Below are 57671 nucleotides of genomic sequence, written 5' to 3'. Positions count from 1 at the left end.
TTTATGATGAGTGTCGGTGTAACGCAGGAAATAAACTGTTATTCGATGGTTCCCTGGAGGTTATCTTTTCAGTATTTCGACCAGGCAACCAATAGTCTGAAGTTTATAGATATGAAACCCGGTGATCTGGAGTATGAAGATATATGGGGAACTATGCTGAGATCGTTTGCTGCTCATTTGAAAGAAAAAGGCTGGTTCGATATTACCCATATTTCTATGGATGAACGTCCTATGGCGGTTATGCAGGAAACATTGAAAGTGATACATAAGGCCGATCCGGACTTCAAGGTTTCTTTAGCCGGTGCTTTACATGAAGAATTGTCTGACGAACTGGATGATTTCTGTGTGGCATTGCGGATGAAATATTCAGAAGAGATGAAGGCTAAACGTAGGGCTGAGGGTAAAGTCACTACCTTTTATACCAGTTGTGAAGAACCTCGTCCGAATACATTTACCTTTAATCCGCCTGCCGAATGTGAATGGTTCAGTTGGTATGCGGCGAAAGAAAATCTGGATGGTTATTCCCGCTGGGCATTGAACAGCTGGGTGATCGAACCGTTGCTTGACAGCCGCTTCTATACCTGGCCGGGAGGAGATACTTATTTTATCTATCCGGGTGCAAGAACCTCCATGCGTTTTGAGCGTCTGATTGCCGGTATTCAGGCATTTGAGAAAATCAGGATTTTGAGGGAGGAGTTCAATTTGTCAGGGAATCAACAGGCAAAAGCTAAAATAGATAAGGCATTGATCCTGTTTGATGAAAAAACATTGGAAAGTGTTCCCGCTTCGGCAGTTATATCAGAAGCGAATAAGATCATAAATGGTTATTGATTTGCCGGACATAATAATGAGAACTGTAAAGGGGAAGACAACGATTTTCCCCTTTACTTATTCTATAGTATAGAAACAAAATTTGAGCCCTTAACATTATAAACAAAAAAAAATCCCTATGTTTGTAAAGAACTTTATTTAGAGAGACGGGATATTTATTACTGCCTTAGGTATGAGATCTGTGATTATGGGAATGAATGTAGAGATTGAAGAAAAATATTTGAAAGAACTTGCAGGAGGCAGCCGTAAAGCCTTTGAAGTACTTTATATGACGTACGCTCCCCGTGTCGAGTATTTTTTGCGTGGCTTGCTTAAAAACGATCTTGAAGCGGAGGATATAACACAAGATATATTTTATAAGATATGGAGTAATCGTGAAACGATTGCCCAGATCGATTCGTTTAAGTCTTACCTGTTCCGTATGGCGAAAAATGCCGTATACAATCATTATTCCCATTTGCTGGTTAAAGAAAACTATATCGAGATCGAGAAGAACAAACAAGATTATGAGGATTTGATCGAGGAGAAAATACATGCCGAAGACCTGGAACTGCTCATCGTTATGTCAATAGAAAAAATGCCGCCTCAAAGAAAGAAAATATTTAAGATGAGCCGGTTCGAACATTTATCCAATGATGAAATCGCACAACAGTTGAATATTAGCAAACGTACTGTGGAGTCTCACATCTCGCAGGCAATGAGTGATTTAAGGAAGCTTTTGGTTTTGTATGTGATCACTTTCATGTAAATAAATAATTTTTTTCAATAAGACTCCGTGTGCATAGCTACTTGGCTGTCTTATATATGTAACACCACTAAGAATGAGAACAAATTATATATATTCCATTTTTACGAAATTTTTTGGCAACGATATGCCAAAGGAAGTTCAACTCCGTTTCCAGCACTGGTTTCTTCAAACTGAAGACAGCCTGGAAAAAGAGAAGGCTCTTCATAAAATATGGGATGGGATAGAGGTAAAAGCAGATGAGAAAACGCGCAGGAAATATGCGAAACTGAATGCCCGTATCGATCTGGCGGAAGGGAATAGGAAATATTTTGCAGTGAAGCGGATGGCGGTTGTCGCTGCCATGTTCCTGCTGATGTTGGGATCGGCTTGGATGGCGTGGAATATGAAAGATATGCAGGATGAAGAATCTTTCTATATCGTAGAAGCGCCGCTGGGTGAAAAAAGTAAACTGACCTTGCCTGACGGAACAGTTGTTTGGTTGAATGCCGGTTCGCAATTACGATATTCCAGTCATTTTAATAAAAATAACCGGGATGTCACTCTGGAAGGAGAAGGTTATTTTGAAGTCACCAGGCAACAGGAAAAAGAATTTGTCGTTTATTCTGCCGGATGTGGGGTGCATGTCAAGGGGACGGTATTCAATGTAAAAGCATATCCGGAAGATCCGACCATGGAAGTCCGTCTTTATGAAGGTTCGGTTTGTTTATCCACCCCTTCTGTCAGAGAAGAAGACGGAATTTATATGGAACCAGGCGAAAAGGTCCATTATAATAAAATGAATAAGACCACCAGGAAAGAAAAATTGCTTTATCAGGATGATTTGTCCTGGAAAGACGGATATTACCATTTTGCAGATAATTCACTGAAAGAGATTGCTGCCGAACTGGAACGTATATTTAATGTCCGCATCAAAATAGAAGATGACGATATTGAAAAATATAGATATCATATATCCTTTGTAAATCATGAAGTGTTGCCTGATATGCTGGATGCGATCAACAATGATAAAAAGTTGATTATAACGTATAATAAGGATACGATTGAGATAAGAAAGAGAAGATAATAACTCAATTTATTTGATAGAGATATAGGTAGTAAGCTGGAGCGTACGGTCAGCTGACGGATATTTCTATGCATGAATGTAAACTTTGTATAAACAATTAAATTAATTAACATGAGAACAAGACAGTCCTTTTATGAAAAACCGCTTCTTCTGTTTTTCCTGTTGATGATCTTTGTTTCTTCTACAGTGACGGCACAGGGTGCTGAAAAGATTTCCATGAAGTTAACAAATCTCACGATAGAACAGGCATTGGAGCAGATCACTAAACAGAATGGCTATTCGTATGTGATAAAAAGTTCAGATCTGAATATGCAGAAAAAAACTTCTGTAGATGTCACGGATGAACCGATCAGGGAGGTCCTTTACAAGGTGTTTGAAGGGCAGCCGGTTTCGATAGAGATTGTAGGGAAGAGTATCCGTATTTCAAAGGAAAACCGGAATGCTTCGACAGGAACTTCGCAGAAGAAGGTGGTGAAAGGAACCGTTACCGATGAGACGAACCAGCCGGTAGCCGGAGTGAATGTCGTTGAACAGGGAACGACAAACGGAACGATTACGGATATGAACGGGAATTATTCCCTGGAGGTAAGCGGTCCGAATGCGATATTGCAATATTCTTTTATCGGTTCCAGGACGATTACGCAAAAAGTAGGTAATCAAACTTCCATTAATGTTGTTTTGCAGGAAGATTCGCAGGCTTTGAGTGAAGTTGTCGTGGTTGGTTTCGGTACGCAGAAGAAAGTGAATCTTACAGGATCGGTTTCTACGGTTGCTTCAAAAGCCTTGGAATCGAGACCTGTTGCGAATGTCAGTCAGGCGCTTCAGGGATTGGTACCGGGATTGAATTTCTCGTATGCCGGTTCCGGAAACGGAGGAGAACTGAATAATGATATGAAATTGAATATCCGTGGTGGTGGTACGATCGGCGATGGTTCGAAATCGTCTCCACTGGTATTGATCGATGGGATGGAAGGTGATATGAATGCGCTGAATCCCCAGGATATCGAGAGTGTTTCCGTTTTGAAAGATGCTGCGGCTTCTTCAATCTACGGGTCAAGAGCGCCTTTTGGAGTGATATTGATCACTACCAAAAAAGGGAGTGCCGGAAAAATATCGGTAAACTATAACAACAGCTTCCGCTGGTCTTCGGCAATCAATACGCCCGACATTGCAGATTCGTATACTTATGCCCAATATTTTAACCGGGCCGCAGAAAATATGGGAGAAACCGGACGTTTTACACCGGAATGGCTTGAACGCATTAAGGCATATCAGGAAGGAACGTATCTTCCGACAACCGTACCGGATCCTAATAACCCGACCCGTTGGGATTGGCAGGGAAATTCCAATAACGACTGGTACGATATCTATTTTAATAATGCCGCGTTTTCACAGGAACATGCCGTCAGTGCCAATGGGGGAAGTGAGAAATATCAATTCTATGTGTCTGCCAATTATCTGGACCAGAGCGGTCTGCTCAAATTTAATACGGATAAGATGCAACGTTATACCGTTACCGGTAAAATCAATGCTAAGCCGACAGATTGGTTAAGTTTCAATTACAGTTCGAAATTTATCCGGAATGATTATAAGAAACCCTCTGCGGTGGATGATAATGTTTTCTATCACAATATCGCAAAACGCTGGCCTATGGAACCGTTCCTTGATCCTAACGGACATGGAATGAGCATGGCTGAAAGTTTGTTGCAGGGTGGAGATTATAAGACTCAGAAAGACAACCTGTACCAGCAGTTCCAGCTTATCCTGGAGCCAATTAAGGACTGGAAGATTTTTGGAGAACTGAATTACAGGACTACAACGGAGTTTCTACATAAAGATGTGAATCAGGTAACCAAATATGACGTGAACAACAACCCGTGGACAAATCCGGCTGAACAGTCTTCCGTATTGGAACAGGCAACCAAGAATAACTTTTTCAACCCGAACGTTTATACGGAGTATTTCAAGGAACTTAATGGCGGTCACGCTTTTAAAGTAATGGTCGGTTTCCAGGCGGAACTGAATAAATACCGGGAACTGGGAGCTTCCAGAACGGATATGATCACATCCAATTTACCTACCCTGAATACTTCCACCGGAACGGACAAGATCACGAAAGGCGGATATTCACATTGGGCTACAGCCGGTTTCTTCGGTCGTATCAATTACAATTATAAAGAACGTTATTTGCTGGAAGTAAATGCCCGTTACGACGGAACGTCCCGCTTCTCCCGCGATAACAGATGGAATGTTTTCCCTTCTGTGTCTGCCGGTTGGAATATTGCACGCGAAGCATTCTGGGAACCTTATACGGATGTTGTGAACAATCTAAAGTTTAGAGGCTCATGGGGTGAATTGGGAAATCAGAATACAACCAATTTGTATCCTTATTACCAGTTACTCAAGTTCGCAGCGAACGATGCAAACAGTCATTGGTTGCTGAATGGAATGAAACCCAATACCGCTAATGCTCCTGATCTGATCTCCACATTATTATCGTGGGAAACAATGCGTTCATGGAATATCGGTATCGATGTCGGCGCTTTGCAGAACCGCCTTACGTTCAGTTTTGACTATTTCAACCGTAAAACACTGGATATGGTAGGACCGGCACCTGAATTGCCTGTTATCCTGGGTGCCACCGTCCCTAAAACGAATAATGCCGATATGGAATCGAAAGGTTTTGAATTGGATATCGCATGGAGGGACCGGATCGGTAAAGTCGATTACGGTGCACATATCTTGTTGTCGGACGACCGTCAGCGGGTAACCCGGTATTCAAATCCGACAGGAACATTAAACACCTGGTATGAAGGACAGTATTCCGGAGAAATATGGGGATATGTAACTCATGGTATTGCAAAGACGGATGAAGAAATGCAGGACTGGCTTGCCAACCATAAGCAATCATTCGGAAATAGCTGGGCAGCCGGTGATATTATGTATGAGGACTTGAATGGCGACGGTGAAGTGAATGAGGGCAGTAATACGATTACCGATTCGGGTGATAAGAAAATCATCGGTAATTCCAGTCCGCGTTATAAATTCGGTATCGACCTGGATGCTTCCTGGAATGGATTTGATATCCGTATGTTTTTCCAGGGCGTAGCAAAACGGGATTACTGGTTAGGCGATAATATGTTTTGGGGGGCCAGTGGCGGATTGTGGCAGAGTACTTGCTTCACGGACCATCTGGATTTCTTCCGTTCTGAAGGTGACGACTGGGGATCGAACCTGAATGCTTATTTTCCTCGTCCGATATTGGATGGCGGAAAGAATCAGAAGAAACAGACTCGTTACCTTCAGAATGCGGCTTATCTGCGTTTGAAGAACCTGCAGATAGGTTATACCTTGCCTGCCAGCCTGACGAATAAGGCGGGGCTGTCAAAGTTAAGAGTCTTCCTTTCGGTGGAGAACCTGTTTACGATCAGTGGCTTGCCGGATAGCTTTGATCCTGAAACATTAGGCTCGGGATACGGAAACTGGAATGGTGCGGTAACGGAGTCTGCCAAATCATATCCTTTGTCAAGAACGGTTTCGACCGGATTAAGTGTAACATTCTAAAATTAATACATTATGAAACTAAAATATATCTTACCCATACTGATAGGAGCATTTTCCTTCACATCATGTAATGATTTTCTGGATAGGGAACCTTTGGATAACGTCACGCCCGAAGCTTTCTTCTGGAGCGAGAGCGATCTGGCTGCTTATACAATCAAACAGTATAGTTTTGCGACTCATGACGGTTGGAATCTGGGCACATGGAAAGATGACAACAATACCGATAATCAAGTAACAGGTTCTTTCAATAACCGTTGGGTGCCGGGCGAATGGCGGGTAAACGAATCATTCTCCAGCCGGGGCGATGACCCGTGGAACTTCGATAAGATAAGAAATCTGAATTATTTCCTGGAGATTGCAGTGCCCCGCTGGCAGAACGGAGAAATAAAAGGGACTGATGTCAATATTAAGCATTATATCGGAGAAGCCTATTTTATGCGCGCCTGGCAATACTTGGGTAAGCTTCAGACCTTAGGAGATTTCCCGATTGTACGTAACACATTGCCGGATGAACAGGAGGCTTTGACCGAAGCCAGCCACCGTCGTCCGAGAAATGAAGTGGCCCGTTTTATTATTTCAGACCTGGATTCGGCTATTATGTTATTGAATAACAATTCGGCTGGCGGTAAAAACCGTATAACACGCAATGCCGCCTTATTGGTGAAGTCGAGAACCGCCCTGTTTGAGGCAAGCTGGGAAACATATCATAAAGGTACGAACCGTGTACCGGGAGGTCCCGGATGGCCGGGTGCTTCCGCTGCTTATTTGAAGGATTATTCGATCAACATCGATAACGAGATCAATTATTTTCTGGACGAAGCGATGAAAGCTGCTGCCGAAGTTGCTGATAATGTTTCTTTGACTGCAAATAACTTCGGGAAGAAGATGGATAATCCCTATTATGCACAGTTTGCCGCAGAAAGTATGGAAGGATATGAGGAAATACTTCTTTGGCGGACATATGATATGGAGTATAAAGAGAAGCATTCCGCCGGCTATTATTTACAGCGTGGAGGAGGTAATTCCGGTTTTACCAGAGATTTTGTAGAAACATTCCTTTGTGAGGACGGCCTTCCGATTTATGCCTCTTCCAACTATGTGAGCGATAATACGATTGCCGAAGTGAAAGCAAACCGTGATTTCCGCCTGCAACTGTTCATGAAAGAACCGGGTGAGCTGTTAAGCGAACTGTCCGACGTCGATACGTTCGGATATCCGGATATCCTGGCAAAACAGGAAGTGCGCGCCGTAACAGGTTATTGCCTGCGTAAAGGAATGCCGCATACCTGGTATCGCGACGGTGACTATTGTGTGGAGGGATCACCTGTCTTTCGTGCGGTAGAAGCCTATCTTAATTATATAGAGGCTTCTTGCATGAAAAATGGCGGAAGCAGTATCGACAGTAAAGCCGATTCTTATTGGAAAGCGATTCGTGAACGTGTCGGTCTGCCGGCAGATTACCAGATGACAGTAGCAGCCACCGATCTGGCAAAGGAAAAAGACTGGGCTGTATACTCCGGGGGCCAGCCGGTATCCAAACTGTTATACAATATCCGTCGTGAACGTCGTTGTGAACTGATGGAAGAAGGTTTCCGTATGAACGACCTGAAACGTTGGAGAGCGCTGGATCAGATTAAGAATTATCAAGTGGAAGGATTCAAGTTGTGGGGGCCGATGCAGTACAACTATGTGGATAGCCAGGGCAACTCATCTTTGATTCCGGAGGGAACCGAAGGTAAAACAGCTAACGTGTCCAGCCCCAAGAACAGTGAATATCTGCGTCCATACCAGATCGTTAAAACATCGAACCTGGTCTATGACGGATACAACTGGTGTGACGCCCATTATTTAAGTCCGATCGCCATGCAGCATTTCCGTATTACGGCAACAGATCCGGAAAACGGGGAAACCTCCGTGATATATCAGAATCCGGGATGGCCTTTGAAAGCAAATGCCGGAGCAATCGGTTATTAAACGCGTAATCCGAAAAAAATATAGTACTTTAGCCAGCCTGGAGGACACAATTGTTGTGCCGGATTTCCAGGCTGGCTTTTCATTTTAAATCTTACATGCCATGAATACATATTTAAAGAAGTCTTGCTTGATTTTCATCTCTTTGTTTGGGATGTCCCTTTCTTTGTCATTTGCCCAGTTGAGTGAGCCGTTACCTTTTATGACTCACGCTAAGCCTCTCTCAGCCGAGATAGTGGATCTCGGGATGCTGGATACGGTGCCTTCTACGGCTGCATTGGTTCGTTTACCTAATCGGAAAATCGTTTATATGGTAAAGGAACAAGGGAAATGGGAACCTTTCTATGTGAAGGCGATTGAAACCGGTTATTGGGATACCCGTTATGAAAAAGATACCGATTATGATTCGGTATTTGCCGATATGCGAGAAATGGGAGCCAACACAGCCTATGTCATGTTGCATTGGGAAGATATAGAGCCGGCCGACAACCGGTTTGATTATTCTTTTGCCGATTCGGTGGTTGCGGCGGCCGGAAGACAGGGCTTGAAGGTCGGATGGGTCTTGTTCCTGCATGCTCAGAAAGAGCGGGTTCCTTCATTAAAACCTGAAACGGCCTGGACATTTCACCTGGATGACCGTGACTCGTCAAACTATACGATGCAGTGGGTGAAGCGGGACGGTAAGTTGTATTCGAATATCAAGGATATTTTAGATTATGGGGTACGTCCGCTACATGTATATGGTCATAAGGAAATCTTTTACAGGGTGAGAAGAATGCTTTATCAGTTGGCCCGGCATTATAGGTTTGACGAAACGGTTATCGGTGTCCAGCTAGGAAATGAAGAAGGATTCAGCTTTTTGGATGAAAGCGATTTTAATCCGGTAACGGCTGAACTTTATAAAGAATGGATGCATAAAACCAATAAAACAGATTATGCCCAGTTTAAAAAAGAGGCAATGGATTGGTGGTGGCAACAATTTACTTCTGCTTATCATGAGGGTGATCCGTATAAAATAATATCCTTCAACCTGGATGCGGCACAAGCGGAAGCCGGAGATCCCGAACGGGTAGCTATGACCGGAACAAGCGCCTCTACCTATGCCGACGGAAACCTGGATGTGATAGGTACTATGTTCTATAAAGGATGGGGCTATAAAGCTATTCTGGGGTTAGATCACAGGTATAATAATTCATATAACTATCAGTTGCCCATATTGATCCCTTCTGAAATAGGTATCGGTCGTTTCAACTCACCTGTCTGGTTCCGTCATTTTATAGCGCATACCCTGGAAAGGGCGGCACAGGGATTCGGCGTTTATTGTTACGGGGAAGTTCGTAAAGAATTGCCGGAACTGGGGGATGTACGGAATGAACTGATCCGGATGCTGAAAAATATATCTCTGAATGAAGATATCATCTGGGAGGGATTACCCGGACCGGGTGCTGTGTCCTGTCAGGTAGACGAACCGGGGGTACAGGTAAGCCATCTGAATAAAAATGGGCAGGAGACATTGATCTTGATCTATTTCCCGGAAGCAAAAGAGATGACGGATAGTAGCCGGATAGCTCGCCTTCAATCCTTGAAGTTGAATTGCAAGGCGCAGAAGAAGGGGCATTATAAAGTGGATGTTTATAAGAATGGCGAATGCATAAAAAGCAATTCACTCTCATTGAAAGCTGGCATATCCCGGTCGATACCTATAGATGGAATAAGAATGGATGATATTGTATTTGTTTCTATCCGGCAAGATATCTGTAATAAAAATAATAATAAAGGCAAAGAATTATAAAAGTTAAATTAAAAGTAATATATTTGTAACTACTAACAGTGAATTATCTTCCTTAGTATTTATATTAAACTTTAAAACCATGACACAAATTAAAGCGATCGCGCATGTTAACAACCTTACAAAAGATGATTCTACTGACTATTATCTCATTCCGCAGATTTTAGCCACTCTAGGACCCGATGGCATTATTGAACGTTTAAGAAAACGTGAAATTGCTACCAAGAATGTTGATGGTAAAAGCTTTGTTGAGACATTCTTAGAAGAATGCTCTGTAGCATCGGCTGAAGGTTATAATATTGTAACCAGTTTCTTTAAAAGCTCCATCGGCCTCCAAGGCGTAGTTTACGCTGAGGACCTAGGCCATCCTATCGCTGCCAACCGGCTTAAAGTATTGGTTAATCTAACTCAGGGTGAAGGTGCTAAAAAGGCTATCGAAGGCACTTCTATCTTTGCGTATGAACAAACCGGTGCAGTCGGTCCTATCATTCAAGCTGTAATGGATCCGACAGAGATGGTCGCTTCCCATCTGAATCCTGGTTCAATGGTTCTTATACAAGGTATGCGGCTCGCTTTGAAGGGCGACGCAGAATCGGTCGGTATCTTATTTACTAATGCTGACGATTCATCCAAGACAGTATTTATTACTCCGGCTAAGGTATATCCGAATACTTCTACCAAACTTCAATTTGTACTTCCTCCGGAAGTAACTGAAGGTACATGGTTTATTACAGTAACAACACAAGCTAGTGGTAATAGCACCATTCTGACTAAAGAACCCCGGTCATATCAGTTTAATACTATATTAAAAGTAGGAAATGCAGGTAGTGGAGGCGGTGACCGTCCCGAGATCGAATAAAGCTTCTTCCATCACATGGAATAAGTAATGTAGCAGACACGGAAATGGTAATGTAGCAAACACGGAAGTGGTAATGTAGCAGACATGGAAGTAGTAATGTAGCAAGCATGGAACAAATTAGTTCTTAAACTAAAATTTATAAGGATATGTGGATTTATACAATATATCTATAAATAATATATATGTATTTATCCACATATCTTTTTTATCACTACATTTGAACATATATAAATTATTAACAATGAATAAACTAATTATTTATCTTATATCGATTTTTTGCTGTCTTCCTTTATGGGCAGCATATCAACCGGAGTTCTCGACTGCCGGATTCTTTCGGATGGATAATTCCGGACGTGAGGTTTTCTCGATGAATCCTGCCTGGCGTTTCTATAAAGGAGGTCTGGCTGGTGCAGAAGCTAACGATTTTAATGATAAAGACTGGACGGTAGTTTCCTTACCACATGGCATCGAATACCTGCCGACAGAAGCCAGCGGTTGTGTCAACTATCAGGGAGAAACCTGGTACCGCAAGCATTTCACACCGGATGCCGCTTTGAAAGGGAAAAAGCTATTCCTGCATTTCGAAGCCATCATGGGTAAGAGTAAAGTGTTTGTGAACGGAAAACAGTTGACGGAGCATTTTGGCGGTTATCTGCCTGTAGTGGTGGATGTGACAGAGGTACTGGATTGGAACGGTAATAACGTAATTGCAGTCTGGACCGACAATAGCGACGATCCTTCCTATCCTCCCGGAAAGGCACAGGATGTATTGGATTATACTTATTTCGGAGGAATTTACCGCGACTGCTGGTTGGTAGCCCATAACAATATCTTTATCACAGACCCGAATTATGAGAATGAGATTGCCGGAGGCGGTTTGTTCGTCGCTTTCGACAAGGTCTCGGATGCTTCGGCCGAAGTTTTGTTGAAAATACAGGTTCGTAACGAAACGAAGAAAGCATTTACCGGTGTGGTAGAATATGAATTGCAACAACCGGATGGCAAACAGGTGGCTTTTTTGAATGATAAGATCAGGATAAAAGCGGGTAAGGCTGTGACAAGTTCGGATAAACTGTTGGTGAAGGATCCATTGCTATGGAGTCCTTCTTCTCCTGCATTATATAACCTGTTGGTTCGTATCCGTGATGAAGAAGGGAATGTGATTGATGGCTATCGTCGCCGTATCGGTATCCGTAGCATTGAGTTTAAAGGGAAAGACGGCTTTTGGCTGAACGGCAAACCTTATGAAAAACCATTGATCGGGGCTAACCGTCATCAAGACTTTGCCGTTGTGGGCAATGCTGTGGCAAACAGTATCCATTGGCGTGATGCTAAAAAGCTGAAAGATACTGGTATGGAAGTGATCCGTAACGCCCATTGTCCGCAAGACCCGGCTTTTATGGATGCTTGCGACGAACTGGGGTTGTTCGTTATTGTGAATACTCCCGGCTGGCAATTCTGGAACGATGCGCCTGAGTTTGCGCAACGTGTTTACAGTGACATACGTAATCTGGTGCGTCGTGACCGTAACCATCCTTCGGTATGGCTTTGGGAACCGATCCTGAATGAGACCTGGTATCCGGCAGACTTTGCCAAAAACACCAATGATATCGTGCATGCCGAATACCCTTATCCTTCCTGCTATTGCGGCAGTGACAGCGAAGCACGCGGTCATGAAGTCTTTCCGGTGCTCTTTACCCATCCCCGGAATGCAGATGCGGAATGGGCTTTGAAACAATCGGATGATTCGAAGACCTATTTCACCCGTGAATGGGGAGATAACGTAGACGACTGGAATTCACATAATTCACCCAGCCGTGTTGCCCGCAATTGGGGTGAACAGGCCATGCTGGTACAGGCACAACATTATGCTTCTCCGTCTTATCCTTATACCAGCTATGACGCTTTGTTTCAGACTTCCCGCCAGCATGTGGGTGGTTGTTTGTGGCATTCGTTCGACCATCAGCGTGGTTATCATCCGGATCCTTTCTACGGAGGAATCATGGATGTATTCCGCCAGCCTAAGTTCTCTTATTATATGTTTATGGCACAGCGTCCGCCAGTGAAGACCGGTCTGATTGCCGAAACGGGTCCGATGGTTTTTATTGCCCACGAAATGACGCCGTTCTCAGGAAAAGACGTGGTTGTTTATTCCAATTGCGATGAGGTGCGGCTGACTTACAACAAAGGAGGAAAAACATATACTTATAAGAAGGATAAGAACCGCAAGGGGATGCCTTCGCCCGTTATCACTTTCCCTGATGTCTACGACTTTATGATAGATAAAGCCTTGTCGAGAGAACGGAAACAAGCCGATGTCTATCTGCTGGCTGAAGGGCTGATAGACGGAAAAGTAGTTGCTACCCATAAAGTAACACCTGCCCGCCGTCCTGAGAAACTATTACTTTGGGTGGATAACGAAGGGACGAACCTGGAAGCAAACGGCTCTGATTTTGTAACAGTTGTTGCCGCCGTAGCCGATAAGCAAGGCAATATCAAGCGGCTGAACAATTACTTCATCAAGTTCCATATCGAAGGTGAAGGACGTATCCTGGGAGGTTCCGATGTGATGGCAAATCCGGCTCCGGTGAAATGGGGAACAGCTCCGGTACTGGTACAGTCTACCTTGAAACCGGGGAAGATCAAAGTCATAGCCAGTGTCCTGATGGAAGGCTCCCAGATGCCGATCAGTGCAGAACTTGAACTGGAAAGTACCCCGGCCGTTTATCCGTTACTCTATAACCAATCGGAGGCCGCTCTTATTCCTCTGACTGTAACCGGCAAGACAGATATGCAAATGAGCAAATCATCAGCCGAACGCGAAGTCGAACGTCTTCAAAAAGAAGTGAATGCCTTAAAACTGAAAGAGGTGGAAAGACAGCAGACTGAATTCGGAGAACAGAGATAAGCAATTCTAATCCAAAAGAACGAATGAAACTGAATAAGATACCGCATACTTACACAATTATATCTGTTGTAATCCTGATCTGTGCCGCTCTTTCCTGGATCATTCCTGCCGGCGAATACTCCAGGGAGGTACGGGTTGTCAATGGTACCGAACGTACGGTTATTGTAGATAACTCCTTTCATGCAGTCGATCCCGCTCCGCAGAGCTGGCAGGTCTTCGGTGTGTTGCTGGAAGGATTCGAGAAACAGGCTGGCATCATAGCTTTCCTGCTGATTATCGGGGGAGCTTTCCAGATTATGAACAGTAGCCGGGCGATCGATACCGGGATACTATCTTTCTTGCGTAGTTCGCGTAAGGTGGAGAAATATGGCTTTTTCCGGATGATTGGAGTGAATAATGTCGTGATATCCTTGATTATAATCCTGTTCAGTTTGTTCGGAGCCGTATTCGGCATGAGTGAGGAGACGCTTGCGTTTGTCATCATCATTGTGCCGCTTGCCATATCGATGGGGTATGATTCTATCACAGGACTCTGTATGGTTTATGTGGCGGCACATGTCGGTTTTTCAGGTGCTATACTGAATCCGTTTACAATCGGGATTGCGCAGGGATTGTCTGACTTGCCGCTGTTCTCCGGTTTCGGTTACCGGTTGTTTTGCTGGGTGGTACTTACTTCTATCCTGATCGTTATCGTTCTCCGTTATGCGGCGAAGGTGAAAAAGAATTCGAAGCTGTCTCCTATGTATGAGGCGGATGCCTACTGGCGGGAAAAGGGAGAAGTTGCTTCCGAAGAGATACAGGAAGAAAAGACGACGCGTTCCGCCTGGGTTGTCTACCTGTTGTTATTGCTTTCATTGACAGGCTTTTCGATCTATTATCCTTCTACCACATTTGAAGTAGGAGAGAGTACAGTGAGTTTTCCGGCAGTACCGGTGTTTACCGCCCTTTTTGCTTTGACCGGTTGGTTGGGACTGCGCAAGTCAAATCAGTTTTTTATTTTGAACTTATTGGGCTATACTATTGTCTTTCTGGTAGTAGGAGTAATGGGGTATGGATGGTATCTGATGGAAATATCGGCTATCTTCCTGGCTATGGGACTGTTGTCCGGGTTTGCCAATAACGAGGGAGCCGACGGGATCATCAGCCAGTTCCTGACCGGAGCTAAAGATATGCTTTCGGCTGCACTGGTAGTCGGACTGGCGGGCGGGATTATCCAGATACTACAGGACGGGCGCATCATCGATCCGATCCTGCATAGTATGGCAACTTTGATGGGAGAGGCCGGAAAGATTGCTTCCCTCGGAGTTATGTACTTGATCCAGACTACGATCAATATTATTATCCCTTCCGGTTCGGCGAAGGCGGCATTGACTATGCCGATTATGGCACCATTCTCGGATGTGATCGGTATTTCCCGCCAGGCAACAGTGCTGGCGTTCCAGTTCGGTGACGGGTTTACCAATATGATCACACCTACTTCCGGTGTTTTGATGGGAGCGCTCGGATTGGCTCGTATACCTTATGAAATATGGGTGAAGTGGTTTTTCCGCATTCTTATCCTGTTTATTTTGCTGGGAATGTTATTGTTAATTCCCACAGTTTTAATACCTTTGGATGGATTCTAATCACTTATTCTAAAATACTGCGATATGAAAAAGAATTTTTTAGGGCTATTGGCCTGCTTGGGCATGATGATCGCCTTACCGTGTTGTAAACCCTCACCTGCTGAGTGGAAATTGGTTTGGGAAGATAACTTCGACCAGACCGGTAGTTTTGATCCCGCTTCATGGAGTAAGATCCCTCGTGGCAAATCCGACTGGAATAACTATATGTCCGATTTTGACTCCTGCTATGCTATGCGTGACGGGAAGTTGGTATTGCGCGGCTTAGTTAATCACAGTTTGCCGAACGATACGGCAGCCTATATAACTGGTGGTGTTTATACAAAGGATAAAGTAGGCTTTACTAACGGGCGTCTGGAAATTCATGCAAAGCTGAACGGAGCGACCGGCGCATGGCCTGCTTTCTGGCTACTGCCCCAGGATGGTAAATGGCCCGGCGGAGGTGAGATCGACATTATGGAGCGTCTGAACAATGATAGTATCGCTTATCAGACAGTCCATTCCCATTATACTTTCGATCTGGGCATTAAAGATAATCCGAAACAGGGGAGCACGGGACTTATCAACCCGGATGATTTTAATACCTACACAGTAGAAATGTATCCGGATAGTCTGGTGTTTTTCATAAATGAAACCCGTACGTTTGCCTATCCCCGGATTGAAACGGATAAGGAAGGGCAGTTCCCCTTTAATGACGGTAAATTCTATCTGTTGCTGGATATGCAGCTAGGCGGTAGCTGGGTAGGTGCCGTTGATCCGGAAGATCTGCCGGTAGAAATGGAGATCGACTGGGTTCGCTTCTATCAAAAGCAATAAAAATGACTTCATAGGGTACAAGAGAGCCTTTCGCGTAGAAACGAAAGGCTTTTTTTATATTCTTATATCTGTATAAATGAATAAATCGCCGTTGTTAAAATAAACATCGTATCTTTGGCGTTTGTTATACGACTAAAGATACACGAGCTATGTTAGATATACAGTCTATCCGGAAAGATTTTCCAATACTGGAACATAAGATATACGATAAACCGCTCATTTACTTTGATAACGGTGCTACAACGCAGAAGCCCCGGTGTGTGGTTGAAAAGATAGAAAGCGGTTATTATAATGTAAATGCCAACATCCATCGCGGAGTGCATTTTCTGAGCCAGGCTGCAACCGAAGCGCATGAAGAGGCACGTAAAACCGTACAATCATTCCTGAATGCACGTTCTTCCAACGAAATCATTTTTACACGCGGAACAACGGAGGCAATTAATCTGATAGCTTCCAGCTTCACCGACGAATGTATGTCGGCTGGCGATGAGGTGATTGTCTCTGTTATGGAGCATCATTCCAATATCGTCCCCTGGCAGATACAGGCGGCCCGCAAAGGAATAGCCTTGAAAGTGATCCCGATGAATGAAAAGGGGGAACTGGATATGGAGCAGTTCCGTGAACTTTTCTCGGAACGGACGAAGCTGGTTTCCGTAACCCATGTCTCGAATGTGCTGGGTACAATAAATCCGGTGAAAGAAATAATTGAGGAAGCGCATAACCATGATGTGCCGGTATTGATAGACGGTGCGCAGGCTGTGCCTCACCTGGCAGTCGATGTGCAGGATTTGGATGCTGAGTTCTATGTATTCTCCGGTCATAAAGTATATGGGCCTACCGGTATCGGTGTGTTGTACGGAAAAGAAGAATGGCTGGATAAACTGCCTCCTTACCAGGGGGGGGGCGAAATGATCGCGACTGTCTCGTTCGAGAAGACGACATTCAATGAATTACCGTTTAAATTTGAAGCCGGTACTCCTGATTATATCGGTAGTACGGCTTTGGCAGAAGCCTTGCGTTATGTCAATCGTTTGGGGATGGATAATATCGCTGTTTACGAAGACGAACTGTTACGTTATGCGACTGATAAGCTGAATGCAATCGAAGGGATGCGTATTTTCGGGCAGGCTGACCATAAGGGGGCGGTCCTTTCTTTTTTGGTTGGCAATATTCACCATTATGATATGGGGATGCTGCTCGACCGTTTGGGTATTGCCGTGCGTACCGGTCACCATTGTGCCCAACCGCTGATGCAGGCTTTAGGCATTGAAGGAACCGTGCGTGCTTCTTTCTCCTTTTATAATACGAAAGAGGAGATCGATACTTTTGCAGCCGGGGTAGAACGTGTAAGAAAAATGTTTTAATAAGTAGTCTATGTTATATTACCTGAAGAAATATCCAATATCCTTGACAATCATTCTGGTTGTTATTTATCTGTCGTTTTTCAAGCCGCCTTCAGTGGAGATCGGAAAGATCCCGGGAATAGACAAGGTAGTCCATATTTGTATGTATGCCGGATTGTCCGGTATGCTTTGGATCGAGTTTTTACGTAATCACCGGAAATATGATGAGGTCTTGTGGCATGCCTGGATAGGTGCCGTGCTTTGTCCGATCCTGATGAGCGGGGCGATTGAATTATTGCAGGAATATTGTACGTCATATCGGGGAGGCGACTGGTTTGACTTCCTGGCAAACATCACAGGAGTTGTACTGGCAACCTTATTCTCTTATTTCGTGTTGCGCCCCTGGATGATAAAAAAGAAGATAGTAAATTGATTCATACAAATAAAACGCTATGTTGTTACCTTATTTGGAAGCGAACCGGATAGAAGCCGGATGTGATGAAGCCGGACGCGGATGTTTGGCCGGATCGGTATTTGCCGCTGCTGTTATTTTACCGCCTGATTTCAAGAACGATGATTTGAATGACAGCAAACAGTTGAGCGAAAAGAAACGGTATGCCTTGCGTCCTGTTATAGAGAAAGAGGCAATAGCCTGGGCTGTCGGCATCGTTACTCCTGAAGAAATTGATAAGATAAACATACTGAAGGCTTCTTTTCTGGCTATGCACCGTGCCATTGACCAGTTGCAGGTAAGACCGGAGCATTTGTTGATCGATGGAAATCGCTTTACTCCTTATCCCGATATAAAACATACGACAGTGGTGAAGGGGGATGGTAAATATCTGAGTATCGCCGCTGCCTCCATCCTTGCCAAAACTTATCGTGACGATTATATGGATGAACTTGCCAAAGAGTATCCGGATTATCACTGGACTGAAAATAAAGGTTACCCCACTAAAGCCCACCGTGAAGCAATCCGTACGATCGGAATTACCCCTTATCACCGTAAAACATTTACTTTATTACCGGAACAATTAACATTGAATTTTTAGTTTTTATCCTTCATCTTTTATTCTTTAGAGGATAAGCCTTGACTTGTAAAGCAGTTTGAGGTGAATGATCTGACCGTTCGGGTGAATGGTTATGATCTGTTATTCCCATAACCAAAAAGTGTTTAGTGCTCTCTTTGGACTATTTTTTTTAACATAGTTCACATAGGACTAGGTTAAGAAACCGATTGCAAATATAGTATTTTTTGCAAAAACAATATACTTTGATGCAAAAATTAATAAAATAAGGCTATAAATCACTTCTTTCTTGCAGAGAAAAGTCCCTTTATCTTCTTAAAAGACCTAGTCCTATGTGAACTATGTTAATAATACCACTAGTGTTGATATTTTGAAAAACTTAGTTTGATAAAATATGCAGGTAACTCGATCTGATAATTTACTATTGGATTGTCTTCTTTGGATACATATAGAATATTGTTGTTGTTGTTGATTTTTAGAAAAAAAACGCTAATTGTTTGTTGTGGTATAAAAACGCTAAAAAGTTCCTGTCTTCTGTATTGTGCAGAGGGAGATATATACATCTAAAAAGTCTATATAAAATTGTCTAACTTTTATTCCAGGTTGATTATGAGGTACAATAGCAGCTAGTAGAGGAGGTAGAAGGATCGTTCCTTTTTTAACCTAATCCGTGAATAGTTTTTTTATTCAAGTTCTAATCGTTAATTAATTAAGTTATGAATAATTACACAAAGAAAGTTGCCTGCATGGCCATTCCTTTGTTTTGTCTTAATTTGACCATGGCGGCTGAAAGCAATCTTTCAGACCTTGATATCCGGAAAGCCGTAGCAATAGAGGAAGCAGCATCGGTAAATCAGAATACCCGCAAAGTGACAGGTGTCGTTAAAGATGAAAACGGGGAACCGGTAATTGGCGCCAGTGTTGTTGAAGTAGGTACCACTAATGGTATTATGACAGATATGGACGGAAAGTTTGAATTGTCCGTCAAAGCTAACGGTTCATTGCAAGTCTCTTATGTAGGCTTTGTAACCCAAACAATAAAACCAGGAAATAAAAACAATATTCAAATCATATTACAGGAAGACAACCAGGCTTTGGACGAAGTGGTGGTGGTAGCTTTCGGTAAAAGTACGAAAGAAGCCTTTACCGGTTCTGCCGGCATAATGAAATCGGACGACCTTCTGAAAGCGCAGGTTTCGAACCCGGCCCAGGCTTTGGCTGGGCGTGTAGCCGGTGTACAGTTAAGCAATTCTTCTTCACAACCGGGTAGCTCGCCTTCTATTACAATTCGTGGTTTCGGTTCAATATCTTCAGATACAGAACCTTTGATCGTGGTTGACGGTATGCCTTTCGATGGTGACCTGAACCTGATAAACTCGAATGATATCGAGTCGATGACCGTATTGAAAGATGCAGCTTCCAATGCATTGTATGGTGCCCGTGGTGCCAATGGTGTTATCATGATTACCACGAAGAAGGGTAAAAATGGCGATGCAAAAGTTTCTGTTGATGCCAAATGGGGTGCTAACTCGAATGGTCTCCAGAATTATAAGACGACAAACGCCCAGCAGTTCTACGAAACTTATTACAAGATGTTATATAACTATTATATAACTGAACCGGGCGGCTCTATGTCGGCAACAGATGCTCATGCCTTGGCAAATCAACATCTGACAAACTCATCCAGTGGTGTCGGCCCGGGTTATATGATATATACGGTTCCCGAAGGGCAAGACTTTATCCAACAGGGTGGTGTAATGAATCCGGGAGCGACCATGGGAGCACTATATGATTATAATGGACAAAAATTCTGGTTGCAGGCCGATGACTGGGAAGAGATCGGTTTGCAGAACGGTTTCCGTCAAGAGTATAACGTATCGGTATCAGGTGCTTCCGAGCGTATAAACTATTATACATCTATAGGATATCTGGATCAGGACGGTATTCAGGAAGGCTCCATGCAAAAACGTTTAACAGCACGTGCAAAGCTGGATTACCAGGCAAAAAAATGGTTGAAAGTCGGTGCAAACTTCAACTATACAAAATATAATTACAGTCAGACATCCGAAGGTACAATCGGTACTGGAACTATCTGGAGCACCATAAAGAGCCAAGCTCCCATTTATCCTGTTTACCTCCGGGATGCAAATAAGAATATCATGATCGATCAGTGGGGAGAGAAAATGTATGACTTTGCACAAGCTTACGATCTGACTCGTGCAGGCGGTGTGGGAGGTAACTGTATTTTCTCAAACAAATATCGTTCTGATGAAACGACCGGTAACTCTTTTATTGCCAGTGGTTATGCAGATATTAATCTGACTCAGGATCTGACCTTCACGTTTAATGCCAATGCATATGATTATGATCGTCGTTATACCTATGCAACCAGTCCTTTTGTCGATTACTATACCAGTTCTTCTGATAATGGCTACTTGTCGAAAGCTTCTTATCGCACTTTCACTTATAATACGCAACAGTTGTTGAATTATAACAAGCAGTTCGGTAAACATGATGTCGGAGCAATGGTCGGTCATGAATATTATAATTACAAATATGAATCATTGAGTGCTTCCGGACGTAATTTCGGAATCGATGGAACACGTGAACTGGCTACTCTTTTGAATTTGAATAATAATCCATATTCTTATTCAAATTCTTATAATAATGAAGGTTACTTCTTCCGTGCTATGTATAATTACGATGCGAAGTATTTCGGTTCGGTATCTTATCGTCGTGATGCTTCTTCACGTTTTGCGAAAGAACACCGTTGGGGTAACTTCTGGTCTGTCGGTGGTGCTTGGCTTATTTCTAAAGAAGCTTTCTTTAACGCACCTTGGGTGAACTCTTTGAAGCTGAAGGCTTCTGTCGGTTCTCAGGGTAATGACAATATCGGTGATTATTTGTATGCCGATTCTTACAAAGTGGTAAATAATGATGATCAGGCTGCTTACCAGTGGCGTCAGAAAGGTTCCAGTGATATTACTTGGGAAACCAATACAAACTGGAATATAGGTACAGAATTTGATCTTTTCGGCGGACGCTTGGGCGGTAGCCTGGATTATTTCTATCGGAAAACCAGTGATATGTTGTTTTCTCTGAATACACCTCCTTCTATTGGTTACACCAGTTATTTCGTTAACTTGGGTGATATGCGTAATGCCGGTATTGAGTTGGTTTTGCAGGGAACTCTGATCAGCAATAAGGATTTCAAATGGGATGTCAACTTCAATATTTCTCATGTAAAGAATAAAGTATTGACTTTACCGGATGCAATCAAAACAACAAAGGTAGACGGACATAATGGTTATGTCAATCTGGATAAATCGTTTGTATCCAAGTACAAATATTTTGTGGCAGAAGGTCTTTCTCTGTATACTTGGTACTTGCCTAAATTTGCCGGTTTGGATCCTGAAACAGGAGAGTCTTTATTCTATAAAGATATTCTTGATGAGGCAGGAAATGTCACAGGACAGGAAACAACCAAAGATGCAAGTCAGGCAACCGATTATCTGATTGGTGATGCTCTTCCTTCTTTCTATGGTGGTTTGGGTACTTCATTATCCTATCGTGGTTTTGACTTCTCTATCAACCTGAACTATCAATTGGGTGGAAAGGCTTACGATTATACTTATCAGACATTGATGCACACCAGCACCACTACGTCTACAACTTGGCATAAGGACATCTTGAATGCCTGGTCGCCGGAGAATACAGGTTCAAATATTCCGCGTTTGCAGTTTGCAGAAAAGTATTCACAGAATCCGCGTTCAGACCGTTTCATTACTAACGCAAGCTATCTGAATATCCAGAATATTAATCTGGGATATACATTGCCTTCCAGTCTGACACAGAAGTACAATGTTCAGAATATACGTGTTTATTTCTCGGGAGAAAACCTGTTCTACTTCTCTGCACGCCAGGGATTCGATCCTCGCTATACATTGAAAGGATACAGTAATCCGGAACTTTATTCTCCGATACGTACTATCTCAGGTGGTATTTCATTGACATTCTAAACACTAAAAAGAAAACATCATGAAGAAATATAAGATTTTATTGGCTGCTGCGGCTCTTCTGGGGTTAAGTAGCTGTATCGAAGAAACATTGCCGACAGAATATGTGTTGAATGACCAGATTCAAGCATCGGAATCGGCTTTACAAGGGATGGTCAACTCTATTTATACTTCAATGGGCGGGTATATAAATGATGACGGTGGTATAGAAATGATTTCGTATGGTAGTATGCGTGCCATGCTTGAACATAGTACGACCCAGTTTGTCTGTTCCGGAGCGAATGGGTATAACACCATGGGCGCTTATTGCTATGGAGCGATCAGTGCTACCGGTTCCAATCGTGGATTGTATCCTTCTTATCTCTATTATTCTTATATCAAGAATGTAAACGATATTATCGGCATGATCGATGTGAATGATTTGGATGATACGAAAAAGGGATATCTGGGCGTCAGCTACGCTTACCGTGCACTTTATTATCTGGATCTGGTTCAGATTATGGAATACAAGAAACCGACCGATAGCCGTTACAGCTATGTAAGTCCTGAAAATGACTTGACGAATTTGGGTGTACCTATTGTAACGGAGAAGACAACATCGGAAGAGGCTTCCAATAATCCGCGTGCAACAGTGGATGCAGCCTATGATTTGATCCTGAGTGACTTGCAGCAGGCAGAAACATATCTGAGCGGATATACCCGTACTGATAAAACCCAGCCGAACCTGGCGGTTGTGTATGGTTTGTATGCCCGTACATATGCTAATCTGGCTTCTCGTGTGAAAACATCCGTTACCTATAAAGACGAAGCATCCTATTGGCAGAAATCCGGTGAATATGCAGATAAGGCTATTTCTGTAGCCGGTTGTACTCCATTGACGGAAGCAGAATGGACCGATCCGGTTAATGGCTTTAACAATCGTAACTCTCAGAATTCATGGATGTGGGCTACTTCTATTTCCGAAGGTAATACCACTGCTGCTACGGGAAACAATCAGTCATTCTCTTTTGCTATGATCTTCGGAACGGAAACGACTTTCAGTGTGTATGGTTGGCGTGTTGGTCGTTCACTCGATCGTAAATGGTACGAGCGCCTTTCGGATAACGACTTCCGTAAGAAATCATGGTTGGACCCCAGCTTTTTCTATGAATCGAAAAACCAGAAAGAGGGTGAGCCGTATTTAGTGGAGAGAGATGCTGATGGCAAGTTTATTAATAACAAATGGGCATTGAACGATGTAAGTACAAGTACTACTCAAAGCGATTGGAGTGATGATTATTCTGGATTCGGTCCTGATAAATATCAATATAAGTACAACAGTTCTGCCTCATGGATTCGTGCACGTATCAATTCGTCTAACGGTTTCCAGTCATGGCCGTGGTTGTATGTAAATATGAAATTCCGTCCGCATAATGGAGACTATCGTACTCATACTGTCGGTGGTGCAGTCGATTATCCGATCATGCGTATTGAGGAAATGTATTACTTGAAAGCAGAGGCAGCACTTCATACATCGGGAGTACCTGCGGCAGCAAAAGCATTGGAGGATATTGTGAAAACACGTAACTCCGCTTATACCTGTACAGCAACTACTGCCGACGCATTCCTGGATGAATATGTTTTCCAGAAAGGTATCGAATTCTGGGGTGAGGGAATTAATTATTTTGATGCTAAACGTTTGGAAGTTGGTATCCACCGTGCTTACAAAGGTTCCAACTGTGAACGTTATCAGCACTGTATTGATATGGATGGTGCCTATGTAGGTTGGACTCCGGGCTGGAACCAGGCTGAATTGAATGCTAATCCTGCCATCTTCCATTATAATAATCCGTATACGAATCCGACGACTTATTATGTGTTTAAGTCTAATGATGAGCTTAGGCCGTATTATGGTACCGAAATCACTGAATAAGAAGGATTATTTGAAATAGTAGAAAGGTATGTCGCGGTTGTCGGCATACCTTTTTTGTTTGAATTATCCTTGTTCTTTTGTGCGGTAGGCCAGTGCGTACATTCGCATTTGCTTGACCATAGCCACCAGGCCGTTTGAGCGGGTAGGGGAAAGGTGCTCCTTCAATCCGATCTGCTCAATGAAATAAAGATCGGTATCCAGAATCTCCTGCGGGGTATGGCCGGACAGGACGTTGATCAGTAAGGATACGATACCTTTTACAATCACAGCGTCGCTTTCGCCTTTGAATATAATTTTACCGTCCTCGTAGTCTGCCTGAAGCCATACACGGCTCTGGCAACCTTCGATCAGGTTACTTTCTGTTTTATACTTTTCTTCCAGCGGGGGAAGTGAGTTGCCTAAATCGATCAGCAACGCATACTTGTCCATCCAGTCGTCGAAGGCTGAGAACTCTTCAATAACGTTATCCTGAAGTTCGTTGATAGTCATTGTTTGTATTATTTCTTTTGTCGGTTATATACTACTTCCAGTACCGTTTGCCCTACCGCTTTAAGGGTTTCGCGGTCGATATTTTCCATATTGTCCTTTTGTGTATGCCAGTACCAACCGAAACCGCTTTTGCTGTCAGGGTCGTAGTTGATAATGTCGATACAAGGGATATTGCGTCCTTTGATCACATATTCGTGATCGTCGGTGATGGCGCCGCCTGTCGCATTGATGAAATACCTGCCGTATCCGAGGTTACGTGCCGTGCTCCATACCATTTCCACAATGTTGCCAGCCTTGCTCAAGGAAGTCTGTTCCTTGAAGAAAGTGGCATTTTTAGCTCCGACCATATCCAGCAGGATACCGAAGTCGGCGCGGTAATTGGGTACGTGCGGATTCTTTGCCCAGAACTGGGTACCCAGACACCAGGTGTCGGGTTTATAATCGTCTACAAACTCCGGAGTACCGTAATCTTCCGCATCGAAGAAGATGATGTCGATACCTACTCCGGGATCTTTTTGCCCGATCTGCCTGGCTATTTCAAGCAAGGCTCCTACACCGCTGGCTCCATCGTCGGCTCCGTCGATCGCTTTGCGATGATTAGCCGGGTCGGGATCGTGGTCGGAATAAGGACGCGAATCCCAATGGGCGAAGAGCAGGATGCGTTTATTGTTTTCCGGGTTGAAAGAGCCGATGATGTTTTTGGCTTCCAGTCCGGTATTGTCGTAGGCGGTAAGCATGGCTTCCTGTTCGTATACTTTGGCCCCGAAACGTTTCAGTTCGGAGGCGAGATAGTTGCCGCATGCTTTATGGGCATCGGTGTTCGGTACGCGTGGGCCGAATTTTACCTGGTTTTCAACAAAAACATAGGCGCTGTCGGCATTGAAAGAAGGCGTTGTTGTCATTGGCGTCTGGCTGACTGTCGTTACTTCCTGTTGCTGGTTCTTTGCCTGGCTACAGGCGAGCAATGAAAAAGCAAATAGAGCTATATACAAAACGTGCATCATATATCTGTTAGTATTTCTTTATTATCATCCGTTATAGGCCGACTGTACACGTGACATGACACGCAGCAGGTTGCCTCCCCATATCTTTGCAATATCATTCTCCTTGTAGCCGTCTTTCAGAAGGCGCAGGGTGATATTGATCAGTTCGTTGCTTGCCCGGCATCCGATCAGTTCGCCGTCGCCGTCGAAATCGGAGCCAATGCCCACGTGGTTGATACCGATCAGGTCCACTATATGATTAATGTGGCGTATGGCGTCGGTAAGCGATGCTTTTTCAGCATCTTCATTGATAAAGCCTTTATAAAGGCATACTTGTACTACGCCTTGTTTTTCGGCCAGTGCTTTCAGTTGGTCATCCGTCAGGTTGCGCGGATGGTTGCACAGGGCGCGTGCCGAAGAATGTGAAGCGATGATCGGTTGTGTGCTGATTTCCAACGCATCGTAGAAGGTACTTTCGGCAGCGTGCGACACATCTACCAGGATGCCCAACCGGTTCATTTCGGCAACCACTTCTTTTCCGAAAGGACTTAGTCCGCCCCATTCTGCATCTCCGCGGGCAGAGTCGCATATGTCGTTGCTCCCGTTGTGGCAAAGCGTGATATAGCTGACGCCCAGCTCTTTGAAACGGGCTATGTTTCGAATGTCTTTACCTATGGCATAACCGTTTTCCAAACCCAACATGATTGCTTTCTTGCCGGCATCTTTCGTTACCCATACTTCCTGTGAAGTCCGGGCGATGTTCATTCTGCCGCGGTTAATTTCCATTTGGCGATGAATCTCGTTCAACCGGTTCATGGCAAAATCGGTTGCCTGCTGCAATGATTCGTCATCCCGTTTGCCTTGCGGGATATAAGCGACCATGATCGCAGCGTCGACCATTCCTTCTTCCATCAGCGGCAGGTTTACTTTGCCTCCCTCTTTCAGTCCGATATTGAACTGGCCGGGGAAGATCATCGGTGTGTCCGTATGAGAATCGAGTATGACGTTCCGGCTATGGATGCGTTTGGCTTCCTTGAACAGGCGGGCCATTTCCACATGATGCCTGAACAGTTCGAGCATAAGTTCGTCGTCGTTGGCAGCCATTGCTTCGGGATGCCATTGCACACTGAAAATCTCTTTTTCGGGATGCTCCATGGCCTCGTTGATACCATCCGGGGCAACTGCCGTTTCTTTAAATTCGGGTGCGATATCTTTGACTGCCTGATGATGGAAAGAGTTGACGAATATATCCGGTTCTTTCTTTAATATATCGAACAGGCGCGAAGAAGTGTCAGTGATCCGTACGGAATGGGAAACCTGTTCGCGCGGCATTGTCTGGCTGTGCTTGAACAACCTGGCTTCGTGTTGCGAATGGATATCCTGATATATGGAACCGCCGAAGGCTACGTTGATAAGTTGATGGCCGCGGCAAATACCCATGACGGGTAACTGGCGGTTAGTTGCCAGCCTAAGCAAGATAAGATCGAACTCGTCGCGGAAAGTATCCACATCCTGTAATTGCGGAACGGGTTCCTCCCCGACATAAAGCGGGTTGATATCTCCGCCGCCGCTCATCAGCAGTCCGTCCAGTCCGGATACAATTGCCGTAAGTGCTTCCATATCCGTAATGACAGGGATCAGCACCGGTGCGCCTCCTGCTTTCAGTACGGATTGCACATAGGTATCGGCTATACAGGAAAGTCCGTCTTTCCGGTTTGAAGATATTCCTATGCGGGGAGGTTGAAGTTTTTCTTTTTTCGGACTGAAATTGTCAACTTCCCTGAATAAGGCTTCTAAACTCGGACGACGGACTTGATAATTCATAACTATATTTTTAATTGACAATTGAAATTGACAACTGACAATTATAGATAGTCGCTAATAAATTGTCAATTGTCTATTGTTAATTGTCCGCTGATTAAGCGTCAATATTTGCGTAAGTTGCATTCTCTTCAATAAACTCGCGGCGCGGACCTACTTCTTCACCCATTAACATGGCAAAGATCTGGTCTGCTTCTGCTGCGCTGTCGATCGTGATCTGCTTCAACGTACGGTTTTCAGGATTCATGGTTGTATCCCATAACTGGTGGTCGTTCATTTCTCCCAAACCTTTGTATCGTTGTGTATGGATCTGGTTCTCGTTACCTCCACCATATTTATCGATGAATGCCTGGCGTTGTTGCTCTGTCCAGCAGTATTCTTCTACTTTACCTTTCTTACAGAGGTAAAGGGGAGGAGTAGCCAGGTAAACATATCCGTTTTCGATCAAGGAACGCATTCTGCGGAAGAAGAAAGTAAGAATCAATGTGGCAATGTGGCTTCCGTCCACGTCGGCATCGGTCATGATGATAACCTTGTGGTAGCGGAGCTTGCTCAGGTTCAATTCCTTCGGATCTTCCTCTGTACCGATAGTAACACCCATTGCACGGAAGATGTTCTGGATTTCTTCACTTTCGAACACTTTGTGGTCCATCGCCTTTTCTACGTTCAGGATCTTACCACGAAGCGGCAGGATAGCCTGGAACACACGGTCGCGGCCCTGTTTAGCCGTACCGCCTGCCGAGTCCCCTTCGACCAGGAATAATTCGCAGATTGCTGCGTCTTTCGAAGAACAGTCGGCTAGTTTACCGGGCAGACCGCCACCGGTCATCGGTGATTTGCGCTGAACCAGTTCACGTGCTTTACGGGCAGCCTGACGTGCCTGTGCGGCCAGAACGACCTTGTCGACGATGATTTTTGCTTCTTTCGGATGTTCTTCCAGATAATAACCCAATGCTTCTCCGATGGCCTGGTCTACGGCACCGGTCACTTCACTGTTACCCAGTTTTGTTTTTGTCTGTCCTTCAAACTGCGGTTCGGCCACCTTGATAGAGATAACGGCTGTCAGACCTTCGCGGAAGTCATCGCCCTGGATCTCTACTTTTGCTTTTTCCAGCAACTTGGAGTCTTCAGCATATTTCTTCAGTGTACGTGTCAGACCACGACGGAAACCGGCGAGGTGTGTACCACCTTCAATTGTATTAATATCATTTACATAGGAGAACACGCTTTCGTTGAAAGATGTGTTGTATGTCATGGCTACTTCAACAGGAATACCCTGCTTTTCTGTAACGATATGGATAACGTCAGGAATCAGGGATTCTTTGGAACGGTCTACGTAACGGACGAATTCTTTCAATCCTTCTTCCGAGCGGAACAGTTCCGATTTAAAGGAGCCGTCTTCTTTTATTACGCGTTTGTCAGTCAGTGTCAGACTGACACCGGCGTTCAGGAATGCCAGTTCGCGTAAACGGGTAGCCAATATTTCATATTTATATTCAGTAACCGTAAAGATACTGCCGTCCGGTTTGAAAGAGATAGTTGTTCCGGTCGTATCGGCTGTACCGACAACTTCTACACCATGCAACGGTTTACCACAAGAGAATTCCTGCATATGGATTTTACCTTCACGGCGGACTTCTGCTTTCAGATAAGTGGAAAGTGCGTTCACACAGGAAACACCCACGCCATGCAGACCTCCGGATACCTTATAAGTACCTTTGTCAAATTTACCACCGGCGTGTAGAACGGTTAATACTACTTCCAGGGCTGATTTGCCTTCTTTCTCATGAATACCTACCGGTATACCACGGCCGTCGTCCGTTACTGTGATAGAGTTATCTTCGTTTATAACTACGTCGATCTGGGAACAAAATCCGGCTAGTGCTTCGTCAATAGAGTTGTCAACAACTTCATACACCAAATGGTGTAGACCTTTTTCGCTGATATCGCCAATATACATGGCAGGTCTTTTTCGTACTGCTTCTAACCCTTCAAGTACCTGAATACTGTCCGCAGAGTATTCCCCGGAAGTATTCTTCATTTCTTCACTCATGAGTTTATATCCTTTAAAATCACTAAATTTCTATATATCTAAAAATGCTAACAAATGTAGTGAAAATAATTGACTTAGATGGTATAAATGTAGTGAAAATAGCAAAAAAAGCAGGGTGGAGAAAGCGTGACGGGAGGTATAAAAACAAAGCAGTCGAATCACAATTGATCCGACTGCTTCTGTAAAGTAGCCCATAGGGGAATCGAACCCCTCTTTCAAGAATGAAAATCTTGCGTCCTAACCGATAGACGAATGGGCCGAAATATCCTTATGCAAGCTTGTTAACGTGCTTTGTCAATTTGGATTTCAGGTTGCTAGCTTTATTCTTGTGAATAACGTTTTTCTTAGCAAGCTTATCCAACATAGAGCACACCTTCGGTAACAGAGCCTGAGCTTCGTTTTTGTCTTCAGTAGCACGCAAAACACGCATTGCATTTCTAGCAGTTTTTGCATAGTATCTGTTATGTAAACGTCTTGCGTTGGTCTGTCTGATCCTTTTGATTGATGACTTGTGATTTGCCATTTCTTAGCTATTCTTTATTGAATTTTTAATCTTGTTTATTGTAGCCCATAGGGGAATCGAACCCCTCTTTCAAGAATGAAAATCTTGCGTCCTAACCGATAGACGAATGGGCCATCATGTCAAAGTTCTCACTTTCAGCGCTCTGGGGTTGTTGATTTCCCGATTGCGAGTGCAAAGATAGATGTTCTCCCTGAACTACCAAAACATTTCAAGGTAAAATTTAATAGATATTCTTGTTTTAACTTCTATTTAGAACTTATGTCTTGTAAATGTATTTCGAGAGCCTTGACGGAAATGTTTATTTCCCAGATACATACGCATAGGGAAGCGGCCAGTAGCAGCAGTGCGACACCGAATATCCAGGCGGCAATGATTTGCCATGAAATATAGATAAAGAACATGGAAATTACGCAAAGGAGCAGACTGAGTATCCCGAGTATCTGCATCGAACGGGTCAGGTAAAGCCGTTTGCGGAGGTTTGCAATCTGTGCAATATCTTTCGGATCGTGTGTCTGCTGGTGTTTTTCTTTCAATGTGCGGACCACGCTGGCGTACGACAGGAAACGGTTGGTGTAGGCCAGTAATATTAATGATATGGCTGAAAACAAAAGCGACGGGGTAGTAAGATCTAACATAACTCAAATGTATTTATAGTATTATAACCTGCAAATATCGTAAATAGTTTGTTGTTTTGTATCTTTGTATCCGATAAAGAACGGAAGATATGTTATGTAAAACACGCGGGATCGTCCTGCATGCCATCCCCTATAACGATAAGTACTCTATTATATATATGTATACGGAGGCGTTCGGTCGTACTTCTTATCTGGTGGCGCGCAGTCGTGGAAAGAAGTCGCCTGTTTCCAGGGCGCTGTTTATGCCCCTTTCGGTTTTAGAGATGGAGGTGGAGCATCTGAATAAGCGTGACCTGCACCGGATTCGTGAGACGAAGTTGTGTTATCCGCTGACTGAAGTCTTTTGTAATCCGGTCAAGAATGTGCTGGCGCTTTTCCTGGCGGAAGTATTGTTCCGGGTAGTAAAGGATACGGAGCCTGACCAGCGACTGTTCGATTATTTATATGAATCCATCCACTTGTTAGAGTATGCCGATAAGGGAGTGGCAAATTTCCATCTGGTGTTCCTGCTCCGCCTGCTTCATTATATGGGGATTTATCCGAATGCCGATTCGTATTCGACGGGTTGTTATTTCGATATGCAGAACGGTGTCTTTGTGGATCGCATTCCCATGCACCGGCATTATCTGAACCGGGAAGAGAGTCAGGTCTTTGCCCGCCTCTTGAAAATCAGCTTTGAGAATATGTCGTTGTATTCTTTTTCCCGTCAGGATAGGGTCGGAGTTATCAATCGTATCGTTGAATATTATCGCCTGCATTTGCCGGACTTTCCGGAAATAAAATCCCTCTCCGTTATGCAAAGTCTCTTTGATTGATCAGATTACTGCCTGAATACTTGCCAGTTTGCAGAAAAGATTATACTTTTGCCCCCACTTTATATAAAGTTGCCCCTGTAGTTCAACGGATAGAATAGATGTTTCCTAAACATTAGATAGCAGTTCGATTCTGCTCGGGGGTACAAAAGACCATACTTTTAGGAAGTATGGCCTTTTTTGTTTTCTTTATTCAATCCGAGTGTCGTTTTTGCATTGAGGGGTGAAACGACGGAATGTCCCAGTTGACTTTCTAGTTGTTCACGGGCAACTTGGGCAACTTTTCCTCCCTGGTGTGCTATGTTTGCATGTTCCTGAAATTCTTTGGGGTCCTTTTCTTTTGACAAATCTGTTGTTGCCGCTTCTGCTAGCATATTGAGAACAAGTTCCGTATTTGTCATATTATCCCGTAGATTCTCTTTTTTCAATCCTTTGAATTGTTTGTACTCTTTGGCTGTTTTTCCTGCCCACGTTTTATAGATAATATCAGTAAGTGTTGCGAATTGTATGTCTTCCTGTAAATTGTGTTTCTTCCATTCATCGGTTAGGTCCTTGCGGATTTCGATGGATTTTAATCGTTGGTTTATCCAGCTATCGGAATATCCGAGACGTTTATAATCCATCATAGCTTGTTCGATGGATAGTTCCGGGTCCTGCATCTGATCTAATCGTTCTTTGGCAATCTGGGCTATCCAAAGTTTGAATGGTTCGGCTTTGGGAGAAGGTATAGATTGGATAAGGCGAAAAAGTTGTTCGGTAGTCGCTACATCTGTCAATCTCATTTTACCATCAAGTGAAGGCATTTTCAACTGGCTACAATTTGTAGCCGTTTCATTGCCTTCTTTTCTAAGCCTTGTCTTTAATACGCTCCAATATTTGCGGGGATTATCACTTTCCGTTAGGACTGCTATCACATCGATTATTGAAAAGTACCATTCTTCAGTTTCGTCATCCCAGAGGGTGCGGACTTTCTTTTCCTCAAAAAATTTGATTGCTTCTTTTTTTGTCATAGTCTGTTTTGTAAGTGGTTGCTAAATGGTATATTTATTTATGTGGACAAAAATAGATTAAATAATTCATATAGTAAAGAAATTGTGAATTAAAATATAGAAGGACCATACTTGCAAATATGCTTGTACAGTCCTTCTCTCACTTAACCAGTAATGAAAATCCATCCCGGATTTTCTCCCTTTTATTGATATAAATTTAAACGCATTCCTGTAAGCAGTTCTCCTACTGTAAATGAACCGGTATAACCGTAACAGGTTATTGTAACCGTATCCGAAAGTTTGTTGCCGGATTTTACGGTGATGTTATACATACTACTCCTGTTGGTTGTGAAATTATTGATAATACTAGTGTTGGATGATGTTGCGGAACGACTCTGGAGTGTGTATGTCAGTCCGTTATAGACGGCACGCAATTCTCCCGAAACACCGATATTGGCAGCCAAGTAATTGTCAACCGCAATAGTTGCATTGCTGAATCCCGGAGCACTGATGACTATTTGTTCACGGCTGTCAGGCTGGACCGATTTGAACTGAACGGTCTGCTCTCCGGTTGGTGCCATGTTGTAAGTATAGCTATACCCACCGTTTACGGCATTCCAGCCTGCCTGAGACGTAGTCAAATTCTTTGTTGCAATAAATACAGTCAGCGGATATGTCGGAGGATAATCCGGATATTCGGGAATGGTAAATTTGAGGGTGGCAGAATTGCCTGCTCCATAGGTTACCATGTTATTTCCATTGACAGATACTCCTTCAAACTGACGCGATATCAGTTTGACTTCAGCCGTTTTGAAATAATCGTTCTCTATCGTTATTGTTTCGTTGCTGTTGTCCAGGCTTGTTTTAAAACTCAGTTCTTTAATGCCGGGACTGTATACCCAGTATACATATTTATAGACGCCGTCCTCGAATGCTATTTCCAGGTTCTTGTTCGGCTCTACCGGATACAAGTACTTTGTCGTCACTTCGCATTTCAAAGGATACAGATAGTTTGGAATAACATCCGGTATGCGGAATGATAAAGTCTTATCCTGATCCTTGCCGGTATATAATTTAGGAGATAAGGCGGCCGGGTCGAAACTATATAATGTACTGGAAGTAACAGTGATTATACGGGAGAGTTCCCCCGCCTTCACCAATAGGGTCGCTTCATTTTGGCCGGCTGAAACTTTGGCGACACGGGCTGTGATATTCCCGTTACCGTCGTACGACAGGCTGCTGATGATACTACCTCTGTCTTCCTGTACCGAGACACTGATCTTGCTATCGTTCAGCACTTCGTTTTCCGTATAATGTGCTGCAACGTTCAGCGTGCCACCCTGTGTGAACAGGAAATTCAGCCTGCTTACCGTCAGCCGGTTATTGTCGCTGTCGGAGATAGAGGGTGAATCCTTGAAGACTTCGGCATAGATGTTATTGGATACTTCCGAATTTTTGGCATCCGCAAAAGTCGTACTACCATTAGCCTGGTCACTGAATGAATTGATTATGACTTTATACTGAAAGTTTCTGACGATCGTATAAGGTTTTTTATCGGTGTCCAGGAACTGTATTTTGTAATACAGTTCCGGACCTCCTCCTTCCAGGTGGCCTTTGATAATAAGATAAGACTGGTCATTGAAGTAGTTAGGATTCTCGAACATATATTTGGCTTCCAGGTTGCAGTCCGCATCGCTCTGGCTTGTTTTAGAGAGCGTACCCAGAGGCAACGTGGTGGCATTATCCTGTATGATGAACGGGTTTGGAGTCATCTCCGGCATAAACGGCACAACAGTACCGCTGGTTGCCATATTGCCGAGCGCATAACCGGTAACCGTAAAGTTGGATGCTTCGTTTTGCACCGTCACTTTGGCCTGATTACGGAAAAGTGTCACGGATAAAGAAGAAGAAGTAACTTCACTTCTTCCCCAGAAAACCATTTTATTGCCATATAAAGAAGGCATTACTTCCTTTTCATCTTTTTGCAGGGAAGCATTGTCGTTGAAGGAAGACCAGTTGTCGTAGTTGGCTACCACATGGATGATCCCTGTTTCTTCGGGTACTTCTGCTTTAAAAGAACCGCTGCCTACACCGTCTGCCTCCCCGCTGTTCAGTTCGGTTGCCTGAACACGTTCAAGGAACAGTCCGTTCCGGTCGAACGCCAGCAACCAGACATCCGAGAGGTTGTTTTCGAAAGAGGCCGCACGTGTGGCAATCCTATATTCCGGGATGTTTACCGATACCCGCAAAAGCTCTTTGCCCGGTTTCGTTGCTTTCTCCACTTCAAGTTCATTCTGACAGGCGAACAATGCAAGTGAAGCCATTAAATATATGATAACATTTTTCATAACATTTCTATTTTAGAATTTAACATCCCTGACACAACGAACTGACGAGTGCAGTGCATTGAAAGAATTTGTATTACCCACTCTGGGGTCCATGAACTGTACGGCAGAACTGGCCCTGGCACTCCAGTACCAGCTACCTTCCAAGATCTTTTTTACTTCTGCCACCTTGATATTCTGAAGTACATCGATCAGATAGACCTCAGCCAGGGTAGGCATACGCCAATCCGAATACCTTTCATTGGTGGTGGCATCGTTTTCCACATATGCTGCGCATTTATCCCTTGAGTTCGTATAGCTGTCTGCCGTTGTCACCCCGTGCTGGGATGCCAGCATAAGGCGTGGCGATATACGGCGGTTGTTTTCTTCCGTATCGATGGTCTGGCCCTCGCTGTCTGTCAGCGGATTTCCTAATACGGCATTGTTTCTGATATATTCTGCATATGATTTACCTAATGCAGGATTGGCTGCATAATGGGTGTATCCGCTTCCGAAATCTTCGTCAAACTCATCCGGATCGGGTAGGGAAGAGAAGTCGGCAACGAAAGAACCGATCACGAACATCTTATTATTGTTCTGTCCCTGGCTACCGCCCGGTGCGTCGGCGGAAATATCAGAGCCTATATATAAGGCGGGATATTGTAAAACCGTTACTTTCTGTGTCAGACCTACGCCGTTTTTTACGATGAAAGTGATCTCTTTGGCAACGAAGTTTTCAGGTAATGCGCTGACTATGATGATATCACCGGTTTTTACATTATGCGAATAGTTGATAAAAACTCCTTCACTGCCGTTTACGATCTCCTTGCCATTGACAGCTATATCAGATACTTCGACATCCGGTGTGGATGACTGGAACGTGGTTGTAAATTTAGTGCTGTTAGGTAACTTTATATTTGTATCCTCTACATAGATAAAGTTGAAACCTTCCACTGCAACGATCACCTCTTTGGTTGTCCAGTCTTTTATCACATAATTGGCACTGATCTCGATTGCAGTCTCAGGAGTGGGTGATCCCGGCTGGTCTACCAGAACTGTTATGTCGTACAGGTGGTTGCGTTCTAATCTGTATATTGCATTACGTTCAGCCTCCTGTTCTTCGGATGGATTTGCCGTATCATCGGCCGGAATACGGAAGTTGACAGGCACTTTATAATAGTTCTGTGCATACTCCTTGCCATCAGGGCCTGTTGCCGGGATGTTGACTATCAGATAGGTTTCATTCTGTTTCTTCAGGCTCCAGTCGTTCGGATAGGAATAGACAACAATTTTATCTGTTCCCGTACCGGGGGTAATACCGGTAAAACCGGACATACTTTGTAACTGAGGAACAACCGGATTACCGTTTTCCAGTACGGAGATATTTGTTGCGTACTGGAACAGCTTTTTGCTGATGGTTCCGCCGGCGAAAGCCGAGAAGCTGTTCGTATAGGCTGTCGATACCCTGATTTTTGATGCTGCCCGTTTCAGTGAGACTGCAATTTCCTTGTTAACGACACGTCCGTCATTCAGGATATTGGCGGCAGTACCGTCCATCAGAAAACTGTCCTGTATTTTATCGGGATTCAATGCTGATACATTCAATGCCTTCAGGTCTGAGCGGCTAAGTCCGCCAGCCGGTATGCTCCCGGAATAGTTGGATACCACATAAGTATTATAAGTTGCATTCTGGACAAACTGATCCTGCGTAGCATGCAGTGTTGCGGTATATTCCCCGCTTCCTGTCTGCTCCGGAGAAGGGGTGATATGCTGGTAGAAAGAACAAGTTTCCTGCTCTTCCCTGTAAATGAAAACGTCCAGTGTCTTGATCAGGTTTTCATTCAGATCATTTTCTCCAACTTCCGTATCGGCCCGGGTGACGGCCGGTTGCGACAGGGATAGCCGGAGGGCTATCTTGCCGGAACCGGATACAGCCTCCGGCTGGTCCATCAGTTCCTCCTGGCTACAGGAAGAGAACAGCAGGACCAGTGCCGATATCAATTGAATGATGTAGATATTATTTCGTTTCATAACCCTTTTCTCCTTTTATTTATATTCTGTTTGTGTGATCAGAATATCCGTGTCGTTGTTACCCGGCAGCGCCCGCTGTCCGTTGCTGCGGACCGGATTGATCTTTAACTTTTGCCCTTCGGCGGTGATATAGAGATAGACTTTCCTTTCCTGGCTGTTCCAGGGTCTGGAAGCTCCTACCTTGATTTCATATGTATTGTCGCCGGCAATCCCTTTCGATATGGCAAGTTTGCCATTGGTAGAACCTTCCGTTCCGAAAGTAAACTCCAGGCCGTTTGTCAGTGTCGCTGTCCAGACAGCTCCGGCCGGGGCCGTCAGTTTGAAGTTATAACTGGCATACGATGTACTGTTCTGTGATTCACCGTTCAGCACATAAGGATACTGTACGATTCCTGTTGCTGCTTCCGTGTTATTGGCACTGAAGCTGTAATCTCCCTCATTAACCACATGGCCGATCTGTGAGGATGATTTCGTCCACGGCAAAGTGGTTGTTTTAAGTATCAGCAGATTATCCGGATTATCAAGCATCGCGATAATGCGGTAGACCGTGTTGCGTTTCAGACTGTACTTATCGGTTGTTTGTCCGTTGTCGGTGATGTACCCCTTATACCGGTGGCTCACCCCGTCTATGTCTGCTGTTATCAACAGGTAAGGAGTAACGTTTGGATCAGGGTCTGCCGATGCAGCAATATTCTGGTAACTGTAAAAAGATTCCGTCGCATTGGCGGGAATAATTCCTGACATATCATCCGGCATGACTCCCAGTACATTGTTGCTACTGATCGTTCTGAGGTCATTTTGAGTTTCGACCGGCGATACCATGATCGTATTCTGATATTCTCCCCGTGTATTGGTTATTTGGTTGACCAGTTCGATGGACTTTAAAATAACCGTGTTGTTCTCTAACCTTCTGCTTTTGAACATATATACATCCAGGCGGGCAACGAGTCTTTCCATTGGAATAGTGGCATCTGTCACAAGACCGTCGATTTGAACCACCTGTTTTCCGACCATCAATAGGTTTGTATCTTTAAACCCGTTCTTGTTCGATATAGTCATCGTTTCCAACTTCGGCAAGAGTTTGGAACCGTCGGGTATCATCGAATAAACTTTATCCTCGTCGTTGTAATTGCCGATGGCATAGATGATTTTATCCTGTGGTGAGACCTGAATTGACCGGGTTAACTCGTCCACGTATTGCGGAGTGATAACCGGGATTAATTCCGAGTATTCGCATACGCCGTTTTCCTTGTTGAATATGTAAAGTGCCAGGCTGGAGAATTTACCGTTGCCACCTTTTACCTTGTTCTCTTTATGAATTTAAACAACTAAAATTCAGATAAGTTTTAGAAAGTATGTAGAATAAGAAATTTTGACATAACATTTAGTTTTGATGATACTATTTAAGGTTAAAAGGGCTCAAAAGTAACATAATCGTCGCCTAAATAACCGGATAGTTCATCGTAATATATATGTAGGTCGTCAAAGTAAATATAGTCTCCGTTAGAGTATTCCATATAAATTGTTCTGTAGTCGTCATCCCATTCCCACCAAAAAGTAGATTCCAATTCTTCATAGTCATCCGGAAATCTGAAATAGCGGGTGATAATTTCTTCGCCCCTGCCGTCAGAATGGAAAATAAGCCGTTGTGTGCAATAGAAATTATCAATGTCTGTATACTCGTCAAACCAGCCAGAGCCATTGCATAAAATATACTCCGGATCTTCTATGGGATCAAGCGGCTTATCCTCGCAACTATTGAATCCGCAAAGGATGGTAAGTAAAAAGATGAGACTGAGTATGTTTTTCTTTTTCATAACGGTTACTTTTGTTGAGTACAAAGATACTCTTTGTTTTTACAATTGTGCAACTTATAGCTGCACAATTGTGTATGAAGTTATTCCGGCAATTCATTTTCTTCCGGTTCATCCCACTCGCCGTTGTTCCCGATGATCAGGTTGAAGGTGTTTTCTGTTTCATCCGGTTTGGGAGGCGTATATAAGATACCTGTGTAGCGGATTATTTTGTTGGCGATGGGAATAATATCGGTTACTGTCCGCTTTCGCAGTACCTGATTATCCGAACCGGTGGCCGTGAGCGTGACGGATATCTTTTCATCACCTGTCGGAATAAAGGAATAAAAGGAATGGATTTTACCGGATTGTCCTTTTTCTTCCGTTTTGAATTCATAAGAGAAATCGTTGGGCCCAGCAGATACGATTCCTTTTCCGGTCAGGATATCGAGCCGGTCGGGATGATTGCTGACTGCCAGTTCAAACCGGACGATATCTTCCGGAATCTTGTCGGCTGCCTTAAACTCTATCCGGCTGACAATCCGTTGCAGGTTTATATCGACGTTGGTTTCGTCTCCTTCTTTCAACTGGAGCTCCTGGCCATTATAGAATGAATCAGATAGTTCGTCAAAGCTGAAAGCGTTTTCTGAAAATGTAGCTTTTTGTGACTGATGAGCCAGCAGGTAAATCTGATAATTGCCGGCAGGAAGCGTGTCGTAAACAATGCCGAAGTCCGGTTCTGCGTCTGCATGATAAGTCCGGTGTTTTACCAACTCCGGCTGGTCGCCGTCTTTGTAAACCAGATATTCGATGGCAGAACATAACTCTTTTAACTCTTTGTCTGGATTGTCTCCATCCGGAACAGTCGGTTCGGGCACCGTGTTAGGTGGCATACTGCGGGTAGAGGAGAACGGAAGTACCTCTTTTTGAAGTTGAACACTAAATTGTACAGGAAATAAATTCTTTACAATTTCAAATTCGTCCGAAGCCGGATCACTACAACCTGCCAGCCAAAACAGGCAGGCTACTGCACATAATTCTTTCTTTTTCATAGCAAGGAAAATGTTAATGATAAAATCTACACAAAGAAAATACTTATTTTGGAATTTAGAAAATATTAAGGAGGGAACTTGCAGATTATGAGCGGAACTTTTTTAGATTTGTAGAAAACAGACTCAATGTAATAACCTTAAAATTAAAAGAAATGGCACGTCCAGTAACATTATGTACCCTTCAATGGGGGGATTTACCCCTCGAAACAGTTTGTGAAAAAGCGAAAGCATTCGGATATGACGGATTGGAACTGGGGTTACCCAACCATCTGGATGTCCGGCGAACGGATCAGGCCTATTATGACGGCATAAAAGAATTGCTTGCCAAATATGACCTGCAACTTTATTGTATCTCTATCCATCTGATCAGCCAGGCGGTTTGCGATACTATCGACCAGCGGCATAAGGCGGTTCTGCCTGATTGTATCTGGGGCGACGGTGAACCGGAAGGTGTGCGTCAGCGTGCAGCCGAGTATATGGTGCAGACGGCGCGTGCGGCAAAAGCTTTAGGTATCGACACGGTTGCCGGATTTACCGGTAGTCCTATCTGGCATTGGCTTTATTCTTTCCCTCCCGTTACAGATCAGATGATTGAAGACGGTTATGCCGATTTCGCCCGCCGTTTTATCCCGATCATGGATGAATATCAGAAGTTAGGTGTCCGTTATGGTCTGGAGGTGCATCCGACGGAAATAGCATTCGATACTTATTCTGCCCGTAAAGCGCTCGATGCGCTGAATAATCATCCGGCATTCGGGTTCAATTACGATCCGAGCCATATGGGATATCAGGGGGTAGATTATGTGGATTTCATTTATCAGTTCTCCGACCGCATTTTCCACGTACATATGAAAGATGTATACTGGAGTGATAGCCCTAAGCAGATCGGTGTGTTCGGCGGCCATTCCACTTTCGGCGATTCCCGCCGCTTCTGGAATTTCCGTAGTATGGGACGCGGACGGATTTGTTTCGAAGAGATTATCCGTGCTCTGAACGATATCGGTTATCAGGGGCCGTTGTCCGTTGAGTGGGAAGACAGCGCGATGGACCGTGAACATGGAGCACGCGAATCGTGTGCCTTCGTTAAACAGGTCGATTTCCAGCCTTCGGGGCATGCTTTCGATGCTTTTTTTGATAAAGGTCGATAGTTGATAATCAGCGGAAGCTCACTTATTTCTAAATTGTAATTCTATACAGTGATTGTTGGTGTATCATTATTTTAAAAAATCGGCATTTTGTCTATCTTTATGATGGTAAAATGCCTTTTTTTATAACCGAAATATTCTCTCATATCCTCTTTTGGGAATACTTGATTATGTGTTTATTAACATAAAAGATCGGTTTTTTCTCCTCTGCAGCCGAAAAACATTTCGTTTTAAACAAAAGTAGATCTCGTTTTAAATGAAATTTATTTCTATTGTAAGCTAGATTTAGCTTGTTTTAAACGCTTCAAAAACTCAAAAAAGAGTTTTTGAAGCGTTAGATTCTATGTTAAAGAACACATCTTGTTTTTGGAACAACAGATATAATAAGTGTTTTTGTAATGTCTATAACTTAGTAAAATTGCTACATGGATAATGTAATGATATTTAAAATCCATGATACAATGTCGTTGCGATCTTTATTGTTTAATTATTCTGTCTTTTTGTCGATCTGAATCTCCTCTACATTTGCATAAAAATAAGCAACGCAAGATACTATCCGGTACAGCTTACTCATAAGGTATATAATATAGCATTTTGTCAATTCAGAGTTGCCGGACAAAGTCGTTTCACATTTTTCTAAATTGGCACATCGGCACATAACCCCATTGGCTCATAATTCAGTATATTTGTCATAGAAAAAAGATCGAGGCTCGGGTATCGGACATATTTGTCCGGTATCCGGCCTCTTTGTTTTTTATACAAATCAGTTAAACCTTAGATCAATACGTCCTCAGACTTGTGCATCGTTAACCGTTAACCTCGGTGCTTCAAGTAGAAACAACTTAAAAAGAAACTAGTATGAAATATCTAATAGAAAAAGTATCCGGGTACTTCCCGCTGTATACGACTCTGTTTTTATCGCTCAAATCACAAACCTTCATTCAGGCAAATGCTCCCCCTAAATGTATTTCTCATTCCAATCACAATAACAATCAAACAGCAACGAATCATGAAAATAAATAGAACATGGGGCCATACAGAACTGGCCCGATTATATTTTCCGGGTATTCAGCCCAAGTCTGCCTCAGCTCAACTAGCCCGATGGATCAGGCTGGATGAAGACCTTTTTGTCGAATTAACGAAGGCCGGATACAAGAAAGGACAACGTATGTATTCCCCTCGTCAGGTAGCTATTCTGGTAGACCATTTGGGCGAACCTGAAACCAGGGAAATCCGCTAAAAAACGGGTAAAATGAACCGAAACACCGAAAAACGGGAAAAAATGCAGTTTTTAACCCCTTTATACATTAATGTACGCGTGTACATTATATACATATAGATAGTGATATCTTTATGGTATAGGGTCTGAAAATGTTCTGTAGGCTATGAAAAATAAGGTTTTTGTGTGATTTGGGAGATGACTAGAAAAAACGTTCCTTTTTTCTAGTCACAAATTTACGGATAAGTTTTGAAACTACAACCAAAAGGCTAAAATTAATTTACGAATGTATCTTCTTTCTTATCAACTGAATACGAAAGTGAGTACGAAATTATCTCTTTTTGTGACCAAACAAAATCCCTCAAAAAAAATGACTAGAAAAAAGGAACGTTTAATCTAGTCATTGGTATTAAACAGACTTACTAGTTAATGATATTAAACTTACTAAAAGCAAGACTTCAGTCGAGGTGGAGCGAATAAAAATGATTACAATGAGAAATTCATACCTATTGAGTATTTTATTGGTGGCTTCAGGCATTTCAGGTTTGTCTGCACAGATCCCGTTGATACCGAACGAAGCGAGAGCTTTGTATAATTATCAGATGAAGGATCGTGTCGCTCCAGTTGTTGTCGCTGATGAAAACCTGACAGTGAATGAGATTTATCGCTCACCGGTTGACGGTTGCTATTTTGGTATCGGCGACGCTCGTAATACCTATGATCCGGCAGGTATCGATTGCGAAGAATGTGAAAATGCCGGCGGCCGTGCCAAAATCAACGGTTCGTATGTATGGGGCCTGACTGAGTCCGACAAAAAAATATACTGGGGAACCATTAATAACCTGCTTTGCCAGGCAGCCTCAATGGCTGGCAGTGAAGAAACGGCCAATCCTTTGCTGACTCCTTATGAAACAACTTGTTGGGTTTGCGAAAATGAGAAAGGAGCCAATGGCGACCTGTTAGGTCAGCTTGGTGACATGCTTCCTCCCCGTGTTTTTGTGTACGATCCGGCCGATGGTACGGTAAGAGATATTACTCCGGATACGGATGCTGCCGCAACATGTACCGGTTTTCGTTCGGCAGGTTCGCACAAAGGAGTTGTATTTATGGGCGGCCCGGATTTTGTTCATGGACTGACCCTGTTTGCTTATGATTCGGAAAATAATCGATTCATGGGAGCCAGCCATCTGGAAACCCTCTCCCACGAAAATTTCAAAATCACCAATATACGTAAATGGCATGTTATTGAAGGTGTCCTCTATTGTGGAGTTAAATATGAGACAGGCGATAAGTCAGGCGGTGCAATTCTGCGCTGGAATGGAAGCAAAGAAGACCCCTTCAATTTCGAAATAGTAGGGTATACAGAAGGCGAAGCCTCTGAATTAGAATACCATAACGGACGTATTTATGTAGGCGGCTGGCCGGTAGGAACTACCCCGGCAGGCGTTTACCGTAGTCCTTTAATCCCGGCCGGCGGATTTACTGCTGCCGATGCAATCACTTGGGAAACCGTATGGCGCTACTCTGCTTACGAGAACGATGCGCTCTGCCTGTTGACAGCCGGAGTAGGCGGTTTCAAATCATATAAAGGCCAGTTATACTGGGGGATGCTGTATACAACCTGGGCCTATCCGATGATGTTGCCTGCTGTATATGGTTTGAAGACCGGCGATGAATTACTAACAGGTATCCTGGGAGTACTTCGTAGTGCTCCGTTGTTCCGGGCAACCGATTTTTCAACCCCTGAGGATGTTGAATTATTATATGGCGAAGAGAGACTGCCGAAATATAATACCACCTCGAAAGAATGGAAAATCCTGAAAAACGGTATGGGAGTAAAGCCTAAATGGGGACGTTCGGGTCTGGGAAATCTGTATACGAACTATATATGGTCGATGGAAGTGTATAACGACCGTCTGTATGTGGGTACCATGGATATGTCGAACCTGATCAAACCGGCAATCAAAACGTTGATGCCTTCTTATGCCTCTCTGGTAAGCATGTTAAAACTAGATGAAAGCAAATACGGATACGAACTCTTGCTAATAGATGATCCGGATACGGAACCGACGCTTTTTACCGATAACGGTATGGATAATGCAGCCGCTTACGGTGTACGTAATATGCTGGTTTACGATGATTATATGTATGTAGGAACGGCTAATCCGCTAAACCTCGATGAAAACGGTGGCTGGCAGTTATTTACTTTAAAAGACAGCCGGATCATTACCGGTAACGAAAAAGCACCTTCGGTAGCGCGCCTGCTAATCAGTCAAACTGAGCAGGCTATTCAATTCTCTCTGATGGACGGTGATCTGATCAAACAGATTAAACTAATCGATATGAACGGACGGAATATTCGTCAGGTTGAAGGTAACACGACGCAGTTGACGGTTTCGTTAACAGGCTTGTCGGCAGGTGTATATATCGCTACGGTCTATAACGGAGGCGATCCGATATCGACAAAAGTGATAGTTAGGTGATTTATAGAGAATTAAATAACAGTTTTTATTAATTAATTGTATTACACATGAAAAAAAGTACTTTGAAAAAGGGAGGAATAGTCCTCTTAGGTGCTCTGGGGGTGGCAGGATTTTCGTTCGCGAATATGTTGCCTCAAGTAGCGAGAACAAGAGCTCCTTGGTATGACACCCGGGAACATTTTGAGACACCGTCTATTGGGGCAACTCAGTTGAAACCGATTGAGAAAGTAAACATTCACACGCATGCAGCAATTGAAGGTGCTGAGTATGGAAATTATTACTCAGTAATCGACTTCGCAAACATGAAGGATGCAAAATTGATGGCTGGTGTGTATGCTTCATTCCTGAATATGGAAGAAACGGAACAATTACCTTTTGACGGACAACATTTGACCATGGCTTATGATGAAATCAAGAACCATGAGAAAATGAACACTGCTTCTACTTTTACTTTTGTAGATGAAACAGAGAAGGCTTGTTTAGGTATTTATCAGAATACAAAAGCTAAAGCTCGTGTGGATTTTACCTATAGTACAAAAGGACTAATTGGTGTAGAGGGTATTGATATTGATATGGCAGCTTATGGAAATAAAGAGCTTGTCAATCGTTCTATTGATTGGTCTTACAATGTTTATATATATGATCTGGCTGGAAAATATCTTTCTAACCCAGTACAGGAAAAGCCTATCTTTACTGCCGAAAATCATCAGATTGGTGCAAAACATGCTTGGAGAAACATTCTTCAAATATCTGATGGCGGTGTTTTGAAGCAAGGTGACTTGGATAACAAGATTATTGTAATCATGTTTGAGAGCACTCGATCTGTACCGGATAAAACATTGGAATCTACAGTCGATAAAACAAAAGATACAGAACCATTGACTGTATTCCGTAATGCACGTATCGCTTTCAATCGTCCTGATGTGGAAATTGAAGGTGAAACTACTGTATTTGAGGCAGGTGCCGGCCGTAATACTTCTTGTAACAAAGCAACATTTACAACGACTGTTGAGTTTTGGAATACGTTGTATAAAAAAGGTGAAGCAAACAATAAGTATACAGCTACATTTGATGATGTAGAGGATCGTGATGGCTTAGTTGATGCAGATAAGGAAATACAGCAAGAACTGGCATATTATGAACTGCACGTTAAGTACCCGTTTATCGTTGATAATATGACTGCTTCTAATTCTGAAGATTTCACAAAAGTTGGTGATGCTATTTCTTTGGATGGTTTTATTGTAAAAGGTACTCCTGGAGTATCAGATGAAGTTATTTATCGTATACCTCGTGAATATTTTGTTCAAAAGGATGGAGTTGATGATAGAGATTGTATTTCTAATGCTACATTTGATTTCTATTTTGCTCCGCAAGAAGTTGCCGAATTTAAGGCTGATAGCTACATCTGGGCTACAACAACAGCTGAAGCTTCTGATACAGCAAGATTCGTTTTAAGTGGTTCTTCTATTCCTACATACAACGAAGTGAACGACTTGAACTTCGATGAATATAAGGATTATAAGACTGCAGAAATTTCATTCAAGAATCTGCCGTATTTCAACTCAAGAGGTGAAAAAGATTTAGATGAAATCCATTGGGGTGAAATTACTTTGGCAAATCGTACGAAAGCTTACGAACTAGCAACAGATCGTTATGATGACGATGTGAATCTGGTTGGTTGGAAGATCGTATATAAAAATGCACAAACAGTGAATGGACTTGATTCTACTTATGTTCCGGGTCGTTATTTGCCGATGAAGGTTAATGGTCATTCTTATAAGGATTATGTAGAATGGTTTAACCAGTTCTGTGCAACATGCCAGGTTCCTGATGCTCCGGTGATAGGATCACATACAGATGATATGCCTGTTATTGATTGTGCTGGTAATATTGAAGAAAACATCGTTAGTATCAATGCAATCTTCCGTTATTCTCGTGGTGATGTAAATGTAGATGACGATGAATCATTGTATGTTCGTGAAAAATATACAATCGCTCCTGCATTGACATATAAAACTGCAACATCAAGATATGACAAGAATTCTAAAACATTGGAGACAAATGCCAAATATACTTATTCCGCTCAGGATTTGATGGATGGTAAGGCAGGTGCTGTTTACGAAGGTCCGATCTGGATCAGCGGTACTAATACATTCGTATGGTATAACTTCGAAAGTGATGATCTGTTGAGTCATGCTATGGGTATTGTAACTCCGGTTTTGGCTAACGTGAAAGATAAAGACAGATTGGATCTGTTCTTCTCTCCGTATGATGAAACAAGTACTGTTCGTTTCGAGTCAAGACCTCATACTGTATACATCAAGGCTACAGGTTTGAAACCTGACGTTGCCGGTGGTACAACTGCCACAATCAAGGTATTCAAAGAACAGTTCTCTAAGAACGAAAGCACTGATGATGCTTTGTATCATACAAATGCATTCCTGTTCACTGCCGGTGAAAAAGAATATGACAAGGCTTACTGGTTGTCTAACAACATTAGCAATCCGGTTAAGACTATGGCTAAAGATGTAAATGGTGTATATGGTAAACTGAAAGGTACTGCCGTAACAGATACATTGTATTTCGAAGTTGATTTGGACGATGTGGCTTTGGTTAACCGTATTAAGAACGAAGGTCTGGAAATGAAAGTTGTTTATATGCCGTTCAACGACAGGAACGACAAAGCGATCATTTGGGATCTGATCCAAGGTTGTTGCCCGGGTCTGCCTAATGTATTCGACCATATCGCTCAGTTCGGTATCAAGACTGCAGACGTGAAGGGATTCAATGAATTCTACACTGTAGGTACAACCGATGCCGGTTTGGTTACTACTATGAACGCAGATGTAAGAGAAGGTTCTTATAACAGTTTCTATCCGTTCATTCTGAACCAGTTCAGCCCGGTTGAACATGGTGCTACTATCAAAGGAATCTATCGTGAAGCATTCACTAAAGATTACCAGACTCGTTATGTGAATACTTGCTATCCGGAATATACAGGTCAGTTTATCATTGCCGGTATCAACGTGATGGATCCGGTTGACATGACTACTTTCTCTAACAAGTCTACTGCATATAAGTACTCATTTGTTGAATTGGCTGACTTGAACGGTGTTGTTTACAGTACAATTGATTCAGTAAACGGTAAGGTTCAGATCAATCCGAATAAGTACGGTGAAGTTTTGATCGCCGTGAATGTTGCATTCGATCCGGTTGACCGTGATGGCATTGCTATGAGCATCGATACGATCAATACAGGTTCTGCAAAGGGCATGTGGGCACGCTATTATGCCAAGGATACAATTCAGTTGGCTCCGCAACAGCGTTCTAACGAAATCGCAAACCGTGTTCGCTTCTATGATTTGAATGATTATGAAAGAACATTGAAAGTAGATGATAAGAAATGGTTGAATCTTGGTTTCTTTGCTCCTTACGGTATCAATATCAACGATACTTTGACTGCTAAGATCAAGGGTGACGTTAAAGTACCGGAAGTATGGTACAGTTCTGACGCTGAAGGTAAGAAGAAGATCGAAAACTTCCAGTTTGGTGTAGTAAATGCAGGCGATATGAAAGATTCTGTAATCTATATTCAGGGTCGTGACCTGCCTCATTACGGAACGTCTACTATCGAGTCTGAAAACAAGATAGAACAGAAGATTAATTTGATCAGCAACTCTGATATGTTCACATTCGGTACAGCTAAAACAAAAGAATTGAATGTTCGTGAACAATCTTTGGCTTTGGCTATGAATGGTAACATGGAAGACGGGTCTCTGGACTATGTTTTCAAAGGTGGTAAGGACGATCTTGTTAAAGATGTAATGCGTGGTGACGTAGTTGCTAAGATCGATCTTCGTGCTACTCCGAATGTAGAAGACTTGTGTGACGTAGAAAATGTTATTTCTTTGGCTGCTGTTTGCGATGTAAACAAAGATTTGGGTGTAGCATTTACTGCAGGTTTGGCTAATCCGACTATCAAAGAACCGACATATGGTGAAATTGGTGGTAGCGATGCTAAATTCAACTGGGAAGCTGTTCCGGGTGCTGAATATTACAAAGTTGCCGTAGGTCGCTTCACTCCGAAGTTCACTTCTGAAGATGTATTTATCTCTGAAGTTCGTGCCGACAAAGAAAGCAGGACTATCTGGGTTGAGTTGTTCAACGCTACAGGTAGTGTAATCCACCGTGACAATCAGGTTAACTACTGGTTGGAAGTTACCAAAGAATACAAAGAAGATGGTGTTGTCAAGAAAGAAACATCTATCGTAGGTGTTGACAACTTCAGCATCCAGGGTAACTTGGATCCGATCGACAGAAAGTGGTCTTATGCTCCGATCGCTCACCAGATGAATGACATGGATCTGACGACAGATGTAACTAATCCGATCAAATACACTATCCGTTTGATGGAAGGATTCCAGACAGACAAACATCAGATCGATATTTATCTGTTCGATACTCCTGAAACATGGATGGTTAGAAAACCGGTTAGCCCGATGCCGATCAACAATGGTGAATTCTATACAGGTGACTGGAGAACAGAAGTCGGCTCATTGCCTACTGCTTATTACGAATGGCAGGATGATATCAACTTCGACGGCGAAGAATCATTCGACATCGCACCGACATCAACATCTATCCAGGTTCATAACCTGATCCCGCAGACTGCTTACACTGTACGTGTACAGGCATACAACAAGTGTGTAGGTGATGCAAACCAGATGATTCCGTCGGTAGACTACTTGGATTTCGCAACATCTAAGACTGCAACCTCTACGGGGGATATCTACTTCGATAATGCTGATCCTTCAAATCCTGTTGGCAACGAAAGCATCGATGCTACGGCAATCACTGCTATCGGCGGCAAGGGTCAGGTAACGATCCTGAACGCAGGTGGTAAGAAAGCGGTAGTAGCTAACGTACTGGGTCAGGTAATTGCCAACACAGTGATCTCTTCCGACAATGCTACATTCCCGGCTTCTGCAGGTATGGTAGTAGTAACATTGGAAGACGGCACAGTGCTGAAAGCAATGGTTAAGTAATAAAGAAATCCTAATAGAGGGATATTAATAATAGTGAAAGCTGCGCAATGGTTCTCCCAGCGGGGAGAACCATTAAGTAACCCGCGATGGGGGAACGAGTGGTTATATTAATACTAAAGTAATGAAATAAAGTTCATCCTATTAGTATTGCTGTGAAGCAAGAACAAGGAAAAAAAGAGGCCCTGGTAGTAAGGTTAATTTTACGGCTAGGGCCTTCTTTCCTAAAAGGATAAAAATGAAAGCATATATGCTTTGAAATAGCTGTCGGGAGTGTCCCGGCATGGTCTGCAGACGTTCGTATTAAACATAATGAACGCCTTGTACAAGCAATATTTTGATGGATACTGAGACCGACGTTGAAATCATCTAATGAAAAAAACTCAACCCAAAAATCACAGCATCTAATCAATTTAATTATGAATGGAAAACATTATAAATGAAATACTTAAAAGTATGGGAAAAATATACTTTAGGGATGTAAGCAGAAGACTACTTTTGTTTGCATTATTGTTGTTGGGAGTCGTGACGCAGGCGATGGCTGTTGATCGGTATGTGATTGTGTTCAAAGACTTGCCTCATGGAACAACGGAAATTCCGTATGGGACAAGTGCGGATGTTATAAAAAGTGATTTTTTTACTGTTTATGGATCAAATGCCACCGGGGTAGGCGATTTTGCTGCCTTTGTGGATGGTGGCGGTGACCAGTTAAAAAATAGTTCCTTTGAAGATGCAAAGGGTAAATTAAAACTTTCAAATACGACATCTACAGACTTTTCCTTGGTACAACCTACCGGAAATGTTGTATCAGCGGTTGATGTAAAGATAAAGGCTTATTCATTCGGGATAACTAAACGCTATATTCTCCGTTTAGGAGTTGATGGAAAAGTTACATCGTTTAAAGATTTTTATGAGCTCCCTAATCCAACAACGACTCAAACCGCAGGTTCCATCTCTTCTGTAACGAAAAAGATAGATTTACCTCTGTATACATTTTCTGTGACAGATGGTAACGCTACAGTCGCAACATTGAAGAATGATATTCTGGCGAAATTATTTGCCTCAATTGGGGATATAAGCGGATTAACAGCGAGTGATGTTACATTGCATAGTGGTACAGGTGATGTTTCTAGCACTACTCTTATTGCTGGAACGTATACCTATAAATTTAAATTATCTACTCCCGCAGGTATTAAAGCAAGTTTTGCCCGTGCGGACGGGGTAGCGGCTCCAACTTCAGTAGAACCTGGTCAAACTAACGCAGAAGTCGAAGTGTCGGGTTCTATCGTTGTGACTGATAAGACGGTTGTTACGCTGAAGGTTCCGGCAAAGGAAATGTTAAGCTTTTATGAGAAAGAATCGAATGCCAATGTTGCGACTTTGGGTGATTTCATTGCAGCAGAGATTGAGAAGACAATACCGAGTGCGCATTCGACAAATATAACCGTATCGAATGTTCGGATTCTCAAAGCCGGATCGGTTCAAAGCGGAGATCTTGTTGCAGCAGATTATAGTTATCTCTTTGATGTAACTGTAAATTCGGAAGGCTATGTTGTTAATATCGAAAGATCTAATTCTGAATCTTTGGGGGCTACCATAACTCCTTTCAGAATAGAAGCAACAGGAAAAGAATCTGTGAAAGTCGGCAACAGTATCGTAATCAAATCGGTGCTGAGTGGCTCTGTTTTCTCTGCCAATTATACGACGGTAAGTAATCAGATACAAAATGAAGATGCTTTGAAACAGGCTATTCTGTCTGGCTTGTCAAAGAAGAATCAGGCTTTGAAGGATGATATTTATTTCGAGAACATACAAATTACAGGTACTCCTGCTTATCCTTTGGGAGCCGGTACTTATTCGTATACATTCGACGTACGTGCTCGGAAGGATTTGAAGATTGCTTTCCCTGAATCTTCTACGGCAGAAATCAAAGAAATAAAATTGAATGAAAAGTCTGCTTTTACTGTTTCTGATAAGATTACGGTAAAAAAGGTTGATCAGTCTGCTGCATCAATAAGTTTTGGTTCTTGGTCTTCCTATACTTATGGTACTCCATTAAGCGGTATTGAGTCTCAAATAACATTCACGAAAGTAAATGGTATAACCGGAATAGAAGATTGCTCGGTCTATTTCGTTAAAGACGGAAAAGAGACTCTTTATGAAACGGGTAAAACAGTGTTGCCTGTGGGTAAATATAATGTAAAAGTTTATTTCCCGGCAAGTGAGATTTATGACTACTCCTCAGTGAATGTAACAGGCGGTACAAAGAAGGTAGAGACCGACGGGCGCGCATCGTTTACATCGACAGGTGTTCTTACAATTACGCCAAAAGCAATCGGAAAAACCAAACTTCCTGTGTTTACAGAAGGTGGCGACGGCTTGTTGGCTGAAGGAACTGCTGTCAACCGGGTTATTGCTGCGATAAGAGCAGCCATACAATCGGCAGACGGAACAGCAGCCATACTGGCTAAGAACGGTATCGAACTCTATTCGGATGAAACGTTTACGCAAAAGTTGACAAAAGGCGTTTTAGAATCAGGCAAAACGTATAGTTATCGTGTCATATTGAATGAAAATTATAAGCCGGGAACTCAGACGGAAGCTTCTGTAAGTGGAAAACTGTCTGCCAATACGTCTATAAACGGATATGACCTGAAGAATGCCGTAACTGCGACCAAAGCGGAAATAAAAGTCGTTTTGCCTGACTTTATTTCAACTCCGATAAAGATCGGTACGATCACAACGAAAGCGGAATTGGAGAAAAAAGTGTTGGATGCAGTGAATAATGCTAATTCCGGTTTAGAAACGGTTTATAGCTTTACTCCGCAAGTGACAACCGAAGCTCCTTTAACAAGTGAAGGTTATCTCTCTTATACTATAACATTAAAAGAGGGTGCAACCCATAAACTGGCCGATTATAAAATAACTTACCAGACACAAAGTTCGGTATCCAATAAATTGAAGGTTGCCGCCGATGGCGTAACGTGTACGTTTAATGAGGCAATTCGTTTTGTGACTGTTTTACCGGTAGAGCATGCCTTTACTTCTCCGAAGAATATTCCGGTTGATTATGTGAAAGACATGAAACCGGCTGCAATCACCTCTTTGGTAAGTGATAAACTGTACCAACTGAATGGCGGGGTTTTGGCTCTTACGGATAAAATCCAGGTGACATTGCTTGATAAAACCGGCACAGCTGTGAAAACAGTGTCCGAGTCGGAAGCTGTTTACGGTTATAAGGTTAGAGTTGCAAAGAAATCTGGCGTACTTGAAGAACTATATGCCGGAAAGGTAGATGCAGACGTGACGATTGATAATTCGGATGCTACTTATATTTATGTAACAGTAAAGAATGGTATTCAATTAAACGCTCGTCCGGTGGCTGAATTTGACTTCCCGACATATGAATTTGATTATATAGTGGGCGAGACTGACGAGGTTTCTCAAATATTGGAACTGATCAAACGTGATTTGGTTTATAACAATCCAAGTGTTCTTTTGGCCTCTTATATCGAAGAAATTACCTCTTCTGACCTGAGTGTACCGGAAGGAGGAACAATGCAATATCAGGTCAAGTTTAAATCGGATTTGTTTGTGGATTATTCGAAGGTGACAGTGAATGGAGAGGAAGTGGCAGAAACTTATCCGCTATCTCCTCAAATAGCTGTCACGATCAATCCGCGTGCGGATCTTACCGTAAACTTGAAAACGTATAAATTTAAGAAAGAAGGTGCGTCGGATGAATTGATGGCGCAACATATCATGGCAGATATTCTGTTGAATAATCCGGATCTGAAAGGCAAGTGTATTCTACGTGTTGCCATTGAAGGGGATGGATATAGGGTGTACTTTGCTCCTACTACCAAATACCGTACAATCACGGTAAAAGGTGCAGATGGCACAACTTTAAGAACGGTGAATTCGGCAAAGGCTGCAACAGGATTCCAACTTCTTTATGCGACTTCTATAACGCTTTTGGATAACGGAGGTATTACCTTGATTGAAATTCCGATGGATATAGAAACGGAATTGACATATCTGAATGAAAATTTCGGTTATACTGCCGGTCATTATGCCCGTTTGATCCTTGATTTCTTGAATAAGCATGTCACGTCGACGGTTGCAAACTTCGTAAAACCGGACTTGGAAACTTGGGGAGTAAAGGTGAATATTATTCGTAACCAGACACAAGTAGATGCCGGAGGTACAGCCGAATTGATTCCGGAGGATGAATATTTGAAGGTTTCCGACTTGTATGGATATCAAGTGGTGTTGACGAATCCTTATTTCAAGAACTACTATACCTTGACTCTTAAACCACAGGCAAACATGAAAGTGACGGAAGAAGTTCCCGGTCAGACTTGGAATGTGCTTCTTTCCGGAACGATTACCAAAAATGCAGTGACTCCTGTATTGCCGGTTGTTACAATTGATTATGACGATGCTAATACATTAGCTGTAGTGAAGGCGCAAATCAAGGATGCTGTGCTTAGTGATGCCGCAAATACAGAGTTGTTCAGATTGGTTGCTGCAACAGGTATTCAGCCTAGAGGTAGTTTCTCTGTTGAATTGACTGCCGATAGTCCTGTACCTGCCGGCAAATATGATTATACATTGACGTTTAAACCGATCGTGACGGAAAATGTGGATATCGCATCGGTTACCGGCAGGCTGGTTGTAAAGAAGGTTAAATTGGAGTTTGAATTCCCTACCGATATAACGTTCAAGTATGAACAGAAGAAAAAGGTAATGGAAAGCAAGATTCTTGAAGAGTTCTTGGCTATGAATGCAAGAATCTTCGATCAATATGCCGACTTTGCCAATCCTGGAGATATCTTTACTGTGACATTGAAAGATGCTGCATGTACGGGTGAAGCCAATGATCCGATTGCTGCAGGTACGTACGGATATGTGATAAAGATGAATGATGCCCCGGCTAACTTCACTTATAACATCGAAGCGGGTGGAAAATCTATGCCATCTTCTGTAATTGTAGCACAAAAGTCTTTAACAGTTAAATTACCTACATATTTATTGAATACACCTGACGAAATCAAACCGGAGGATCAAGCGAAAGCTGTCTTTGTTTATGGTAAGACCTTGTCTGAAATAGAAAACCAAATAAAGCTGACCGATATTCCGGCATTGAATAAAAAGTTGGCTGCTGCGGAAATTCAGGCTGTTGTTTTGCTGGGTGACGATGGAGCACAAACAAAGAATGCCACGCCGATTGCCGGAGTATACGATTATAAGGTGATTTTGAAATCGGATAATTATACCTTTAAATATGATGCGTTAGGTTGTGAGGTGGAAACAACAACGGATGGCAGTGTTATCGTTAAAGGTGGTTTGCAGATTGTGGAATATCCGGTTACTGTAGGTTTCTCTGAAGCGAACCGGTCTATTGCCGGTACTTGGGAAATAAAAGATGGCAAACCGGAATATTCATTATCTATAAATTGGATATCCGGGAATTACGGATATGACTTGTTGGCTATTTCCGATGAAGTCAAGAAGACATTGACTTTGGAACGTTGGAAAATGTATTTCAATAACGATTATCTGAACTGGGCATTGGTGGATACAAAAAATGAGATTGTTGTACAAGACAAGTCATTGAAAGTTGTATTAAATACTTATGTTCAGGCAAATTTGACTTCAGGGACTTACTCCCTGCAGGTGGTAAAAGGAGGAACAGAGGTTCCGCGCCTGAAGTCTGCTGTCGGAGATTTCGATATCAATTTGAATACGACTTTGGCAACATTGACGGTTACCCCGGCAATCGTGACGGTTACCCCAGCAAAAGCTGCATATAGAAAAGTCTATGGGCAGTCAGGCGTTTCATCTTTAAAGCCGAAGTTGGCATTTGCGACGACACCGAAGTTGAACGCCGCCACTTTGGTTGCTGACTATGACCTTGAAAATCTCTTTGTTACGACAGATCCGGCCGATGCTGACGTGTTTGCGGCTTATTCACCTGTGGGTGATTATACAATCCAAACCAGCGCAGCCGCAGGAGTTGTCAGCGGTGCATTTGTACCTGTGACAGGTGTCGTGTTCGAGGCCGGTACGGAAAGTGCGATTGTAACGGTTTCTCCTGTCCCGATGGCAGATGCTGTACAGTTGAACGTTTCTGCTTCCCGCGAATATGGCGAAGATCCTGTGGATGGTGACGTAGCCGTGGCAGTAACACCGGCCGACGATACAGTGGATCAGATGTTGGTAGACGAGATCAGCACCATCCTGAACACAGCCGAAGGCCGTGTTGACTGGATTGACTGGGCAAGCTTCAACAAGAAGACAAATGCAGGCAAATATGAAGTACGCTTTACCTCCGATGCAATAGCTTCTATGGGTGGTTTGCTTACTAACTTCGATATGGGGGGTGTGACTATAGTATTAGACAGCTTGGAAATCCGTAAAGCAGATTTGACGGTGACAGCCGAAGACAAGAACCGTGTATACGGTGTGGCTAATCCGGAACTGACAATTGCTTACGAAGGCCTGAAGAATAATGAATACCAGAGCTTGGATGATGTATTCGATGGAGATTTCTTACCGGCGGTGGCAACAGATGCAACCGTGGATTCTCGTGGTACCTGGGATATTTATTTCACTCAGAAGCCGACAGCCAAGAACTATCATGTTACTTATGTGACAGGTAACTTGTCGATCGATAAGATTAAACGGGTAATCGTTTGGCCGGAAGATCAGCGCAACCTGACAATAGCCGTAGGTGAACATGTTGAATTGTCTGCAGCCGTAACGTCTGCTGACGATAATAGACTGTCGATCACCGGCTTGCGTTACGAACTGACCAATAATGATCGCGAACGCGTCGTATTGTATCAGAACGAGAACGGTAAGATGGTGATTGAAGGAAAGATCCGCACGTTGGACGGTCCTGTAAACATTACGGTTTATGCCGATGGCGATGAAACAACTTATATGGATGCCGAGCCTGTAACCGGTACGGTCACAGTGGTTACTCCGGAAGGTGAAGCTGCGAATGTAAATATCATCGTATCGAATGTGACATCTGTTTATGACGGTACTCCGCGTGCCGTAACAGTAAAGGTTGCTGATAAGGATGGTAAAGAGGTAGATTACAAAGTTTTCTATGAAGGTGACCAAACTGCGTCTACCGTTTATCCGTCCGATCAGAATGCTCCGGTGGATGCTGGTGTTTATAAAGTGATTGTAAAAGCAGAAGTAGGTGCAACAACGTTTGTTTACGAAGCCAAGAATAAGATGATCATCGCTCCGCGTGTAGTGGAAGTGAAGGCTCGCAGTTTCGCAACAACGTATGGAAAGACTGTACCAGACTACTCGAAAGCATATGATTATGATAAGAGTGACTTCCTGGGCGGTGAAGATTTTGATGCCGATAAGATGCCGGTAGTACGTGCCGAGGCTTATAAGGGAAATGCCGGAACTTATAAATTGACTCCGTATTCCGTACAGGATTTCGGAAAGAACTATAAGGTATCTTATATTTCAGGCGAATTAGTTATCAACAAGGCTCCGCTGACAATTATCGCCGATGATAAGGAAAGCGTTTATGGAGAGGACTTGGCAGAACTGACTTATCAGTTAGACGGTCTTGTTAATGGTGAAACCATCAAGAACCTGGGCTTTGCTCCGCGTATCAGTTCGACGGTAACGAAGGGTGCTGATGCAGGAACTTATCCGATCGTGTTTGCCGACAATCATAAGTCAACGAATTATGAGGTGGCTTATAAGGAAGGTAAGTATGTGGTAGTACCGGCATCGCAGAAGATCAGTTGGAATCCGGAAACATCATACA

At 43.2% G+C, this 57671-nt stretch carries 33 protein-coding genes and 3 tRNA genes (2 of these 36 cut by a window edge); 22 read left to right on the top strand and 14 right to left on the bottom strand.

Features of this window, described 5'->3' with window-relative positions; translation table 11 throughout:
- The 15 genes from K6V26_RS18815 to K6V26_RS18745 form a co-directional block, all read left to right on the top strand.
- Nucleotides 1–831, top strand: the final stretch of a protein-coding gene (locus K6V26_RS18815; protein ID WP_122328126.1) for a DUF4091 domain-containing protein. Its footprint begins 987 nt before the window's first position; only the last 831 of its 1818 coding nucleotides appear in the window; its start codon lies beyond the left edge, outside the window; its stop codon occupies nt 829–831.
- A gap of 172 nt (nt 832–1003) precedes the next feature.
- A complete protein-coding gene (locus K6V26_RS18810; protein ID WP_007655229.1) occupies nt 1004–1579 on the top strand; it encodes an RNA polymerase sigma-70 factor in 576 nt (191 codons plus the stop codon).
- 124 nt (nt 1580–1703) lie between these two features.
- Entirely contained in the window at nt 1704–2642 is a 939-nt protein-coding gene (locus K6V26_RS18805; protein ID WP_224263543.1) for a FecR family protein, read from the top strand.
- Nucleotides 2643–2753: 111 nt separating this feature from the next.
- Nucleotides 2754–6206 (top strand): TonB-dependent receptor, encoded by a 3453-nt coding sequence (locus K6V26_RS18800; RefSeq protein ID WP_195584136.1) that lies wholly within the window; start codon nt 2754–2756, stop codon nt 6204–6206.
- 12 nt (nt 6207–6218) lie between these two features.
- Nucleotides 6219–8180: a RagB/SusD family nutrient uptake outer membrane protein gene (locus tag K6V26_RS18795; protein ID WP_224263542.1), complete on the top strand. Its 1962-nt coding sequence runs from the start codon at nt 6219–6221 to the stop codon at nt 8178–8180.
- Between the two features lie 100 nt (nt 8181–8280).
- Nucleotides 8281–9969: a hypothetical protein gene (locus tag K6V26_RS18790; protein WP_224263541.1), complete on the top strand. Its 1689-nt coding sequence runs from the start codon at nt 8281–8283 to the stop codon at nt 9967–9969.
- Nucleotides 9970–10048: 79 nt separating this feature from the next.
- Nucleotides 10049–10825: a DUF4469 domain-containing protein gene (locus K6V26_RS18785; protein WP_010801846.1), complete on the top strand. Its 777-nt coding sequence runs from the start codon at nt 10049–10051 to the stop codon at nt 10823–10825.
- 241 nt (nt 10826–11066) lie between these two features.
- Nucleotides 11067–13733, top strand: a complete 2667-nt coding sequence (locus tag K6V26_RS18780) for a glycoside hydrolase family 2 protein (protein WP_224263540.1) — start codon at nt 11067–11069, stop codon at nt 13731–13733.
- A 23-nt stretch (nt 13734–13756) separates the two neighbouring features.
- Nucleotides 13757–15358: a YfcC family protein gene (locus tag K6V26_RS18775; RefSeq protein WP_224263539.1), complete on the top strand. Its 1602-nt coding sequence runs from the start codon at nt 13757–13759 to the stop codon at nt 15356–15358.
- A gap of 24 nt (nt 15359–15382) precedes the next feature.
- Nucleotides 15383–16171 (top strand): glycoside hydrolase family 16 protein, encoded by a 789-nt coding sequence (locus K6V26_RS18770; RefSeq protein ID WP_046145446.1) that lies wholly within the window; start codon nt 15383–15385, stop codon nt 16169–16171.
- A gap of 149 nt (nt 16172–16320) precedes the next feature.
- Complete coding sequence (locus tag K6V26_RS18765) at nt 16321–17535, top strand: aminotransferase class V-fold PLP-dependent enzyme (RefSeq protein ID WP_007655212.1); 1215 nt, start codon at nt 16321–16323, stop codon at nt 17533–17535.
- Between the two features lie 10 nt (nt 17536–17545).
- The gene (locus K6V26_RS18760) at nt 17546–17947 is read left to right on the top strand and encodes a VanZ family protein (RefSeq protein ID WP_010801851.1); all 402 of its coding nucleotides are present in this window, start codon (nt 17546–17548) and stop codon (nt 17945–17947) included.
- A 19-nt stretch (nt 17948–17966) separates the two neighbouring features.
- A complete protein-coding gene (locus K6V26_RS18755; protein WP_010801852.1) occupies nt 17967–18566 on the top strand; it encodes a ribonuclease HII in 600 nt (199 codons plus the stop codon).
- Nucleotides 18567–19258: 692 nt separating this feature from the next.
- Nucleotides 19259–22561, top strand: a complete 3303-nt coding sequence (locus K6V26_RS18750) for a SusC/RagA family TonB-linked outer membrane protein (protein ID WP_046145445.1) — start codon at nt 19259–19261, stop codon at nt 22559–22561.
- A 19-nt stretch (nt 22562–22580) separates the two neighbouring features.
- Nucleotides 22581–24470 carry a RagB/SusD family nutrient uptake outer membrane protein gene (locus K6V26_RS18745; protein ID WP_046145444.1) on the top strand — a complete coding sequence of 630 codons (1890 nt, stop codon included), beginning with the start codon at nt 22581–22583 and terminating at the stop codon, nt 24468–24470.
- Between the two features lie 63 nt (nt 24471–24533).
- On the opposite strand, the gene K6V26_RS18740 is transcribed toward K6V26_RS18745, so the two are convergent.
- The 8 genes from K6V26_RS18740 to K6V26_RS18705 form a co-directional block, all read right to left on the bottom strand.
- Nucleotides 24534–24959: a SufE family protein gene (locus K6V26_RS18740; RefSeq protein ID WP_010801855.1), complete on the bottom strand. Its 426-nt coding sequence runs from the start codon at nt 24957–24959 to the stop codon at nt 24534–24536.
- Nucleotides 24960–24967: 8 nt separating this feature from the next.
- Nucleotides 24968–25963, bottom strand: coding sequence for a M20 family metallopeptidase (locus K6V26_RS18735; RefSeq protein WP_010801856.1), 996 nt, complete (start codon nt 25961–25963; stop codon nt 24968–24970).
- A 24-nt stretch (nt 25964–25987) separates the two neighbouring features.
- Nucleotides 25988–27766: a gamma-glutamyl-gamma-aminobutyrate hydrolase family protein gene (locus K6V26_RS18730; protein WP_224263538.1), complete on the bottom strand. Its 1779-nt coding sequence runs from the start codon at nt 27764–27766 to the stop codon at nt 25988–25990.
- 94 nt (nt 27767–27860) lie between these two features.
- Nucleotides 27861–29816, bottom strand: coding sequence for a DNA topoisomerase (ATP-hydrolyzing) subunit B (gene gyrB / locus K6V26_RS18725; protein ID WP_046145442.1), 1956 nt, complete (start codon nt 29814–29816; stop codon nt 27861–27863).
- Between the two features lie 187 nt (nt 29817–30003).
- A tRNA-Glu gene (locus K6V26_RS18720) sits at nt 30004–30075 on the bottom strand.
- Between the two features lie 9 nt (nt 30076–30084).
- Nucleotides 30085–30339, bottom strand: coding sequence for a 30S ribosomal protein S20 (gene rpsT / locus K6V26_RS18715; RefSeq protein WP_046145441.1), 255 nt, complete (start codon nt 30337–30339; stop codon nt 30085–30087).
- A 41-nt stretch (nt 30340–30380) separates the two neighbouring features.
- A tRNA-Glu gene (locus tag K6V26_RS18710) sits at nt 30381–30452 on the bottom strand.
- 132 nt (nt 30453–30584) lie between these two features.
- Nucleotides 30585–30974, bottom strand: coding sequence for a DUF2721 domain-containing protein (locus K6V26_RS18705; protein WP_007655188.1), 390 nt, complete (start codon nt 30972–30974; stop codon nt 30585–30587).
- Between the two features lie 89 nt (nt 30975–31063).
- On the opposite strand from K6V26_RS18705, the gene recO reads away from it, so the two are divergent.
- Both recO and K6V26_RS18695 read left to right on the top strand, forming a co-directional pair.
- On the top strand, nt 31064–31789 hold the full coding sequence (recO, locus tag K6V26_RS18700) for a DNA repair protein RecO (protein ID WP_007655187.1): 726 nt from the start codon (nt 31064–31066) through the stop codon (nt 31787–31789).
- Between the two features lie 71 nt (nt 31790–31860).
- Nucleotides 31861–31932, top strand: a tRNA-Arg gene (locus K6V26_RS18695).
- A 15-nt stretch (nt 31933–31947) separates the two neighbouring features.
- Here K6V26_RS18695 and K6V26_RS18690 read toward each other — a convergent pair.
- The 6 genes from K6V26_RS18690 to K6V26_RS18665 form a co-directional block, all read right to left on the bottom strand.
- A complete protein-coding gene (locus tag K6V26_RS18690; protein ID WP_007655178.1) occupies nt 31948–32796 on the bottom strand; it encodes a BRO-N domain-containing protein in 849 nt (282 codons plus the stop codon).
- A gap of 182 nt (nt 32797–32978) precedes the next feature.
- A complete protein-coding gene (locus tag K6V26_RS18685; protein WP_224263537.1) occupies nt 32979–35123 on the bottom strand; it encodes a hypothetical protein in 2145 nt (714 codons plus the stop codon).
- A 12-nt stretch (nt 35124–35135) separates the two neighbouring features.
- The gene (gene fimD / locus K6V26_RS18680) at nt 35136–37130 is read right to left on the bottom strand and encodes a fimbrial tip adhesin FimD (protein WP_007655173.1); all 1995 of its coding nucleotides are present in this window, start codon (nt 37128–37130) and stop codon (nt 35136–35138) included.
- A gap of 15 nt (nt 37131–37145) precedes the next feature.
- Nucleotides 37146–38324 carry a DUF4906 domain-containing protein gene (locus tag K6V26_RS18675; RefSeq protein ID WP_222861284.1) on the bottom strand — a complete coding sequence of 393 codons (1179 nt, stop codon included), beginning with the start codon at nt 38322–38324 and terminating at the stop codon, nt 37146–37148.
- 215 nt (nt 38325–38539) lie between these two features.
- The gene (locus tag K6V26_RS18670; protein WP_007655171.1) at nt 38540–38947 is read right to left on the bottom strand and encodes a hypothetical protein; all 408 of its coding nucleotides are present in this window, start codon (nt 38945–38947) and stop codon (nt 38540–38542) included.
- A gap of 80 nt (nt 38948–39027) precedes the next feature.
- Nucleotides 39028–39975 (bottom strand): FimB/Mfa2 family fimbrial subunit, encoded by a 948-nt coding sequence (locus tag K6V26_RS18665; RefSeq protein WP_046145439.1) that lies wholly within the window; start codon nt 39973–39975, stop codon nt 39028–39030.
- Nucleotides 39976–40127: 152 nt separating this feature from the next.
- Here K6V26_RS18665 and K6V26_RS18660 point away from each other — a divergent pair, with 152 nt between their 5' ends.
- From K6V26_RS18660 to K6V26_RS18640, 5 genes are all read left to right on the top strand, one after another.
- Nucleotides 40128–41123 carry a sugar phosphate isomerase/epimerase family protein gene (locus K6V26_RS18660; RefSeq protein WP_046145438.1) on the top strand — a complete coding sequence of 332 codons (996 nt, stop codon included), beginning with the start codon at nt 40128–40130 and terminating at the stop codon, nt 41121–41123.
- 1006 nt (nt 41124–42129) lie between these two features.
- A complete protein-coding gene (locus K6V26_RS18655) occupies nt 42130–42360 on the top strand; it encodes a DUF4248 domain-containing protein (protein ID WP_046145436.1) in 231 nt (76 codons plus the stop codon).
- A gap of 470 nt (nt 42361–42830) precedes the next feature.
- Nucleotides 42831–44822 (top strand): T9SS type A sorting domain-containing protein, encoded by a 1992-nt coding sequence (locus K6V26_RS18650; RefSeq protein ID WP_046145435.1) that lies wholly within the window; start codon nt 42831–42833, stop codon nt 44820–44822.
- A 47-nt stretch (nt 44823–44869) separates the two neighbouring features.
- A complete protein-coding gene (locus tag K6V26_RS18645) occupies nt 44870–49867 on the top strand; it encodes a DUF6383 domain-containing protein (protein ID WP_224263536.1) in 4998 nt (1665 codons plus the stop codon).
- Nucleotides 49868–50320: 453 nt separating this feature from the next.
- Nucleotides 50321–57671 carry the 5' portion of an MBG domain-containing protein gene (locus tag K6V26_RS18640; RefSeq protein WP_224263535.1) on the top strand. 485 nt of this gene lie beyond the right edge of the window, so 7351 of the gene's 7836 nt are visible here — the first part of the coding sequence; the start codon lies at nt 50321–50323; its stop codon lies beyond the right edge, outside the window.

The sequence above is a fragment of the Parabacteroides goldsteinii genome, from assembly GCF_020091425.1.
Classification (GTDB): Bacteria; Bacteroidota; Bacteroidia; order Bacteroidales; family Tannerellaceae; genus Parabacteroides; species Parabacteroides goldsteinii.
Note: the sequence above shows the minus strand (reverse complement) of the source record. Positions and strands in the feature narration are given on the sequence as shown.

What these genes read in the sequence shown, in the direction of transcription:
- K6V26_RS18780 (WP_224263540.1), top strand. Translation starts at nt 11,067, where the DNA reads ATGAATAAACTAATTATTTATCTTATATCGATTTTTTGCTGTCTTCCT.
- K6V26_RS18805 (WP_224263543.1), top strand. Translation starts at nt 1,704, where the DNA reads ATGCCAAAGGAAGTTCAACTCCGTTTCCAGCACTGGTTTCTTCAAACT.
- K6V26_RS18740 (WP_010801855.1), bottom strand. Translation starts at nt 24,959, where the DNA reads ATGACTATCAACGAACTTCAGGATAACGTTATTGAAGAGTTCTCAGCC.
- K6V26_RS18755 (WP_010801852.1), top strand. Translation starts at nt 17,967, where the DNA reads ATGTTGTTACCTTATTTGGAAGCGAACCGGATAGAAGCCGGATGTGAT.
- K6V26_RS18665 (WP_046145439.1), bottom strand. Translation starts at nt 39,975, where the DNA reads ATGAAAAAGAAAGAATTATGTGCAGTAGCCTGCCTGTTTTGGCTGGCA.
- K6V26_RS18760 (WP_010801851.1), top strand. Translation starts at nt 17,546, where the DNA reads ATGTTATATTACCTGAAGAAATATCCAATATCCTTGACAATCATTCTG.
- K6V26_RS18810 (WP_007655229.1), top strand. Translation starts at nt 1,004, where the DNA reads ATGAGATCTGTGATTATGGGAATGAATGTAGAGATTGAAGAAAAATAT.
- K6V26_RS18790 (WP_224263541.1), top strand. Translation starts at nt 8,281, where the DNA reads ATGAATACATATTTAAAGAAGTCTTGCTTGATTTTCATCTCTTTGTTT.
- rpsT (WP_046145441.1), bottom strand. Translation starts at nt 30,339, where the DNA reads ATGGCAAATCACAAGTCATCAATCAAAAGGATCAGACAGACCAACGCA.
- K6V26_RS18770 (WP_046145446.1), top strand. Translation starts at nt 15,383, where the DNA reads ATGAAAAAGAATTTTTTAGGGCTATTGGCCTGCTTGGGCATGATGATC.
- K6V26_RS18705 (WP_007655188.1), bottom strand. Translation starts at nt 30,974, where the DNA reads ATGTTAGATCTTACTACCCCGTCGCTTTTGTTTTCAGCCATATCATTA.
- recO (WP_007655187.1), top strand. Translation starts at nt 31,064, where the DNA reads ATGTTATGTAAAACACGCGGGATCGTCCTGCATGCCATCCCCTATAAC.
- K6V26_RS18670 (WP_007655171.1), bottom strand. Translation starts at nt 38,947, where the DNA reads ATGAAAAAGAAAAACATACTCAGTCTCATCTTTTTACTTACCATCCTT.
- K6V26_RS18795 (WP_224263542.1), top strand. Translation starts at nt 6,219, where the DNA reads ATGAAACTAAAATATATCTTACCCATACTGATAGGAGCATTTTCCTTC.
- gyrB (WP_046145442.1), bottom strand. Translation starts at nt 29,816, where the DNA reads ATGAGTGAAGAAATGAAGAATACTTCCGGGGAATACTCTGCGGACAGT.
- K6V26_RS18660 (WP_046145438.1), top strand. Translation starts at nt 40,128, where the DNA reads ATGGCACGTCCAGTAACATTATGTACCCTTCAATGGGGGGATTTACCC.
- K6V26_RS18775 (WP_224263539.1), top strand. Translation starts at nt 13,757, where the DNA reads ATGAAACTGAATAAGATACCGCATACTTACACAATTATATCTGTTGTA.
- K6V26_RS18730 (WP_224263538.1), bottom strand. Translation starts at nt 27,766, where the DNA reads ATGAATTATCAAGTCCGTCGTCCGAGTTTAGAAGCCTTATTCAGGGAA.
- fimD (WP_007655173.1), bottom strand. Translation starts at nt 37,130, where the DNA reads ATGAAACGAAATAATATCTACATCATTCAATTGATATCGGCACTGGTC.
- K6V26_RS18765 (WP_007655212.1), top strand. Translation starts at nt 16,321, where the DNA reads ATGTTAGATATACAGTCTATCCGGAAAGATTTTCCAATACTGGAACAT.
- K6V26_RS18750 (WP_046145445.1), top strand. Translation starts at nt 19,259, where the DNA reads ATGAATAATTACACAAAGAAAGTTGCCTGCATGGCCATTCCTTTGTTT.
- K6V26_RS18685 (WP_224263537.1), bottom strand. Translation starts at nt 35,123, where the DNA reads ATGAAAAATGTTATCATATATTTAATGGCTTCACTTGCATTGTTCGCC.
- K6V26_RS18745 (WP_046145444.1), top strand. Translation starts at nt 22,581, where the DNA reads ATGAAGAAATATAAGATTTTATTGGCTGCTGCGGCTCTTCTGGGGTTA.
- K6V26_RS18645 (WP_224263536.1), top strand. Translation starts at nt 44,870, where the DNA reads ATGAAAAAAAGTACTTTGAAAAAGGGAGGAATAGTCCTCTTAGGTGCT.
- K6V26_RS18655 (WP_046145436.1), top strand. Translation starts at nt 42,130, where the DNA reads ATGAAAATAAATAGAACATGGGGCCATACAGAACTGGCCCGATTATAT.
- K6V26_RS18785 (WP_010801846.1), top strand. Translation starts at nt 10,049, where the DNA reads ATGACACAAATTAAAGCGATCGCGCATGTTAACAACCTTACAAAAGAT.
- K6V26_RS18690 (WP_007655178.1), bottom strand. Translation starts at nt 32,796, where the DNA reads ATGACAAAAAAAGAAGCAATCAAATTTTTTGAGGAAAAGAAAGTCCGC.
- K6V26_RS18800 (WP_195584136.1), top strand. Translation starts at nt 2,754, where the DNA reads ATGAGAACAAGACAGTCCTTTTATGAAAAACCGCTTCTTCTGTTTTTC.
- K6V26_RS18650 (WP_046145435.1), top strand. Translation starts at nt 42,831, where the DNA reads ATGAGAAATTCATACCTATTGAGTATTTTATTGGTGGCTTCAGGCATT.
- K6V26_RS18735 (WP_010801856.1), bottom strand. Translation starts at nt 25,963, where the DNA reads ATGATGCACGTTTTGTATATAGCTCTATTTGCTTTTTCATTGCTCGCC.